At 37.8% G+C, this 57,671-nt stretch carries 52 protein-coding genes, 5 tRNA genes, 4 rRNA genes, 1 other RNA gene and 1 other annotated feature (2 of these 63 only partly in view); of the genes, 25 read left to right on the top strand and 37 right to left on the bottom strand.

The genetic code is table 11. The features are described 5' to 3' along the window. The 23 genes from rlmH to MKX31_RS23745 form a co-directional block, all read right to left on the bottom strand. Positions 1-441: the 5' portion of a 23S rRNA (pseudouridine(1915)-N(3))-methyltransferase RlmH gene (rlmH, locus tag MKX31_RS23855; RefSeq protein ID WP_001027003.1), read on the bottom strand. 39 nt of this gene lie to the left of the window's left edge; the window shows 441 of its 480 coding nt (coding positions 1-441); it begins with the start codon at positions 439-441; its stop codon lies off the left edge, out of view. Positions 442-500: 59 nt separating this feature from the next. Next, positions 501-686, bottom strand: coding sequence for a CxxH/CxxC protein (locus MKX31_RS23850; protein ID WP_001052827.1), 186 nt, complete (start codon positions 684-686; stop codon positions 501-503). Positions 687-739: 53 nt separating this feature from the next. Further along, a complete protein-coding gene (locus MKX31_RS23845; protein WP_098103043.1) occupies positions 740-1,915 on the bottom strand; it encodes a S1C family serine protease in 1,176 nt (391 codons plus the stop codon). A 63-nt stretch (positions 1,916-1,978) separates the two neighbouring features. Further along, the gene (locus MKX31_RS23840; protein WP_000522836.1) at positions 1,979-2,773 is read right to left on the bottom strand and encodes an MBL fold metallo-hydrolase; all 795 of its coding nucleotides are present in this window, start codon (positions 2,771-2,773) and stop codon (positions 1,979-1,981) included. Then, positions 2,757-3,599, bottom strand: a complete 843-nt coding sequence (locus tag MKX31_RS23835; RefSeq protein ID WP_340981606.1) for a two-component system regulatory protein YycI — start codon at positions 3,597-3,599, stop codon at positions 2,757-2,759. The genes MKX31_RS23840 and MKX31_RS23835 overlap by 17 nt, the downstream gene beginning before the upstream one ends. Beyond that, positions 3,580-4,896: a YycH family regulatory protein gene (locus tag MKX31_RS23830; RefSeq protein ID WP_064475999.1), complete on the bottom strand. Its 1,317-nt coding sequence runs from the start codon at positions 4,894-4,896 to the stop codon at positions 3,580-3,582. Before MKX31_RS23830 ends, MKX31_RS23835 begins: the two co-directional genes overlap by 20 nt. Further along, entirely contained in the window at positions 4,893-6,734 is a 1,842-nt protein-coding gene (gene walK / locus MKX31_RS23825) for a cell wall metabolism sensor histidine kinase WalK (RefSeq protein ID WP_064475998.1), read from the bottom strand. The genes MKX31_RS23830 and walK overlap by 4 nt, the downstream gene beginning before the upstream one ends. A gap of 3 nt (positions 6,735-6,737) precedes the next feature. Continuing rightward, the gene (gene walR, locus MKX31_RS23820) at positions 6,738-7,445 is read right to left on the bottom strand and encodes a cell wall metabolism DNA-binding response regulator WalR (RefSeq protein ID WP_000971866.1); all 708 of its coding nucleotides are present in this window, start codon (positions 7,443-7,445) and stop codon (positions 6,738-6,740) included. A 385-nt stretch (positions 7,446-7,830) separates the two neighbouring features. Beyond that, a tRNA-Phe gene (locus MKX31_RS23815) sits at positions 7,831-7,903 on the bottom strand. A gap of 41 nt (positions 7,904-7,944) precedes the next feature. Then, positions 7,945-8,020 (bottom strand) — tRNA-Asp (locus MKX31_RS23810). A gap of 22 nt (positions 8,021-8,042) precedes the next feature. After that, positions 8,043-8,114, bottom strand: a tRNA-Glu gene (locus MKX31_RS23805). A gap of 13 nt (positions 8,115-8,127) precedes the next feature. Beyond that, positions 8,128-8,203 (bottom strand) — tRNA-Lys (locus tag MKX31_RS23800). 141 nt (positions 8,204-8,344) lie between these two features. Next, positions 8,345-9,634: an adenylosuccinate synthase gene (locus MKX31_RS23795; protein ID WP_064475178.1), complete on the bottom strand. Its 1,290-nt coding sequence runs from the start codon at positions 9,632-9,634 to the stop codon at positions 8,345-8,347. A gap of 216 nt (positions 9,635-9,850) precedes the next feature. After that, positions 9,851-11,212, bottom strand: coding sequence for a replicative DNA helicase (gene dnaB / locus MKX31_RS23790; RefSeq protein ID WP_001286242.1), 1,362 nt, complete (start codon positions 11,210-11,212; stop codon positions 9,851-9,853). Positions 11,213-11,239: 27 nt separating this feature from the next. Then, positions 11,240-11,686: a 50S ribosomal protein L9 gene (gene rplI / locus MKX31_RS23785; protein ID WP_000864225.1), complete on the bottom strand. Its 447-nt coding sequence runs from the start codon at positions 11,684-11,686 to the stop codon at positions 11,240-11,242. Continuing rightward, positions 11,683-13,656: a DHH family phosphoesterase gene (locus MKX31_RS23780; RefSeq protein WP_001113891.1), complete on the bottom strand. Its 1,974-nt coding sequence runs from the start codon at positions 13,654-13,656 to the stop codon at positions 11,683-11,685. The genes rplI and MKX31_RS23780 overlap by 4 nt, the downstream gene beginning before the upstream one ends. Before the next feature lie 78 nt (positions 13,657-13,734). Continuing rightward, a complete protein-coding gene (locus tag MKX31_RS23775; protein ID WP_340981605.1) occupies positions 13,735-14,670 on the bottom strand; it encodes a YybS family protein in 936 nt (311 codons plus the stop codon). A gap of 82 nt (positions 14,671-14,752) precedes the next feature. After that, on the bottom strand, positions 14,753-14,986 hold the full coding sequence (gene rpsR / locus MKX31_RS23770; RefSeq protein WP_000918874.1) for a 30S ribosomal protein S18: 234 nt from the start codon (positions 14,984-14,986) through the stop codon (positions 14,753-14,755). 44 nt (positions 14,987-15,030) lie between these two features. Beyond that, entirely contained in the window at positions 15,031-15,552 is a 522-nt protein-coding gene (ssb, locus tag MKX31_RS23765; RefSeq protein ID WP_064460038.1) for a single-stranded DNA-binding protein, read from the bottom strand. A 26-nt stretch (positions 15,553-15,578) separates the two neighbouring features. After that, positions 15,579-15,869: a 30S ribosomal protein S6 gene (gene rpsF, locus MKX31_RS23760; protein ID WP_001233781.1), complete on the bottom strand. Its 291-nt coding sequence runs from the start codon at positions 15,867-15,869 to the stop codon at positions 15,579-15,581. A 191-nt stretch (positions 15,870-16,060) separates the two neighbouring features. Then, positions 16,061-17,161 carry a redox-regulated ATPase YchF gene (ychF, locus tag MKX31_RS23755; RefSeq protein ID WP_088047702.1) on the bottom strand — a complete coding sequence of 367 codons (1,101 nt, stop codon included), beginning with the start codon at positions 17,159-17,161 and terminating at the stop codon, positions 16,061-16,063. Positions 17,162-17,275: 114 nt separating this feature from the next. Further along, complete coding sequence (locus MKX31_RS23750; protein WP_000436051.1) at positions 17,276-17,473, bottom strand: DUF951 domain-containing protein; 198 nt, start codon at positions 17,471-17,473, stop codon at positions 17,276-17,278. A gap of 20 nt (positions 17,474-17,493) precedes the next feature. Beyond that, positions 17,494-18,351, bottom strand: a complete 858-nt coding sequence (locus MKX31_RS23745) for a mechanosensitive ion channel family protein (RefSeq protein WP_340981603.1) — start codon at positions 18,349-18,351, stop codon at positions 17,494-17,496. A gap of 260 nt (positions 18,352-18,611) precedes the next feature. Between MKX31_RS23745 and yyaC the strand changes: the two genes are divergently transcribed. Further along, on the top strand, positions 18,612-19,208 hold the full coding sequence (yyaC, locus tag MKX31_RS23740) for a spore protease YyaC (RefSeq protein ID WP_088047701.1): 597 nt from the start codon (positions 18,612-18,614) through the stop codon (positions 19,206-19,208). A gap of 20 nt (positions 19,209-19,228) precedes the next feature. Here yyaC and spo0J read toward each other — a convergent pair whose 3' ends face one another. The 10 genes from spo0J to rpmH form a co-directional block, all read right to left on the bottom strand. Further along, a complete protein-coding gene (spo0J, locus tag MKX31_RS23735; RefSeq protein ID WP_001051813.1) occupies positions 19,229-20,080 on the bottom strand; it encodes a stage 0 sporulation protein Spo0J in 852 nt (283 codons plus the stop codon). After that, positions 20,073-20,834, bottom strand: coding sequence for a sporulation initiation inhibitor protein Soj (gene soj, locus MKX31_RS23730; RefSeq protein ID WP_000516117.1), 762 nt, complete (start codon positions 20,832-20,834; stop codon positions 20,073-20,075). The genes spo0J and soj overlap by 8 nt, the downstream gene beginning before the upstream one ends. 189 nt (positions 20,835-21,023) lie before the next feature. After that, positions 21,024-21,896, bottom strand: a complete 873-nt coding sequence (gene noc, locus MKX31_RS23725) for a nucleoid occlusion protein (RefSeq protein WP_000799025.1) — start codon at positions 21,894-21,896, stop codon at positions 21,024-21,026. A gap of 105 nt (positions 21,897-22,001) precedes the next feature. Beyond that, positions 22,002-22,721: a 16S rRNA (guanine(527)-N(7))-methyltransferase RsmG gene (rsmG, locus tag MKX31_RS23720; protein WP_001019619.1), complete on the bottom strand. Its 720-nt coding sequence runs from the start codon at positions 22,719-22,721 to the stop codon at positions 22,002-22,004. 21 nt (positions 22,722-22,742) lie between these two features. Further along, positions 22,743-24,632 carry a tRNA uridine-5-carboxymethylaminomethyl(34) synthesis enzyme MnmG gene (gene mnmG / locus MKX31_RS23715; RefSeq protein WP_000541060.1) on the bottom strand — a complete coding sequence of 630 codons (1,890 nt, stop codon included), beginning with the start codon at positions 24,630-24,632 and terminating at the stop codon, positions 22,743-22,745. 46 nt (positions 24,633-24,678) lie between these two features. After that, complete coding sequence (gene mnmE, locus MKX31_RS23710; RefSeq protein ID WP_000393766.1) at positions 24,679-26,055, bottom strand: tRNA uridine-5-carboxymethylaminomethyl(34) synthesis GTPase MnmE; 1,377 nt, start codon at positions 26,053-26,055, stop codon at positions 24,679-24,681. 226 nt (positions 26,056-26,281) lie between these two features. Continuing rightward, positions 26,282-26,899 carry an RNA-binding cell elongation regulator Jag/EloR gene (jag, locus tag MKX31_RS23705; protein WP_000117926.1) on the bottom strand — a complete coding sequence of 206 codons (618 nt, stop codon included), beginning with the start codon at positions 26,897-26,899 and terminating at the stop codon, positions 26,282-26,284. Then, positions 26,896-27,663: a YidC family membrane integrase SpoIIIJ gene (gene spoIIIJ / locus MKX31_RS23700; RefSeq protein ID WP_000726759.1), complete on the bottom strand. Its 768-nt coding sequence runs from the start codon at positions 27,661-27,663 to the stop codon at positions 26,896-26,898. The genes jag and spoIIIJ overlap by 4 nt, the downstream gene beginning before the upstream one ends. 52 nt (positions 27,664-27,715) lie before the next feature. Next, positions 27,716-28,063: a ribonuclease P protein component gene (gene rnpA, locus MKX31_RS23695; RefSeq protein ID WP_000731505.1), complete on the bottom strand. Its 348-nt coding sequence runs from the start codon at positions 28,061-28,063 to the stop codon at positions 27,716-27,718. 76 nt (positions 28,064-28,139) lie between these two features. Next, positions 28,140-28,274 (bottom strand): 50S ribosomal protein L34, encoded by a 135-nt coding sequence (gene rpmH, locus MKX31_RS23690; protein WP_000831901.1) that lies wholly within the window; start codon positions 28,272-28,274, stop codon positions 28,140-28,142. Between the two features lie 565 nt (positions 28,275-28,839). Between rpmH and dnaA the strand changes: the two genes are divergently transcribed. From dnaA to rrf, 9 genes are all read left to right on the top strand, one after another. Further along, positions 28,840-30,180 (top strand): chromosomal replication initiator protein DnaA, encoded by a 1,341-nt coding sequence (gene dnaA, locus MKX31_RS23685; RefSeq protein WP_000428027.1) that lies wholly within the window; start codon positions 28,840-28,842, stop codon positions 30,178-30,180. Positions 30,181-30,358: 178 nt separating this feature from the next. Then, positions 30,359-31,498, top strand: coding sequence for a DNA polymerase III subunit beta (dnaN, locus tag MKX31_RS23680; protein ID WP_098103041.1), 1,140 nt, complete (start codon positions 30,359-30,361; stop codon positions 31,496-31,498). A gap of 127 nt (positions 31,499-31,625) precedes the next feature. Further along, positions 31,626-31,838 (top strand): S4 domain-containing protein YaaA, encoded by a 213-nt coding sequence (gene yaaA, locus MKX31_RS23675; RefSeq protein WP_000821367.1) that lies wholly within the window; start codon positions 31,626-31,628, stop codon positions 31,836-31,838. A gap of 12 nt (positions 31,839-31,850) precedes the next feature. Continuing rightward, positions 31,851-32,978: a DNA replication/repair protein RecF gene (gene recF, locus MKX31_RS23670; RefSeq protein ID WP_000470743.1), complete on the top strand. Its 1,128-nt coding sequence runs from the start codon at positions 31,851-31,853 to the stop codon at positions 32,976-32,978. 38 nt (positions 32,979-33,016) lie between these two features. Then, positions 33,017-34,939, top strand: coding sequence for a DNA topoisomerase (ATP-hydrolyzing) subunit B (gene gyrB / locus MKX31_RS23665; RefSeq protein WP_000435974.1), 1,923 nt, complete (start codon positions 33,017-33,019; stop codon positions 34,937-34,939). Positions 34,940-35,027: 88 nt separating this feature from the next. Beyond that, positions 35,028-37,499 (top strand): DNA gyrase subunit A, encoded by a 2,472-nt coding sequence (gyrA, locus tag MKX31_RS23660; RefSeq protein WP_064475170.1) that lies wholly within the window; start codon positions 35,028-35,030, stop codon positions 37,497-37,499. A 244-nt stretch (positions 37,500-37,743) separates the two neighbouring features. After that, positions 37,744-39,295, top strand: a 16S ribosomal RNA gene (locus MKX31_RS23655). 146 nt (positions 39,296-39,441) lie between these two features. After that, positions 39,442-42,363 (top strand): 23S ribosomal RNA (locus tag MKX31_RS23650). Between the two features lie 49 nt (positions 42,364-42,412). Then, positions 42,413-42,528: ribosomal RNA gene (gene rrf, locus MKX31_RS23645) — 5S ribosomal RNA — on the top strand. The 16S, 23S and 5S rRNA genes sit together here, the layout of an rRNA operon. A gap of 35 nt (positions 42,529-42,563) precedes the next feature. Here rrf and MKX31_RS23640 read toward each other — a convergent pair. After that, positions 42,564-43,565, bottom strand: a complete 1,002-nt coding sequence (locus tag MKX31_RS23640; protein ID WP_340981601.1) for a YaaC family protein — start codon at positions 43,563-43,565, stop codon at positions 42,564-42,566. Positions 43,566-43,680: 115 nt separating this feature from the next. On the opposite strand from MKX31_RS23640, the gene guaB reads away from it, so the two are divergent. From guaB to MKX31_RS23605, 7 genes are all read left to right on the top strand, one after another. Then, entirely contained in the window at positions 43,681-45,144 is a 1,464-nt protein-coding gene (gene guaB, locus MKX31_RS23635; protein ID WP_000264076.1) for an IMP dehydrogenase, read from the top strand. A gap of 113 nt (positions 45,145-45,257) precedes the next feature. Next, entirely contained in the window at positions 45,258-46,565 is a 1,308-nt protein-coding gene (gene dacA, locus MKX31_RS23630) for a D-alanyl-D-alanine carboxypeptidase DacA (RefSeq protein ID WP_141669114.1), read from the top strand. Positions 46,566-46,726: 161 nt separating this feature from the next. After that, on the top strand, positions 46,727-47,614 hold the full coding sequence (gene pdxS, locus MKX31_RS23625; RefSeq protein WP_000186157.1) for a pyridoxal 5'-phosphate synthase lyase subunit PdxS: 888 nt from the start codon (positions 46,727-46,729) through the stop codon (positions 47,612-47,614). A gap of 18 nt (positions 47,615-47,632) precedes the next feature. Further along, positions 47,633-48,223: a pyridoxal 5'-phosphate synthase glutaminase subunit PdxT gene (gene pdxT / locus MKX31_RS23620; protein ID WP_064475253.1), complete on the top strand. Its 591-nt coding sequence runs from the start codon at positions 47,633-47,635 to the stop codon at positions 48,221-48,223. A gap of 54 nt (positions 48,224-48,277) precedes the next feature. Continuing rightward, positions 48,278-48,499: a binding site (T-box leader), on the top strand. 51 nt (positions 48,500-48,550) lie between these two features. Beyond that, positions 48,551-49,825: a serine--tRNA ligase gene (gene serS / locus MKX31_RS23615; RefSeq protein WP_000884182.1), complete on the top strand. Its 1,275-nt coding sequence runs from the start codon at positions 48,551-48,553 to the stop codon at positions 49,823-49,825. A gap of 154 nt (positions 49,826-49,979) precedes the next feature. Further along, positions 49,980-50,072 (top strand) — tRNA-Ser (locus MKX31_RS23610). Between the two features lie 166 nt (positions 50,073-50,238). Then, positions 50,239-50,631 carry a DUF3797 domain-containing protein gene (locus tag MKX31_RS23605; protein WP_000364198.1) on the top strand — a complete coding sequence of 131 codons (393 nt, stop codon included), beginning with the start codon at positions 50,239-50,241 and terminating at the stop codon, positions 50,629-50,631. A gap of 35 nt (positions 50,632-50,666) precedes the next feature. Here MKX31_RS23605 and MKX31_RS23600 read toward each other — a convergent pair whose 3' ends face one another. The 3 genes from MKX31_RS23600 to MKX31_RS23590 all read right to left on the bottom strand — a co-directional run bounded on the left by MKX31_RS23600 (position 50,667) and on the right by MKX31_RS23590 (position 52,638). Continuing rightward, positions 50,667-51,335, bottom strand: coding sequence for a deoxynucleoside kinase (locus tag MKX31_RS23600; protein ID WP_064475254.1), 669 nt, complete (start codon positions 51,333-51,335; stop codon positions 50,667-50,669). Between the two features lie 2 nt (positions 51,336-51,337). Continuing rightward, on the bottom strand, positions 51,338-51,973 hold the full coding sequence (locus MKX31_RS23595; RefSeq protein WP_064475255.1) for a deoxynucleoside kinase: 636 nt from the start codon (positions 51,971-51,973) through the stop codon (positions 51,338-51,340). A 125-nt stretch (positions 51,974-52,098) separates the two neighbouring features. After that, positions 52,099-52,638 (bottom strand): isochorismatase family cysteine hydrolase, encoded by a 540-nt coding sequence (locus MKX31_RS23590; protein WP_088047005.1) that lies wholly within the window; start codon positions 52,636-52,638, stop codon positions 52,099-52,101. A gap of 107 nt (positions 52,639-52,745) precedes the next feature. Here MKX31_RS23590 and tadA point away from each other — a divergent pair, with 107 nt between their 5' ends. From tadA to MKX31_RS23550, 8 genes are all read left to right on the top strand, one after another. After that, entirely contained in the window at positions 52,746-53,246 is a 501-nt protein-coding gene (gene tadA, locus MKX31_RS23585; RefSeq protein WP_064475257.1) for a tRNA adenosine(34) deaminase TadA, read from the top strand. An 80-nt stretch (positions 53,247-53,326) separates the two neighbouring features. Then, positions 53,327-53,591: signal recognition particle sRNA large type (ffs, locus tag MKX31_RS23580), an RNA gene on the top strand. A 132-nt stretch (positions 53,592-53,723) separates the two neighbouring features. After that, entirely contained in the window at positions 53,724-55,412 is a 1,689-nt protein-coding gene (gene dnaX, locus MKX31_RS23575; RefSeq protein WP_064475258.1) for a DNA polymerase III subunit gamma/tau, read from the top strand. A 25-nt stretch (positions 55,413-55,437) separates the two neighbouring features. After that, positions 55,438-55,764, top strand: a complete 327-nt coding sequence (locus tag MKX31_RS23570; protein WP_170771173.1) for a YbaB/EbfC family nucleoid-associated protein — start codon at positions 55,438-55,440, stop codon at positions 55,762-55,764. Between the two features lie 14 nt (positions 55,765-55,778). After that, entirely contained in the window at positions 55,779-56,375 is a 597-nt protein-coding gene (recR, locus tag MKX31_RS23565) for a recombination protein RecR (protein ID WP_000559169.1), read from the top strand. A 14-nt stretch (positions 56,376-56,389) separates the two neighbouring features. Beyond that, on the top strand, positions 56,390-56,611 hold the full coding sequence (locus tag MKX31_RS23560) for a YaaL family protein (RefSeq protein ID WP_000466020.1): 222 nt from the start codon (positions 56,390-56,392) through the stop codon (positions 56,609-56,611). A 215-nt stretch (positions 56,612-56,826) separates the two neighbouring features. Then, positions 56,827-57,096, top strand: coding sequence for a pro-sigmaK processing inhibitor BofA family protein (locus MKX31_RS23555; RefSeq protein WP_001089260.1), 270 nt, complete (start codon positions 56,827-56,829; stop codon positions 57,094-57,096). Positions 57,097-57,315: 219 nt separating this feature from the next. Continuing rightward, a 16S ribosomal RNA gene (locus MKX31_RS23550) occupies positions 57,316-57,671 on the top strand (it continues 1,196 nt past the right edge of the window).

The raw sequence follows: 57,671 nt of genomic DNA, 5'->3' as shown, positions 1-57,671 counted from the left end.
TCTATACACTTGCTCAAGCAATACTAATCGCATTAATTGGTGTGGTAATGTCATCTTTGAAAAAGAAAGAGATTCATTTGAACGCTTCATTACTTCTGAACTTAGTCCAAGTGATCCTCCAATTACAAAAGCAACTTTACTCTTTCCATATGTAGCAAGACGATCTAAGCTTACTGCAAATTCTTCTGATGATTTTTGTTTTCCTTCTATTGCTAACGCAATGACATGCGTATCGTCAGAAATTTTATCCAGTATACGTATACCTTCTTTTTCTTTTACAATTAACATTTCTGCTTCACTTAAATTTTCTGGCGCCTTTTCATCTGGCAATTCAATTACTTCTACTTTTGCGTATGCAGATAATCGTTTTAAGTATTCTGCTATACCTTGTTTTAAATATTTTTCTTTTAATTTCCCAATTGAAATAATCGAGATATTCACACTCATTCCCCACCTTACAAACATGTTATCCACATAACTTATCCACATATCCACAATTGTTACCCACATATTGTGTGAGAATCTGTGTTCGATACAACATATGTCGCCTCGTTTTGACAAAATTCACATGTTTTTTTCTCTTTTTCCGAGTTATCCACATTGTTGATAACTGGTGCAACTTCACACTCATCCACAATAATATCTAAAGCCAATTCAACATGTTCTAAACAACAAGGTAAATTCATATTCTTCACCTCACTTTTCTACAATAGAAAACAGGAGGTAGGCCCTCCTGTTTTTAATACTTTTGAATGCCTAGTTTAACCGTTGTTGTTGCTCGTTTTGTACCACGATAAAACGTAAGAGTCATTTTATCATTAATTTTTTTATCATATAAGGCCGTACGGAATCCGATAATATCGCGAACCGGTTTTCCATCTACTGCTACAATCACATCGTGTTCTCGTAAACCAGCATCTATACCTGGCGAAGGACTTTTCACATCTAAAATGCAAACTCCCTCTGTTACATTACCTGGTAAATGCAATGTTTTTGACCAATGATAGTTTGGAATCTCATTTAACGATCTAAGTTCAATTCCAACATACGGTCTCCTTACTTTTCCATACTTCTCTAATTCATTCATAATTGGAACAGCTCTAGTAACTGGAATAGCTAGTCCAATTCCTTCTACTTCTTTTGCTGCAATTTTCATTGAGTTAATGCCAATTAATTGGCCTGCGGCATTTACAAGCGCACCACCACTATTACCTGGATTAATTGCTGCGTCTGTTTGCAATACTTCTACTTGCCAATCGTAATGTCCATCTTGATCCAAATCTACAGGAACAATACGTTCCTTAGCCGAAATAATGCCTTGTGTGACAGTTCCAGAAAATTGCAGCCCGAGTGGGTTTCCAATCGCAATGACCGGTTCTCCTCTACGAACAGTATTAGAGTCGCCAATCTCAATTATTTTTTTCACATGCTTTGCATCTATTTCTAGTACAGCTAAATCTGTGACTACATCGGTTCCTAATACTTTCCCAGGAACCTTCTTACCGTCACTTAAACTTACTTCAATACGATTTGCTCCAGCAACAACATGATTATTCGTTACGATATAAGCTTGGCCATCTGTCTTTTTATAAATTACACCCGATCCTGTACCAGCTTCTGAATCTGCCTCTGAAAAATTATCTCGTTGAATATTAATAACACCAACAACAGCTTCAGACGCACGATCAACAGCATCAACGAAGCTAATCTGTTTAATTCCTTGAGCTTCGGCCATATTACTTCCACTTGCTTCAGCTTGTGGAAGCGCGCCCGCATCATTCGCAAATAAAGGAGCTCCAAATGCAAATAACGAAGCTCCTACAATTGTTCCTGCTATACTAGAAATAACAATACCTTTATGCTTCTTTTTTCTTGCACGTTTCATACGGTAATTTTCTTCATCAATAAAGGACATATTTGTTCACCTATCTTCCTGAAAACAACTATATTCACCTTTATTGTTTACTAAAATGAAGAATTATACGTATTGAATTTTTGTAGGCATTTTCGGATCTGTGTCGTGAATTTCAAAAGCTTCTCCCACTCCAAATCCTTTTTCCTCTAGTACTTGTGATACTGACATACGTGCTAGTTCTTTCATGTTATTATCTAAACTTAAATGGGCTAAATAAATATGTTTTGTCTCATCTGTAATTACATCCGCCATTGCTAATGCAGCGTCCTCATTACAAACGTGCCCTACATCACTTAAAATACGTCGCTTAATACTCCATGGATAACGTCCCATACGAAGCATTTCCACGTCATGATTACTTTCAAACACGAAAGCATTAGCCCCCTTAATAACACCTTTCATACGGTCACTCACGTATCCCGTATCTGTAATAAGGGCTAACTTTCTATTATTGTTGTGAAAAGCATAGAACATCGGCTCTGCCGCATCATGAGAAACCCCAAATGACTCGACCTCAATATCACCGAATGTTTTCACATCCCCAACTGAGAAAATGAACTTTTGCTCAGTTGGGATATTTCCTATTAAGTGTTCCATTGCATTCCATGTTTTCTCATTTGCATAAACAGGCAAATCATATTTACGTGCCAATACACCTAATCCTTTAATATGATCACTATGTTCATGTGTTACAAGAATACCCGATACATCATTTATATTTAGTTCTGCCTGTTTAAATAAAGCCTCTGTTGCTTTACCACTTAAACCTGCATCGACGAGTAATTTCTTCTCATCTGTTCCTACATATAGCATATTCCCTGTACTTCCACTTGCAAGTACGCTAAAATGCAACCCCATTCTTTCTCACTCCAGTATGTTCATCAACCACTTGATTTTCCCTTTCCCCTAATTCCATAACTTGTCCTTCAATTGCATTTACAAAGAAGTCCTGCTTCTGCTCCGTTTTTAAGTTCCATGTTGGAGCAAGTACTTGGTTATTAGAAGTAGATGCGGTAAGGTTGGCATAACCAATTTGTGCTTCTTTTACATGTGTATTCCCATGAACTTTATTTTTTAAATACAGATTTTCTAAAGCCGTTTGGGCAGTAATAATTTCTTGCTGTTTCGTTTTTTCACTTTCGCCCATTTCTTTTAAATCAGTTAGCATCGTCTGCGAGTACGACACCAGTTCATTTTTTTCATTTAATTCCACAACAATCATTGCCTGATCGTTATAGAAAATAGGCTTATCTTTATATTTTTGGAAGAAGTAAATTTTAGAGTCTTTCATCGCTCCAAACTCATACTTTTGTCCATCCAATACATAGTTCTTTAAAAAATCACTATACTTATCTTTGGATAATGATTTTGTATTTAAAAAGGGCTCTTTTAGCTTACTTTCTATCTTGTACATATTTTGTATATGCGCCGTTTGACTCTTTAAAGACTGTACATCTTCTTCTTTAAATGCCTTATTTTCCGCCCTAATAAATGCCTCTTTTTTCGGTTCTTTAGGGAAATTACCCATAGTAATTTTGTTTGCTTTTAATTCTTGATCTATCTTTGTTTCTGCAATAAGCTCCAATTGATTACTATCTTGCTTTTGAATGAATTGAAAAATGAGAAAGAGGTCCAAAACAAAAAAGGTCACAATAAATATGGTTTTAATCCGATCCCAATCCATTTAGTCCTCCCTCACTCCACTCATATATTTTTTGTTTACCAGCTTCATCTTCAACAAACTTTACATACCAAATTGGCTGTAGTCGAGCTACTTGCCCATCTAGTGATAATTTGTATCCAATACCAATGTCTTTAATAAATCTTTTATCTACCGCGGCATTATTTTCTAAAGATGCTATTACAACGTGACCTGATGGAAGAGTAACCTTCTGTTCTATACCTTTCGTATTTAAAGACAACAATGGTCTTTCATATTCCATTACTTCTTCTGATCCCCATACTTGTCTCAATTCAGCTAATCCATCTGTATTAAATACGGAATATCCATCTTCATGTAAACGAAATACGGTCTGTCCTTTATTCATATAGTCCAAACGATATGAATCCAAACTCCCGCTGTGGCCATTTACAAAATCAAAGCTTTTTTGTAAAAGCATTAAATTATCTGGCGTTTTCTCATTTGAAACAGAAGAGTTTTTATACTTTAGCATATGATGATCATTTTCAATCTCCATAGACCTAATACCATCTGTAAATGTTTCTTTCGATTTCTCGGTAATAGGGCTTAAATAACGCGGGTCACTAAATAGAGCATTCTTAAATGTATCAACCGCTAAATTAGATGAAATATATGTTATATTACTTAATTCCGTCGTTCCATCTGATAAAAATATCTTTTTCGTATCATTAATTTGATAATCAAAATAAGGTTTCGCTGATACTATAAATTGATTTTGTGCGTTTACAATATCTTTTAAATACACACCACTTAATTTTGCTTCATATATTCTAGAGTTATCACCATCAGAAACAAAATTAACTTTAATTTCTTGATCCCTACTTCTAGAAGGGTCAAGAATAATTCGATTAAAATGTTTAGGCTTATCTATACTTTTTTCTTTCATATTAAACATAGATTTAACGGCATCAAATGGGATATTGGTAGGAAAAACAAGTTCAATTTTCCCTTCACCATGCACATAAGAAAGGAAATCAGCTTTAGCAATCGATATCTCTTTGAAACCATGTAATTCCCCTGCTTCCAAAGTTTTATAGATTGATTCTATATCTCCCTCTCTTTCACTCCCGTAATGATTTTTATCTTTATGCGCGATGATAGAAGTAGGGCGTACAACATCAGCAATTTTAGTTTGAGTAGTTCCTTCATTCCCCTGTACAAATTTTGCGTTTTGCATAGACGTGGAATCTGGCACATACGTCCATAAGTTAAAAGTAAGAAATAGGCTAATTACAACTAAATTAATTAAAACTATCGTTTTAACATTTTCCATGCTCATTCCCAATCGTCCTCTTCATCCGCTGCCATTGGCAATGTGAAATAAATAGTTGTCCCTTTTCCTTCCTCACTCTTCGCCCAAATTGAGCCACCATGTGCCTCAATCATTTCCTTCGCAATTGCTAATCCAAGTCCTGTACCACCCATTTGTCTTGAACGTGCTTTATCTACGCGATAAAAACGTTCAAAGATTTTATCGACGTTCTCTTTCGGAATACCCATTCCTTGGTCACTTACACTAATCTCTAATAATTCACCGCGATCACGTAAGCGATATGTTACTGTTCCACCTTCTGGTGAATACTTTAATGCATTCGAAATAATGTTATACAATACTTGCGTAATTTTATCCGTATCCATATCAATAAATCGAGATTTTTTAGAGAAAGATCGTTTGAAACTTACGTTTTGCTCTTTAGACATTTCAAAACGATCAATAATGTTATTAAAGAAGTCAGTAAAGTCGACCCATTCTTTCATTAAACGATGTTCTGTACTATCAAGTTTAGATAGTTGTAATAACGCATTTACAAGTCTAATCATTCTTTCTGTTTCTTCTTGTGTAACGGTTAAAAATTGCGGTGCAATATTCGGATCTTGCCACGCACCGTCCGTAAGTGCCTCTAAGTAACTGCGCATCGTTGTTAATGGCGTTCTTAATTCATGAGAAACGTTTGCCACAAACTCGCGGCGTTCCCTTTCTATACGCTCCTGCTCAGTTACATCATATAATACGGCAATCAAGCCATTTGCTTTCCCTGTCTCTTTTTGAATAACAGAGAAACTAGCACGTAAAATATATGGCTCATTTCTCGTACTAAAATCTAATAAAACAGAATCAGGCTCTTCGTATAAATGATCGAGCGTAAATTCTTCTTGTATCCCTAATACTTCTAAAACAGATTGATCGAGCGCCGTTTCACGCGAAACATTTAGCATCTTTTCCGCAGGGTCATTTAATAAAATAATGTCCCCTTTTCGGTCAGTAGCAATGACTCCATCTGTCATATGTGATAGAACGGATGACAATTTACGTCTTTCACTCTCCGTTGAAGAACGAGCTTGTTGTAATTTTTTGGATAAATTATTGAAAGATAATGCTAATTGTCCAATTTCATCATGGCTATGCACTTTTACTTTTCTCGAATAGTTTCCTTTTGCCATTTCAATCGCTTGTCTTCGCATATCTGAGATTGGCCTCGTAATCGTTTGAGCTAACAAAATTCCAAGTACAGCCGTTACGAGTAATGCAATAACGGTTCCAGTCGCAAAAATTTGATTAATATCCTTCATCTGTTTATAAACATCTTCCATAGATGCAACAATGTAAATAGCACCAAGTGCATCTTTTCCGTTGTCATCTAGAATAGGAGTAAGCATAACTTGTACACGATGGCCTGTACGACCATCCTTCTCAATTTTTATTTCTGGTTTTTTTTGTACCAATACCCGCTGAACAGCTATATCAGTTGATGTTCTATTTACCTTGTTTTGCTTTGACTCATCTGAAATAGCAAGCAACTTTCTATTCGAATCAAATACACTTACCTCTTGGATATCTTTCTTTCGATCAGAGGCAAATTTTCGAATTGAAGTTTTAATCGTTTCATCTGTTGATTCTGTTTCTGCTTTTGTATGACTTTTTTTAAACTCTTGTTTCAAGTTATATGCTAATAAGTTCGTTTGCTGCGTTAAAGAATCTCTAAAGCCTTGTACAAGACTCTTTTCTAACTCCCTTACGAAATATACTCCAATAACTTGCATTGCTATTAATATTAATAGCATGTATATGAGTACAAATTTTAAATGAATAGATTGAAAAAAACCAACTTTCTTCATATACTATTCCTGCTCTGGGTCACGCAAGTAATACCCTACTCCACGTCTAGTTACAATTAAAGTGGGATGACTTGGATTATCTTCAATTTTTTCACGTAAACGACGCACTGTTACATCCACTGTACGTACATCTCCAAAATAGTCATAACCCCAAACTGTTTGTAATAAATGCTCACGAGTCATAACTTGTCCTAAATGTTTGGCTAAATAATGTAGTAGCTCAAATTCACGATGTGTAAGTTCAATATTTTCCTCACGTTTCGTTACACTATACGCATTTGAATTGATAACGATTGGTCCAATAACCATTTCCGTATTTTCTTCTTTTTCTGCAGCACCACCTTGTTGATGGCGACGTAAATTCGCCTTCACACGAGCAAGTAATTCCCTCGTACTAAATGGCTTTGTTACATAATCATCTGCTCCAAGCTCAAGCCCTAATACTTTATCAATTTCAGAGTCCTTTGCTGTAAGCATAATAATCGGCATTTCCGAGCTTTTACGTATTTCACGGCAAACCTCCAAGCCATCCTTACCTGGTAGCATAATATCTAATAAAACCATATCTGGCTGCTCTTCATTCGCTTTTTCAATCGCTTCATCACCATCATGCGCCATTACAATTTCAAAACCTTCTTTTTCTAGGTTGAACTTCAAAATATCCGCAATCGGCTTTTCATCATCAACTACTAAAATTTTCTTTCCCATCATCGTCTATTTCCTCCTTATAAAGTGAAACTTTAATCGGGCATTTACGTGCAGTTGATCTCGCACCTAACTTCTTTACCTTCGTTGAATTTTGGGGTGGGTCTTACTGCCCGTTAATGCGGGGTAAAAATATGGTCAATATCCCTAAACACATTGATGTCTACATAGTATGTCCCTATATGGCCGCATCTTTTGCTTAAGTACTTTCTCCTCTATTCTCACAGACTCATGTATGATCCACTTTTACACGGAATCCTATACGATCTATAGAAAAACCTCTAGCTTCAACTGCTAGAGGCTTCTCATTCTATTTTAAAATAACTACTCACTTTTGTAAAATTACACAAATAAAAAGGATATTAAGTGGGCCCACTTAATATCCTGAGAGTGGCTCGGGACGGAATCGAACCGCCGACACGAGGATTTTCAGTCCTCTGCTCTACCGACTGAGCTACCGAGCCAAAACTATATATAAAACCACTAATGGTGGTATAAACAAAAGTGGCGGTCCCGACCGGGGTCGAACCGGCGATCTCCTGCGTGACAGGCAGGCATGTTAACCACTACACCACGGGACCAAAAATGAACATAAAAAAAACATGACCCGTACGGGATTCGAACCCGTGTTACCGCCGTGAAAGGGCGGTGTCTTAACCACTTGACCAACGGGCCACGAAAAATAAAATGGTGAGCCATGAAGGATTCGAACCTTCGACCCTCTGATTAAAAGTCAGATGCTCTACCAACTGAGCTAATGGCTCATACTCACCAACGTCATATTTTCGTGACGACAAGATGTATCATAACATGTTTTATTTGTTTTTTGCAATACCTTTTTTTATTTTTTTATAAAAGATAAGAAAAAACTCATGCGGACATGAGTTTTTTCTCAAAAATATCAATTAAGCTTCGTATACGTTACGAACGATATTTGTTTGGTTACGATCTGGTCCAACTGAGAACATAGATAATTGAATTCCTGTTAAATCAGAAACACGTTCTACGTATTTTCGTGCATTTTCAGGAAGCTCGTCTAATGATTTTACACCAGTAATATCTTCTGTCCAACCTGGAAGTTCTTCGTATACAGGCTCACATTTCGCTAAAATGTTTAAGTTTGCTGGAACTTCATCGATAACTTCGCCATTGTATTTGTAAGCAACGCAAATTTTAAGAGTCGGAATACCTGTTAGAACGTCGATAGAATTTAATGATAAATCTGTTAAACCACTAACACGACGTGCATGTCTTACAACAACGCTATCGAACCAGCCTACGCGGCGTGGACGACCAGTTGTCGTTCCGTACTCACGACCAACTTCACGAATTTGATGACCAATTTCATCATGAAGCTCCGTAGGGAACGGACCATCACCTACGCGGCTTGTATATGCTTTACACACACCTACAACGCGAGTAACTTTCGCAGGGCCAACTCCAGTTCCAACTGTTACACCACCAGCAATCGGGTTAGAAGATGTAACGAACGGATACGTACCGTGGTCGATATCAAGCATAACACCTTGTGCACCTTCAAATAATACACGGTGATTGTTATCTAGTGCATCATTTAGTACAACAGATGTATCACATACATATTGCGCGATTTGTTGTCCGTACTCGAAGTACTCTTCGAAGATTTCTTCTACACTGAAACCTTCTGTATCGTACATTTTTTCAAATAAACGATTTTTTTCTACTAAATTGCGCTCAAGCTTTTCTTTAAATGCTTCACGGTCTAAAAGATCAGCCATACGAATACCAATACGAGCAGCTTTATCCATATATGCAGGACCGATACCTTTTTTCGTTGTACCGATTTTGTTATCACCTTTACTTGCTTCTTCTAACTCATCTTGTTTTAAGTGATAAGGTAAAATAACGTGCGCACGGTTACTTACACGTAAATTATCAGTACTTACACCACGATCGTGTAAGTATTTTAACTCTTCAAGTAATGCTTTCGGATCTACTACTAAGCCATTTCCGATTACACAAATTTTCTCTTTATAGAAAATACCAGATGGAATTAAGTGTAATTTATATTTAACTCCGCCGAAAACAATTGTATGTCCCGCGTTATTTCCACCTTGATATCTTGCAACTACTTCCGCATGCTCAGAAAGAAAATCAGTGATTTTACCTTTTCCTTCGTCGCCCCATTGTGTTCCTACAACTACTACTGAAGACATTATTAAAGCACCTCCGCGATTTTCAAACGATCTATTCAAACAATATAATTGTACCAAAACCGAAAAAGAAGTCAACCAAAAAGCGAACATTTTTTTATTAAAAAACATTTTCGTTCGTAAGAATTATATTTTCACATTATGAAAGCCTTATCTTTCCTATAAAAAAAAAAGAAACACATCTTATTATAAGAAATGCGTTTCTTTTTTATACTCTCTTTATGCAGGCGGCGCATGTCCATCCTCGAAGCGACGTTCTAAGTTAACGAACTTATTGAACTCTTTAACGAATGCGAGCTCTACTGAGCCTACGGGACCGTTACGCTGCTTTGCAATAATAATTTCAATCGTATTTTTATTTTCCGTTTCCCGGTCATAGTAATCTTCACGATATAAGAAAGCTACAATATCGGCATCCTGCTCGATACTTCCTGATTCACGAATGTCAGACATCATCGGACGTTTATCTTGACGAGATTCTACCCCACGAGATAACTGTGACAAGGCAATAACAGGCACTTGCAATTCACGCGCAATCCCTTTTAATGTACGAGAAATCTCAGATACTTCCTGCTGACGGTTTTCTCCTGATTTCCCGCTTCCTTGAATAAGCTGTAAATAGTCAATCAAAACCATCCCAAGACCTTGTTCTTGCTTTAATCTACGGCATTTCGCTCGAATCTCATTTACTTTAATCCCTGGTGTATCATCAATATAGATACCAGCATTAGAAAGGCTCCCCATCGCCATTGTTAATTTTGCCCAATCATCAGAAGTTAATGAACCGGTACGCAGTCTTTGCGCATCAATATTCCCTTCTGCACAAAGCATACGCATAACAAGCTGATCAGAGCCCATCTCTAGACTAAAAATCGCTACATTTTCATCAGTTTTCGTCGCTACGTTTTGTGCGATATTTAATGAAAATGCGGTTTTCCCTACTGATGGACGTGCCGCTACGATAATTAAATCATTTCGCTGGAAACCTGCGGTCATCTTATCTAATTCTGTAAATCCAGTTGGTATCCCAGTAACTTCACCTTTTTGATTATGCAAAAGTTCAATTTTATCGTAAGCATCTACAAGAACATCTTTAATGTTTTGGAATGCTTTTGCATTCGTTTGGTGAGATACTTCTAATATTTTTTTCTCAGCCTCATTTAAAAGACCATCCACGTCATCTTCTCTCTCATACCCATCAGACACGATATGAGTTGCTGTTCGAATCAAACGACGTAATAGCGCTTTTTCAGCGATGATTCGTGCATAATATTCTACGTTAGCAGCGGTTGGAACAACTTCTGCTAATTCTGCTAAGTAAGAAACCCCACCAACTTCTTCTAATAATCCTTGATCAGCCATTGCTGACGTCATTATTACTAAGTCAATCGGCTCTCCTTTATCAGATAACCCAAGCATGACTTCAAAAATCTTTTGATGTTTCGTTCGATAAAATGAGTCAGGTACCAATAGTTCCGATGCTGATGTTAACGCATCTTGATCAATTAATATGGCCCCTAAAACCGCCTGCTCAGCCTCTATATTATGTGGAGGGGTACGATCAGCCATTACATCACTCATACGCAATCCTCCTTGCTTAACTTATTTTTATTGTTCACTAACATGAACTTTTACTGTTGCAGTTACTTGCGGATGCAACTTCACAGTAACGTTTGTATAGCCTAATGCACGAATCGCATCATCCATTTCAAATTTACGTTTATCAAGTTTAATTTTATGTGATTTTTGCATTGCATCTACGATTTGTTTACTTGTGATTGAACCGAATAGACGGCCACCTTCTCCAGATTTCGCCTTTACTTCTACAGTTAGTTTCTCTAACGTTTCTTTCAACTCTTTTGCATTTTCAACCTCTGCTGCTGCATCTTTTTCTTCTTTTCGCTTTTGAGCTTCTAAAGTTTTCATACTGCTATTTGTCGCTTCAGCAGCTAATCCTTGTTTTAGTAAGAAGTTATTTGCATAGCCATCTGGTACGTTTTTTATTTCTCCTTTTTTCCCTTTACCTTTTACGTCTTTTAGAAAAATTACTTTCATGATTGTGTGCCTCCCTGTAAATAGTCATCAATAACAAATCGAAGCTTCTCCTCAGCTTCATCTACGGTAACATTTTTCATTTGTGTGGCTGCATTCGTTAAATGCCCACCACCGCCTAAATTTTCCATAATTAGTTGCACGTTCACTTCACCTAAAGACCTGCCGCTAATTCCAATGAAATTCTCGCCACGTTTTGCAATAACAAATGACGCAATAATTCCTGTCATTGTTAATAATGTGTCCGCTGATTGCGCAATAAGCACTTGATCGTAGTAATCATCACTATCAACTTTTGCGATCGCAATTCCATTTGTATAAATGTACGCATTTTTAATAGCTTTTGCAACCCGTAAATACTGATCCATATCTTCTTTTAAAAGCTCTTGTACAAGTACAGTATCTGCACCATGTGAGCGTAAATAAGAAGCGGCATCAAACGTACGAGCACCCGTCCGGAATGTAAAGCTTTTCGTATCAACAATAATACCTGCTAACAATGCCGTTGCTTCTAACATTGTCATTTTTAAATTTTTCGGTTGGTACTCAAGTAATTCTGTAACAAGTTCTGCCGTGGAGGAAGCGTATGGCTCCATATAAACAAGCAATGGATCTTCAATAAAATCTTCTCCCCGGCGATGATGGTCAATAACAACTACATTTTCAATTTTGTGTAACAGTTTTTCTTCCATCACCATTGAAGGTTTATGCGTATCAACAACAACAAGTAATGAATCATCATTTGCAAATTCCATCGCTTGTCCTGGGGTAATAAAGTGAGACCATAACTCTTCGTTTTGTTTCACTTTATCCATCAAACGCTTAATTCCCTTATCAGAATCATTTTCATCTAACACAATATATCCTTTACGCTCATTTAATTGCGCTACCTTTAAAATACCAATCGCAGCACCAATTGCGTCCATATCAGGAGCCCTATGCCCCATTATAATGACATTACTACTTTCTAATACTAAATCCTTTAATGCATGCGAAATAACTCTGGCACGTACACGAGTACGTTTTTCAACTGGATTTGTCTTACCACCATAAAACTTAACTTTACCTGTCGCTTGTTTAATAGCTACTTGATCTCCACCACGGCCAAGCGCAAGGTCTAAACCGGACTGAGCCATTGCCCCAAGCTCTGATAAAGGTAAATCCCCTGATCCAACACCTACACTTAAGGTGAGTGGTATATTCCTTTTGGATGTTTCTTCACGCACCTGATCTAAAATGCTAAATTTCCCTTTCTCCATCTGTGCTAAAATACTCTCATTTAGTACAACGAAGAATCTTTCTGAAGATGCACGTTTTAAATATGCCCCATACTTAACGGCCCATTCATTTAATCGTGATGTTACAAGACTTGTTATATTCGTACGTAATTGATCATCTAACCCTTGTGTAACCTCATCATAATTATCTAAATAAATGACAGCCAAAACAGTGCGTTGATCCTCGTACATCTTTTCAATCTCTGTTTGTTCCGTTACATCAAAGAAATAAATTAACTTTTCTTCTTTCCTTACAAAAACGCGAAACTTTCGGTTATTTAAAGAGACTATATCATCGGAAGTTTCTCCCTTAATAAAAAGAAGTAACGTTTCTGATACATCATAAAGATGCCATCCAGCTAATGCATGCTGTCCTAGACATGAAGATAAATAAGGATTCGCCCAATCAATCCCATAATCCTTATTGTATAACAAAATACCAATCGGCATTTGGTTAAACGCCTCATTACTCACTTTCTTTACTCTTGTAATCATATCTGTCGTATACTTTTCGAAATTCCTTTGAAAAGTCAGTTCAAAGCGTATAACAACAAAAAGTACAATGCAAAAAATAAAAAAGGTGGATATCCCCATAATTAAATGAAAATAACAGAGGATCGCAATGAGCACAAACACGAAAAATGCCAATACGTAAACAGGATATAAAAACCACTGTTTCTTATAAAATTCAGGCATGTATACAACTCCTATAAAGTAAAACTAACTCTCCTTCCAGTTAGTTAAACAGATTAAAATAGTATAAGGAATATTACTTTATCCTCCTATTTTAGAACGCAATGAAATCCCTAAATCAATTATACCTAAGATTGTCACAAGAGGAAACAGCATCGGAATAAACATGCAGACAATAAAACTAATAATAGGAACTCCTTTCGTAAAACCTTTGCTATGCGCTATAAAAGCGATAAATGTCAGACCTTGCAGTACTAGTAATAAAGCAAATATGACATATAGGTTAGAAAATACCATATGTAAATATGATGTCGGTTCTACTTTTATAAAAGTTGATAGCAAAATAAATATAACGTAATACCAAACAATACTCTTTGGTAATTGTATATCTTTAAATTTAGGCCAAGATGTTATTTCATGTTTTAACTTTTTTAAAATACTACCTGATATTATCACTGTAATCCAAGAAAGACATACAGAAACCATTACAAATATACTCGGGAATATCGTTTGTAATATATCATTCATTTGTGCAAATAACTCTTTTTGTTCTTTACTAACCGGCATACCGGCAGCACTTGCTATCTTTTCACTTTGCACTACACTTTCATTAAACATATTTTGCATTTGCTTTATGAAATCTATGTTAAAAAACTTTATACTCGCAACGTAAATGAGCATAATACTGATTAAGTATGCAAGTGAACCTGTTATCAAAATTTCCAACGGCTTTCTTTGCTGTTTATACATGTATCCTAAAACAATACCCATCATCCCAAACACGACCGTCTTTATTAGACCTATCAGTTGAACTAAAATAATAGCAATTAAAAATGCCGCAGTAAAAACTATAAAGGCGTTAGATAATCTATATCTTATCGTTAGCAATATAAACGGCAATGGCAACGCAAACGTTACAACTGTACCTAAGATTGGAACATACATAGATATAAGCAATAACATTGCATATATAGCTAACAGCGCTGCACCCTCAGTAATAAATTTCGTATTCTTCATCATCTAACCTCTCTTTCAAAAAAAAGAAAAGCATAGCAAAATGCACAGTAGAGTCCGACTCTACTGTGCATTTCATACGCTATTATTCACCAACATATGGTAAAAGTGCCATTTGACGAGCACGTTTAATTGCAACTGTAAGTTTGCGTTGGTATTTTGCGCTTGTTCCTGTTACACGACGAGGTAAAATTTTACCACGCTCAGAAACGAAACGTTTTAATAAATCAACATCTTTATAGTCAATGCGAGTGATGCCGTTAGATGTGAAGAAACACACCTTACGACGTTTCGCACGTCCACCTTTGCGTCCTGCCATGTCTATTCCCTCCATTCTTTGTTAAAACTAACTAATTTACTGTATTAGAACGGTAAATCGTCGTCGGAAATGTCGATCGGTTGACCTACATTTGAAAATGGATCGTCATTCTTCGTAAATCCAGAGTTCCCTTGGTTACCTTGGTTGCCTTGATTACTAGATTGACCAAATGGGTTAGAGCTTTGGTTACCGAAACCAGCTCCTGATGGTTGCTGATTAAATGAACCACGTTGCTCCCCACCGCCATTACGCGGCTCTAAAAATTGTACGCTTTCCGCAAGAACTTCTGTTACATATACACGTTTACCATCTTGTCCATCGTAATTACGAGTTTGAAGACGTCCATCTACGCCTGCTAAGCTACCTTTTTTCAAATAATTTGCTACGTTTTCTGCTTGTTTACGCCATATTACACAATTAATAAAGTCAGCTTCACGCTCACCTTGTTGATTCGCAAATGCGCGATTCACAGCTAACGTAAAAGTAGCTACTGCAACACCATTGGGCGTGTAACGTAAGTCAGGGTCCTTAGTTAAACGACCAACGAGGATAACACGATTCATCAATCGAACCACTCTCCCTTATATATCAATTATTTTTCTTCTTCTTTAACAACGATATGACGAAGGATGTCTTCGTTGATCTTAGCTAAACGGTCGAATTCGTTAATTGCTTCTGCGTTAGAGTTCACGTTTAAGATCATGTAGAAACCTTCACGTAAGTCGTTGATTTCGTAAGCTAAACGACGCTTACCCCACTCTTTCGTGTTAATGATTTCTGCACCATTGTTTGTTAAAACACCTGCGAAACGTTCAACTAAAGCTTTTTGAGCTTCTTCTTCAACGCCAGGACGAATGATGTACATAATTTCGTACTTTCTCATTACACTTTCACCTCCTTTTGGTCTAAACGGCCCATAATGGGCAAGGAGCAATTAATTTATAGTAATTACTCACGAGTTTAGATTATATCATAGTAAGTTAGATGAATCAACTCACCCATGCATAAAAAACTTGGCAAACACATAATATATTTGCCAAGCTCATATCTTTATTTTTCCTAGGAAATATTGAATTAAACGTTGAAGCGGAAGTGCATAACGTCTCCGTCTTTTACGATATACTCTTTTCCTTCTAAACGAACTTTACCAGCTTCTTTTGCAGCTGTCATAGAACCGTTTGTCATTAAGTCTTCGTAAGAAACTGTTTCCGCACGAATAAATCCACGCTCAAAGTCTGTATGAATTACGCCAGCACATTGTGGTGCTTTCATACCTTGTTTAAACGTCCATGCACGTACTTCTTGCACACCAGCTGTGAAGTAAGTAGCAAGTCCTAATAAATCATATGCAGCACGAATTAATTGATCTAAACCAGATTCTTCAATGCCTAGTTCTTCAAGGAATACTTTTTTCTCTTCCTCATCTAGCTCAGCGATTTCTTCTTCGATTTTTGCACATACAACGATTACTTGAGAATTTTCATTTGCAGCAAATTCTTTTACCATTTTTACATATTTATTTTCAGAAGGATCCATAATATCATCTTCACTTACGTTTGCTACGTATAGCATTTCTTTCGTTGTAAGTAAATGAAGGCCTTTAACAATTTTCATTTGCTCTTCTGCAAATTCAACAGTACGAGCTGGTTTTCCCTCTTCAAAAGCTTCTTTTAAACGAACTAAAATTTCATGCTCATATACAGCTTCTTTATCTTTTTGTCTTGCTAACTTCGCAACACGTTCGATACGTTTATCAACAGATTCCAAATCCGCTAAGATTAGCTCTAAGTTGATTGTTTCAATATCATCGATTGGATCTACTTTCCCTGAAACGTGTGTAATATTTTCGTCTTCAAAACAACGAACAACTTGGCAAATTGCATCTACTTGGCGAATGTGAGATAAGAATTTATTTCCTAAACCTTCACCTTTACTAGCACCTTTTACGATACCTGCAATATCAGTAAACTCAAATACAGTCGGAACAGTTTTTTTCGGTTCTACTAATTCCGTTAATTTATTTAAACGCTCATCTGGTACTTCTACAATCCCTACGTTTGGATCAATTGTACAGAATGGATAGTTTGCAGATTCTGCTCCTGCTTGTGTAATTGCATTAAATAAAGTTGACTTCCCTACGTTAGGTAATCCAACAATCCCAGCCGTTAATCCCATATTTTTCACTCCTATGTCTCAATCTTTCATCATTATAGATAGTAACGAAAAAAATGACAAGTTTCCTCCAAACGAAAAAAGTAACAGCTGCCCATTGCAACTGTTACTTTCTCTCTATTCTTCGTGCTTCACAAGTATTTTTTTCACCTTACGATCAAATTCTCTTCGAGGAATCATTACTGAATGGTCACATCCCTCGCACTTAATGCGGATATCCATTCCCATACGAATAATCTTCCAGCGATTCTCACCACATGGGTGGGCTTTCTTCATTTCCACAACATCGTACAAGTTATACTGCTTTTGCTCCATTCTCCAAACCCCTCTCCATACTAAATTGCTTTTCCACTCACCAATTCTTCACGATTATATAAAACCATACGTGGATATGGAATTTCAATCCCATGTAAATCTAGACGATTTTTAATTTCTTTACGAAGGGCTCTTGCAACAACCGCATGTTGCATCGGCTCTACTTCCGCAATAACACGTAATATAACTTCTGATGCAGCCAATGTTTGCACACCTAATAACTGAGGCTTTGCTACCATTTGCGTATACTGTGCAGGTAATTCTTCTAATAACTCTTCAATAACTTGCTCCGCTTTCGCTATGTCAGCCTCATACGAAATGGATACATCAACAAATGCTACACTATTACTAACGGAATAGTTCGTAACTTGAATGATACTTCCATTTGGTAAAGTATGAATTTCGCCTGTCCAATTCTTTACTTTTGTTGTACGAAGTCCAATTTCTAGAACGACACCTTCAAACTGACCAATTTTTACATAGTCACCTACTGAAAATTGATCTTCTAGCAAAATAAATAACCCCGTAATAACATCTTTCACTAAACTTTGAGCACCAAATCCGACTGCTAAACCAATTACCCCGGCACCCGCTAATAAACCAGATGCATTAATATTAAACACACCCAAAATCGCAATTAACATAATGAACATAACAACGTATGCCACAATATTTTCAAGTAACTTCGCTACTGTAACTGTACGACGTTCTGAAATTTGAATTGGCGAACGGCTTCCCATACGAAACGCATTTCGTACAATTGCACGCGCAACTCGCACAATAATTGCACCAAGTATTAAAATAACGACTATTTTTAGTGATTTCACACCTATATTCGTCCAATCAATGGACTCAAACCATTTCAACGCTAAATCCATGTACCTCTACCTCTCCAGCTAAAATTTCTTTTTAATTATCCTTCTCATTGTATCAGAAGTCACCCTCATTTCTGAAAAATTTTTATGACTTTAATTGCATTTGTTAACTTCCATGCAGGTATAAAATGGAACGAATATATATATACTAGTACTATTATTTCCGTTTTCACTCAAATTTTACAGGAAGTACGCACTTATAGTTTTCCATTTTACTCACCATATAACATATTTTGAAAATTTATTAAAAGGATGGATGCTTCATGAATATTGGAAGTTTTCGCTTACCCTTTTTCGAAAAAGAAACTCAAAATGTTATGCACCAAGACGTAGAAGCCTCCGAGACAATTAGTAACTTCTTACTTTCCCATATCCCTATTAAAACGAATATACCGATTATTCTCGTTTGTATCGGCACAGACCGTTCTACAGGCGATGCACTCGGTCCGTTAGTCGGTACGAAACTAGAACAAGTAGGAATTAAAAACTTCCAAGTGTTCGGCACACTAGATGAGCCAGTGCATGCGCTAAATTTAGAAGAAAGAATTCGGAATATACAGAAAGATAATCCTACTTCATTTATAATTGCGGTCGATGCCTGTTTAGGAAAGTCTCAAAGCATCGGTTCCATTACTACCGGAATGGGGCCTAGTAAACCTGGAGCTGCGATGAACAAGAAATTACCTGCAGTTGGTGATTTACATATTCATGGCATCGTAAATCTAAATGGTTTTATGGAGTTTTTCGTCCTGCAAAATACACGATTAAGTTTAGTCATGAAAATGGCTGATGTAATTGCACAAAGTATAAAAGAAACAGACCAAAAATTATCTGTATTAAAAAAAGCAAACCATCTATAAATAATAAGATGGTTTGCTTTTTAGTTTTTCTGCGCTAATAATTCTAAAATACGATTTAAATCTTCTTTATTAAAAAATTCAATTTCGATTTTACCTTTTTCTTTTTTCGTTTCTTTAATTTTCACATCTGTGCCAAACTTTTCTCTTAAGAACGTTTCGCGTTCTACGAAAAATATGTTTCTCTCTTTTTTCACTTGTTTTGTTTCACGTGAAACGCGTTGATTAATCTCCTGAACAATTTTCTCTAATTGACGAACGTTTAATCCTTCTTTTTCGATTCGTTTTAATAAAGATTTCAATTGTTCTTCATCTTTTATCGTAAGCAAAGTTCTCCCATGGGCCATTGAAAGTTGACCATTTGCAATCATATCTTGCACAAATGGAGGGAGGCTTAATAACCGCGTATAATTTGCAATGTAAGGTCTGCTCTTACCAAGACGTTTTGCTAATTGTTCTTGCGTTACATTTAGCTCATTCATTAACATTTGATATGCCATTGCTTCTTCCATTGGGTTTAAATCTTCTCGTTGTAAGTTTTCAAGCAATGCAAACTCCATCATTTGCTGCTCATTTAATTGTCTTACAACAGCAGGTACCTTTTCGAGCCCTGCCTCTTTGGCAGCACGATATCTTCTTTCACCTGCAACAATTTCATATCCTTTAATACTCTTCCTAGCAATTAACGGTTGCAATATGCCGTGTTCTTTAATAGAGGCCGATAATTCTTGAATTGCCTCTTTATTAAAGTGTTTACGTGGTTGATATGGATTCGGTCTTAATTCAGTTATCACAATCTCCTGAATTGCCTCTTCTTCTTTCACATCTAAATCAGGAAAAAACACATTAATTCCTCTTCCTAATCCTTTAGCCACCTGCAATCACTTCCTCTGCTAAATCTATATATACTTCTGCCCCTCTTGATTTAGCGTCATACTGCATAATTGGTTTCCCATGACTTGGTGCTTCACTTAAACGAACATTACGAGGAATAATCGAACGGTATACTTTATCCCTAAAGTATTTTTTCACTTCATCTATAACCTGGATCCCTAAATTCGTGCGGGCATCCAACATCGTTAGCAATACACCTTGAATTGCTAGATTTTTATTTAAGTGCTTTTGCACAAGTCGAACTGTATTTAATAGCTGACTTAATCCTTCTAGTGCGTAATATTCGCATTGAACAGGAATAATAACAGAATCTGCTGCGGTTAATGCATTAATCGTTAATAACCCTAAGGACGGGGGACAGTCGATAATAATATAGTCGTATTCATCACGAACTGGCTGTAATGCCCTTTGTAAACGTACTTCCCGGGAAATAGTCGGTACCAATTCAATTTCAGCACCTGCCAATTGAATTGTAGCGGGTAGAACATCTAAGTTTTCAGTTGCGGTTTTACGTATAACCCCTTGAACATCTGCATCTTCCACAAGAACATTGTAAATACATTGATCTAATTCGGATTTTTCAATTCCCACACCAGTCGTTGCATTTCCTTGAGCGTCAATATCTACAAGAAGGACTTTTTTACCTACTTGTGCCAATCCAGCCCCTAAATTAACAGATGTTGTTGTTTTTCCAACGCCACCTTTTTGATTGGCAATAGCAATGATTTTTCCCATGATGTCACCTACTTTCAACCTTTCTATCTTATTCTAGTAATAATTACGTTTATTGTAACATGAAATAAAAGTTTTTCTTTTACGTCCTTATTAAACTTCAAAATTTATTTCTAAACTCCTTCTTCATCTAACAAGAAAATATAGTAAAAGAGACCTATCCAATAGGATAAGGTCTCTAACACGCCATTATTATTTTTTCTTCGGAATTTTAATTGTAATTTGATAGTACTCATCAAATTCTTCTTCCGCAGAATTAACATTTAAACCACTGTCAGCAACCATTTGTAATGACTGCCTAATTGTATTCATGGCAATTCTCGTATCTCGACTTACTGCTTTTTGCTTTGCCTTACGCTTCGGTTTGGCTTCCTCTAGTAATTTCGCAATTCGTTCCTCTGTTTGCTTTACATTCAGTTGTTTCTCCACAATTTCCTGTAAAACCTTCAGTTGTAATTCCTCATTCTTTAAAGGAATGAGCGCGCGGGCATGACGTTCTGTAATACTTTTTTCTAATAACGCACGTTTTATTTCTTCAGGCAACTTTAACAATCGCAACTTATTTGCGATTGTGGATTGTCCTTTTCCAAGTCGTTGTGCCAATGCTTCTTGTGTTAAATTATGTAACTCAATTAGCTTTTGATATGCCACAGCTTCCTCGATTGCTGTTAGTTCCTCACGTTGCAAGTTTTCAATTAAAGCTACAGAAGCTGTCTCTGTATCATTTAAGTTCTTTATAATTGCAGGAACCTTTTCCCACCCTAACTTTGTTGCCGCACGGAAACGCCTTTCTCCAGCGATAATCTCGTACTTGTCATCCTCATATTGCCTCACAACAATCGGCTGAATCAGTCCATGTGTACGAATCGTTAGTGCTAGCTCTTCAATTCGTGCATCATCAAAAACTGTTCGTGGTTGATAACGGTTAGGGGTAATATTTACTATCGGAATTTCTTGTATTTCTTCATATACCTTTTTATCTATTTCTTCATGGCTTTCGTCTTGTAATTCGAATTCGCTCTCTTTATCTCCAAAGCCAAATAAACGAGAAAACGTATTTTTCATACATATTCCACCACCTTTTAGGCCTATTGACTATTCTCCATAAAATGTTTCCTATGAAACATTTACGTTTTCATTTATATAATTCAATCTTACGTCTAATAAGATTTATTTTTCAATAGGTAATTTATTGGGTGTTCCCGGTTTGCGTGGATATTTCTTTGGTGTCTTGCGCTTTTTCTCGATTAATAAAATATTACGTTCACTTTCTTCAAACGGTAATTGGAACGTAGACATTTCTTTTAAATTCCCGCCTAGCACCTCTAAAGCATACTTGCCATTTTCAATTTCTTCGTTTGCTGCGGCACCTTTCATTGCAATGAACGTTCCCCCAACTTTTACAAGTGGTAAACATAGCTCACTCAATACCGAAAGACGCGCAACTGCACGTGCCATTACAATATCGTACGATTCACGTACACCTTCTTTTTTCCCAAATGTTTCAGCACGATCGTGACAAAACGCAACGTCACCTAATTCCAACTTTTGTGCTAAATGATTTAAGAAGTTAATACGTTTTTGCAATGAGTCTACAATTGTTACTTTTAAGTGCGGGAAACAGATTTTCAAAGGAATACTTGGAAATCCAGCTCCTGCGCCAACATCACAAATTGAGAATGGTTCTGAAAAATCATAATAAAAAGCAGCCGTAATGGAATCAAAAAAGTGTTTTAAATATACTTCCTCTTTCTCCGTAATAGCCGTTAAGTTCATTTTTTCATTCCACTCTACTAATGTTTCAAAGTAGATTTCGAACTGCTCTAACTGTCTAGAAGAGAGGGTGATACCCTTCTCTTCTAGCATAGATTGAAATTGTTCTATGTTCATCTAACAATATCTCCTTACTATTTATTGGTTCGATACTCGCGCAATTTTTCCTTGTTCAATATACACAAGTAAAATAGAAACATCCGCTGGATTCACGCCAGAAATACGTGAAGCCTGCCCCATTGAAAGTGGACGAACATCTTTCAATTTCTGTCTCGCTTCTGAGGCAAGGCTAGAAATCGCATCATAATCAATATCCACAGGGATTTTTTTGTTTTCCATTTTCTTCATACGCTCTACTTGCTGTAAAGATTTTTCGATATATCCTTCGTACTTAATCTGAATTTCAACTTGTTCTGTAATTTCATCACTTAATTCTACTTCACTTGGTACTAAAAGATGAATATGCTCATATGTCATCTCTGGACGACGTAATAAGTCACTTGCACGTATTCCATCTTTCAATTCACTTCCGCCAATACTACGAATTAATTCTTGAACTTCAGGACGTGGTTTAATAATAATGCTGCTTAAACGTTCCTTTTCCTGTTCAATTTTTAATTTTTTATTTGTAAATCGCTCATAGCGTTCTTCTTTAATTAATCCAATTTCACGACCAACTTCAGTTAAACGAAGATCAGCATTATCGTGGCGTAATAATAGGCGATATTCTGCACGAGACGTTAATAAGCGATATGGTTCATTTGTACCTTTCGTTACAAGATCATCAATTAAGACACCAATATAAGCATCCGCGCGACCTAAAATAACTTCTTTTTTACCTAAAGAACGACATGCTGCATTAATCCCAGCCATAAGCCCTTGTCCTGCCGCCTCTTCGTAACCAGAAGTTCCGTTAATTTGTCCTGCTGTATATAAATTTTTAATTTTTTTCGTTTCAAGTGTTGGCCATAGTTGTGTTGGCACAATTGCATCATATTCAATTGCATAACCTGTACGCATCATTTCAACGTTTTCTAGGCCAGGTATTGTTCTAAGCATATCACGTTGCACATCTTCTGGTAAGCTTGTGGATAAACCTTGTACATACACCTCTTGTGTATTACGTCCTTCTGGCTCTAAGAAAATTTGATGACGTGGTTTATCATTAAATCTTACTACTTTGTCTTCGATTGAAGGACAATATCTAGGTCCTGTTCCCTTAATCATACCAGAATACATAGCTGAGCGATGTAGGTTTTCATCTATTAAACGATGTGTTTCCGTACTTGTATACGTCAACCAACATGGAATTTGATCCATAATAAATTTTGTCGTTTCAAAAGAGAAAGCTCGTGGTTTATCATCACCTGGCTGAATTTCTGTTTTACTGTAATCAATCGTATTACTATTTACACGCGGAGGTGTACCTGTTTTAAATCTAACAAGATCAAATCCAAGCTCCTCTAAATGTTCGGATAAAGTTATAGATGGTTGTTGATTATTCGGACCGCTCGAATATTTTAAACCTCCCATAATAATCTCACCGCGTAAAAATGTTCCAGTCGTAATTACAACTGTTTTGGCTGTATATTCAGCACCAGCTTGCGTAACTACCCCTTTACATTCGCCATCTTCGACGATTAAACGCTCAACCATTCCTTGGAACAACGTTAAATTTGGTGTTTCTTCAATTGTTTTCTTTAATTCATGCTGGTAAGAGAACTTATCTGCTTGTGCGCGAAGCGCGCGTACAGCTGGTCCTTTACCTGTATTTAACATACGCATTTGAATATACGTTTTATCAATGTTGCGTCCCATTTCTCCGCCTAATGCATCAATTTCCCGAACAACAATCCCTTTTGCTGGTCCACCAACAGAAGGGTTACATGGCATAAACGCTACCATATCTAAATTAATTGTTAACATTAATGTTTTGGAGCCCATTCGTGCTGCCGCAAGACCAGCTTCACATCCTGCATGACCTGCACCGATTACTATGACATCGTATGAACCGGCATTGTATCCCATTGTTTATTCCTCCTAATAATCTCTATCTTTCTAAAACATCGCTATATTATTTTCCTAAACAAAATTGAGAGAACAACTGGTCAATTAGGCTTTCATGGACGGTATCACCAGTAATTTCACCAAGTATTTCCCACGTTCTTGTTAAATCAATTTGCACCATATCAATTGGAACACCATTTTCTATTGCCTCAATTGCATCTCCAATTGTTTTTCCTGCTTGTGTTAATAATCCAATATGTCTCGCGTTAGAAACATATGTCACATCTGCAGAATCAATTGTTCCTTCAAAGAATAAATCAGCTATTGCCTTTTCAAGCTCATCTATTCCTTGTTCCTCAATTAACGATGTTGTAATAATACGATTTCCCGCTGCCAATTCTGTAACACGTTCCATATCGATTACTTGCGATAAATCTGTCTTATTTACAATAATAATGAAATCTTTTCCTTGTACGGCACGGAATAGATCTTCATCCTCATGCGTTAAAGCCTCGCTATAATTAACGACAACTAAAACTAAATCAGCTTGGCTCATCATTTCTTTTGAACGCTCTACACCAATTCGTTCAACAACATCTTCTGTTTCACGAATCCCGGCTGTATCTATAAGTTTAAGTGGTACACCACGCACATTAACGTACTCTTCAATAACATCACGAGTTGTTCCTGCAATATCAGTTACAATTGCCTTTTTCTCCTGAACAAGACTATTTAATAGCGATGACTTCCCAACGTTAGGTCTACCGATGATTGCAGTAGCAATACCTTCACGTAAAATCTTTCCTTGCTTCGATGTTTCTAATATTTTTGCAATTTCCGTACGAACATGTGTAGCTTTCTCAATTAAAATATTATGTGTCATTTCTTCCACATCATCATATTCTGGGTAATCTATGTTTACCTCAACATGAGCCAACGTTTCTAATATGTCCTGACGCAGACGGCCGATTAATTTAGATAATCGCCCTTCCATTTGGTTAATCGCTACGTTCATTGCACGATCTGTTTTTGCACGGATTAAGTCCATAACAGCTTCTGCTTGTGATAAATCAATACGGCCATTTAAAAAAGCACGTTTTGTAAATTCACCAGGCTCTGCTAATCGTACTCCTTGTGCTAAAATAAGCTGCAATACTTTATTTACCGAAACAAGTCCGCCGTGACAGTTAATTTCCACTATATTTTCACGTGTAAAAGTCCTTGGTGCACGCAGAATAGATACCATCACTTCTTCAATAACCTGATTTGTATCTAAATCGACAATATGACCATAATGAATTGTGTGAGAAGGAACTTCTGTTAAATCCTTCCCTTTAAAAATACGATTAACTTTTTCAACCGCATCATCCCCACTTACTCGAACAATGGCAATTGCACCCTCTCCAAGCGCTGTGGAAATCGCGGCAATTGTATCAAATTCCATGTCCTTTCACCTCACTTGCTTATTTATCTCTATTTCAACATGATTATTTTCTTCACTAAATTATTAGAATACCATAACGAACCTATCTACAAAAGAATAATAACTCATTTTATTATGTCCTCATGTAAAAAACACTAAACTTATTCACAGTGGATAAGTTTAGTGTTTTTTAGTTATCCACACCTATTTTCCGCTCAAAAAAACCGGCACTCAATTGAGTAACCGGTCACTTGGAAGATATTACAACATGTCGATGTGGTTCTTTTCCTTCAGAAGTTGTAATGATATTTTGATGATTAGATAATGCTTGGTGGATAATCTTTCGTTCAAAAGATGGCATAGGCTCCAACACAACTCTTTTTTTCGTACTTACTACTTGTTTTGCTAATCGATAAGAAAGTGCTTCTAATGTACCTTTTCTTTTACTACGATAATTTTCAGCATCTAGTGTGATACCAATATACTGCTTCGTACTACGATTCGCCACAAGTTTTGTTAAATACTGTAAAGAATTCAAGGTGTTTCCTCTTTTACCAATCAAAACACCTATATTTTCGCCAGAAATTGTAAATTCAACTTCGCGTCCTTTTACAATTTTACTAATCTCAGCTTCCACACCCATATCGTGAATAACATTTTTTAAATATTCTTCACATTCTTGAATTGGATCTTTCTTCAATACAACTTCTACTACTGCAGGTCGATTCCCAAATAAACCTAGGAACCCTCTTTTACCCTCATCAATAATATTTATATCTACTCGGTCTTTTGGAACATTTAGTTGTCTTAAAGCATCTTGTACTGCCAGCTCGACTGTTTGTCCTTTAGCAGTAACTACACTCACTTGCTTGATCCTCCTGCCTTACTAGCCTTAATTTCTGGCCCCTTGATCAAGTACATTTGAGCGATACCAAAGATGTTACCAACAACCCAGTAAAGTGATAATGCAGCTGGGAAGTTAATTGCAAAGACTAAGATCATAATTGGCATAAGCCAAATCATCATTGCCATTTGCGGATTTTGACCAGCTGTTCCTGCCATTGCAAGCTTTTGCTGAATAAATGTCGTAATTGCCGCGACAATCGGTAAGATATAGTACGGATCTGCCTGCCCTAAATCGAACCATAAAAATGTATGCTTACTAATTTCAGCTGTTCTCATAATCGCATGGTAAAACGCGAATAAAATAGGCATCTGAACAAATATCGGTAAACATCCTGCTAATGGGTTTACACCATTTTTTTGATATAACTGCATCATTTCTTGTTGTAGTTTTTGCTGTGTTGCTTGATCTTTAGAACTATATTTCTCTTTTAACTTCACCATTTCTGGTTGTAACGCCTGCATTGCTTTCGTACTCTTCGTTTGTTTAATCATTAATGGTAATAATGCAAAACGAATGATAAGAGTTGTAACAACGATTGCTAAACCGTAATTACTACCAAATAAGTTGGCAAAATACGTAATTAACTGAGAAAGCGGATATACGAAATATTCATTCCAAATTCCAGTACTTTTCGGTGTAATCGGCTGATTCACTTCACTACAGCCAGTAGCAATTGCCATTAATGCAATAACCATGGCTAGTAAACCTATTTTCTTTTTCAAAGCCTGCTCCTCCTTGTTTCGGTATGTATATAGTGTAATTCATTTCCTTACGCTACTTTTTTATTCTTTTCATACCAGAGCGTTTAAAGACATGAATTAAGCTTTTCTTTAATTCTTCATATGTCATCTCTGCACAAGGCTTCCTTGCTATTATAACAAAATCTTTTCCAGAATCTATCTCATCTTTTAATTCTGTGATCGACTGGCGAATCATACGTTTAATTCGATTACGCACTACTGCATTTCCTATTTTCTTGCTGACAGAAAGGCCAATACGAAAGTTTGGCTGCTCTCCCTTATCTAGTTGATAGACAACAAGCTGACGGTTAGCATTCGATTTTCCTTTTTGAAAAACCGTCTGGAATTCATCATTCTTTTTTATACGATATTTTTTCTTCATATCAATTGACACTCCTGTAGTTCATCAGTGGAAATTCACTATTATTAGAAAAAAAGACCACTGAACGATCAGTGGTCTACGCAGATAATACTTTTCTTCCTTTACGACGACGAGCTGCTAGCACTTTACGTCCGTTCGCTGTGCTCATACGGCTGCGGAAACCATGTACTTTGCTGCGCTTACGTTTATTTGGTTGGTAAGTTCTTTTCATTATATGACACCTCCCTGAGGAATATCTGTTAAAGACAGTCCTATAAATTATAGTTAATCAACTAGGAAAATGTCAATGGTTCTCGAAATTTTCATCAAATATTCATTTTGAACCTATTCACATACTTTTTCACAGACCCTATATTTGCTTGTGGATAAATGTTTTTTCTGGGTTTTTATATCCACAAACCCTTTTCGTACTTTTACACAGTATATCGTGTTGTGGACAAGTTTATTCCACAAGGTATTGATTTTGTGGATAACTTTCTTAAATTCATTGCTATAGCTACTTTTTTTTGATATTATAGTTGTGTTTTCACTTTGAATAAGTTTTCCACACCTTTATCTTATCCACAATTTGTGTATAACATGTGGACAGTTTTAATCACATGTGGGTAAATGCTTATCCACATTTGCTTTTTTTGTCGAAAACCCTATCTCATATACAAACGACGTTTTTAGGTTTTAAAATACGTTTCGTATAAATATACATTTTATATTTATTTAGGTTGTACATTTGTTGCGCAACCTTATTCTTTTACCATCTTAGTAAAGGAGGGACACCTTTGGAAAACATCTCTGATTTATGGAACAGCGCCTTAAAAGAACTAGAAAAAAAGGTCAGTAAACCAAGTTATGAAACATGGTTAAAATCAACAACCGCACATAATTTAAAGAAAGACGTATTAACAATTACAGCTCCAAATGAATTCGCTCGTGATTGGTTAGAATCTCATTATTCAGAGCTAATTTCGGAAACACTTTATGATTTAACGGGGGCAAAATTAGCTATTCGCTTTATTATTCCCCAAAGTCAAGCTGAAGAGGAGATTGATCTTCCTCCTTCTAAACCAAATTCAGCACAAGATGATTCTAATCATTTACCACAGAGTATGCTAAATCCAAAATATACGTTTGATACATTTGTTATTGGCTCTGGTAACCGTTTTGCTCACGCTGCTTCATTGGCAGTAGCCGAAGCGCCAGCTAAAGCATATAATCCCCTCTTTATTTACGGGGGAGTTGGACTCGGGAAGACCCATTTAATGCATGCAATTGGTCATTATGTAATTGAACATAACCCAAACGCAAAGGTTGTATATTTATCATCAGAAAAATTTACAAATGAATTCATTAATTCAATTCGTGATAATAAAGCGGTCGATTTTCGTAATAAATACCGTAATGTAGATGTTTTATTAATAGATGATATTCAATTTCTAGCAGGAAAAGAACAAACTCAAGAAGAGTTTTTCCATACATTCAATGCATTACACGAAGAAAGTAAACAAATTGTAATTTCAAGTGATCGGCCACCAAAAGAAATTCCAACTTTAGAAGATCGTCTTCGTTCTCGCTTTGAATGGGGACTCATTACGGATATTACGCCACCAGATTTAGAAACACGAATTGCAATTTTACGTAAAAAAGCAAAGGCTGAAGGACTCGATATACCAAATGAGGTTATGCTTTATATTGCAAATCAAATTGATTCAAACATTCGTGAACTAGAAGGTGCACTTATCCGAGTTGTAGCTTATTCATCTTTAATTAACAAAGATATTAATGCTGATTTAGCAGCTGAAGCACTTAAAAATATTATTCCAAATTCTAAACCAAAAATTATCTCCATTTATGATATTCAAAAGGCTGTCGGGGATGTTTATCAAATAAAACTGGAAGATTTCAAGGCGAAAAAGCGAACAAAATCAGTTGCCTTCCCTCGCCAAATTGCAATGTATTTATCACGCGAACTTACAGATTACTCCTTACCTAAAATCGGTGAAGAATTTGGTGGACGTGATCATACAACAGTTATCCATGCTCATGAAAAAATTTCTAAGCTACTTAAAACGGATACGCAATTACAAAAACAAGTTGAAGAAATTAACGATATTTTAAAGTAGTAGCTGAATAGTGTGAATAACTTCCCTTGTTTTACGCACAGTCTATCCACATGTAGATAGACTGTTTTTACATCCTTTAACGGGGTTATCCACATATCCACAAGCCCTATTACTATTACTACTATTTTTTATCTTTATTAATTAAATAAAATATTATACTTACCGGAGGTTTTTCTTTATGCGTTTTACAATACAAAAAGACTATCTTGTAAGAAGTGTACAAGATGTAATGAAGGCTGTTTCTTCTCGTACAACAATTCCGATCCTTACAGGAATTAAAGTTGTCGCTACGGAAGAAGGAGTTACGTTAACAGGAAGCGATGCTGATATTTCTATTGAATCCTTTATCCCAGTTGAAGACAATGGAAAAGAAATCGTAGAAGTAGCACAATCAGGAAGTATTATTTTACAAGCAAAATATTTTAGTGAGATTGTAAAAAAATTACCTAAAGAGACTGTCGAAATTTCTGTGGAAAATCATTTTATGACGAAAATAATTTCTGGAAAATCAGAGTTTAATTTAAATGGTTTAGATTCTGCTGAATATCCATTGTTACCACAAATTGAAGAACATCATGTTTTTAAGATTCCAACAGATTTACTGAAACATATGATCAGACAAACTGTATTTGCAGTTTCCACTTCTGAAACAAGACCGATCTTGACAGGTGTAAACTGGAAAGTATATAACAGCGAATTAACTTGCATTGCTACAGATAGTCACAGGTTAGCTCTTCGAAAAGCAAAAATCGAAGGAATCGCAGATGAATTTCAAGCGAATGTTGTTATTCCAGGTAAAAGCTTAAATGAATTAAGCAAAATTCTAGATGAGTCTGAAGAAATGGTAGATATCGTTATTACGGAGTATCAAGTATTATTCCGTACAAAGCATTTATTATTCTTCTCAAGATTGTTAGAAGGTAATTATCCGGATACAACTCGTTTAATTCCAGCCGAAAGTAAAACAGATATTTTTGTAAATACAAAAGAATTTTTACAAGCAATTGATCGTGCATCTCTATTAGCAAGGGATGGTCGTAATAATGTTGTAAAATTATCAACTTTAGAACAGGAAATGCTAGAAATTTCTTCGAATTCACCAGAAATTGGGAAAGTAGTAGAAGAAGTTCAATGTGAAAAAGTAGATGGGGAAGAGTTAAAAATATCTTTTAGTGCAAAATATATGATGGATGCATTAAAAGCTTTAGATAGTACTGAAATTAAAATTAGCTTTACTGGTGCGATGAGACCATTCTTAATTCGTACAGTAAATGATGATTCCATTATTCAATTAATTTTACCGGTTCGTACTTACTAAGTAAGAAGTAAGGGTTGCTAGTTTTCAGATACTAGTAGCCCTTATTTGATTTTTGGGTATTACTTTCCTAATGTTAGTTTATTTAGTACAATGAAAGAATGAACACTTTCAGAAAGTGAGCGATTTTATGAAACGTATTAAAATTTCAACAGAGTATATTACACTAGGACAATTTTTGAAGTTAGCTGATGTAATTGATACAGGTGGCGCTGTAAAATGGTTTTTACAAGAATATGAAGTGTACGTGAATCAAGAACTTGAAAATAGAAGAGGTCGCAAATTATATGCGAACGATATTATTGAAATTCCAGGAAGCGGAAGTTTCCAAGTTCAGTCATAAAGGGGGAGCCCTTTGTTTATTTCAGAAATACAATTAAAAAACTATCGCAATTATGAAAAGTTAGAGCTTTCCTTTGAAGATAAAGTGAATGTGATTATCGGTGAAAACGCACAAGGGAAAACGAATTTGATGGAAGCTATTTATGTTTTAGCGATGGCGAAATCTCATAGAACCTCTAATGATCGCGAGCTTATCCGTTGGGATGAAGACTTCGGTCAAATTAAAGGGAAATTACAAAAGAGAAATAGTTCTTTGTCTTTGGAATTAAATATTTCGAAAAAAGGTAAAAAGGCAAAATTAAATCAACTTGAACAACAAAAATTGAGTCAATATATTGGCATGATGAATGTTGTCATGTTTGCCCCAGAAGATTTAAATCTTGTAAAAGGAAGCCCTCAAGTAAGAAGACGCTTTTTAGATATGGAATTAGGCCAAATAGCTCCAGTCTATTTGTATGAATTGAGTCAATATCAAAAGGTGCTCACGCAACGAAATCACTTGCTGAAAAAGATGCAAGGGAATAGTAAGAATGAGGAAACGATGTTGGATGTATTTACACTTCAACTTATTGAGCATGGTGCAAAAATATTGCAAAAACGGTTTGAGTTTTTGCATTTACTACAAGAATGGGCAGCTCCAATTCATCGCGGTATAAGCCGTGGATTAGAAGAATTAGAAATTGTCTATAAACCAAGTGTAGATGTATCAGAATCAATGGATTTGTCGAAAATAAAAGAAGTATACTATGAAAATTTTCAATCTGTGAAACAACGTGAGATTTTCCGTGGTACGACTTTAATTGGTCCTCATCGTGATGATTTACAATTCTTCGTTAATAGTAAAAATGTTCAAGTCTTTGGTTCGCAAGGACAACAACGAACGACCGCACTGTCCCTAAAATTAGCTGAAATTGAATTGATTTACTCAGAAGTTAAGGAATATCCGATTCTTTTATTGGATGATGTATTATCAGAATTAGATGATTATCGTCAATCGCATCTGTTAAATACAATTCAAGGAAAAGTGCAAACATTTGTGACAACGACGAGTGTCGACGGAATTGAACACGAAACATTAAAAGAAGCGAAAACAATTCATGTAACGAACGGCACGGTAGATTGTGAAATAGATAGGGCGTAATCCCTATTTAAATGGAAAAGTAGGTGATCTTTGTGTCAATGGAACAAAAGCAAATGGAAGAAAACTCATATGATGAAAGTCAGATACAGGTACTTGAAGGATTAGAAGCGGTTCGAAAACGCCCTGGGATGTATATTGGATCTACAAGTGGAAAAGGACTTCACCATCTTGTGTGGGAAATCGTCGATAATAGTATTGATGAAGCACTTGCAGGGTATTGTGATGAAATTAACGTTAGTATCGAAGAAGATAATAGTATTCTTGTAACGGATAATGGACGTGGTATTCCAGTTGGTATACAAGAAAAAATGGGACGTCCTGCTGTGGAAGTTATAATGACCGTTCTTCATGCTGGTGGTAAGTTTGGCGGTGGCGGTTATAAAGTTTCTGGTGGTTTGCATGGTGTTGGGGCATCTGTAGTAAATGCTCTATCAACAGAACTAGAAGTATTTGTACATCGTGAAGGCAAAATCCATTATCAAAAATACGAAAGAGGTATTCCGGTTGCGGATTTAAAAGTCATTGGTGACACAGATCAAACAGGGACGATAACTCGATTTAAACCAGATCCAGAAATTTTTCAGGAAACAATAGTATACGAATTTGATACGTTAGCAACTCGTATGCGTGAATTAGCATTTTTAAATCGTAATATTAAATTAACAATTGAAGATAAACGTGAACATAAACAGAAGAAAGAATTCCATTATGAAGGTGGAATTAAATCATATGTTGAACATTTAAATCGTTCAAAACAGCCAATTCATGAAGAACCTGTATATGTAGAAGGTTCAAAAGATGGTATTCAGGTTGAAGTTGCGCTTCAATATAACGAAGGATACACAAATCATATTTACTCATTTACAAATAATATTCATACGTATGAAGGTGGTACACATGAGGTAGGATTTAAAACAGCCTTAACTCGTGTGATCAACGATTATGGTCGTAAAAATAATATTTTAAAAGATGCGGATAGTAATTTAACTGGTGAAGATGTTCGTGAAGGTTTAACAGCGATTGTGTCAATTAAACATCCAAATCCACAATTCGAAGGACAAACGAAGACAAAACTTGGAAATAGTGAAGCAAGAACAATTACAGAGTCAGTATTCTCAGAGGCATTTGAAAAGTTCTTACTGGAAAATCCCAATGTTGCACGTAAAATTATAGATAAAGGGACGATGGCAGCGCGTGCGCGTGTAGCAGCTAAAAAGGCTCGTGAGTTAACTCGCCGAAAGAGTGCTTTAGAAGTTTCAAGTTTACCAGGGAAATTGGCAGACTGTTCTTCTAAAGATCCAGCAATTAGTGAAATCTATATCGTAGAGGGTGACTCTGCGGGTGGGTCTGCAAAACAAGGGCGCGATCGTCATTTCCAAGCAATTTTACCGCTGAAGGGTAAAATTATTAATGTTGAAAAGGCACGCTTAGATAAAATTTTATCAAATGATGAAGTTCGTACAATTATTACGGCGATTGGTACAAATATCGGCGGAGACTTCGCTATTGAAAAAGCACGCTATCATAAAGTTATTATTATGACGGATGCCGATGTTGATGGTGCGCATATTCGTACCCTATTATTAACGTTCTTCTATCGCTATATGCGTCAAATAATTGAGTGCGGTTATATATATATCGCACAGCCACCTTTGTTTAAAGTACAACAAGGTAAGAAAATTCAATATGCTTACAACGATAAGGAACTTGAAAAAATCTTAGCTGAATTACCAGCCCAACCTAAGCCGGGGATTCAGCGTTATAAAGGTCTAGGGGAAATGAATCCAACTCAGTTATGGGAGACGACAATGGACCCAGAAGTACGTTCATTACTTCAAGTTTCACTTCAAGATGCAATTGAAGCGGATGAAACATTTGAAATTTTGATGGGAGATAAAGTAGAGCCACGTCGTAACTTTATCCAAGAAAATGCAAAATACGTGAAAAACCTTGATATTTAAATGGGTAATGACAGGAATCTAAGTATTCCTGTCTTCTACATATAAATCAATGTATGTGTAACGGAAATGTAAGAGGAGGTGCTGGTTGATGTCAGACAATCAACAACAAGCACGAATTCGAGAAATTAATATTAGTCATGAAATGCGTACCTCGTTTTTAGATTACGCAATGAGTGTTATCGTATCTCGTGCATTACCAGATGTTCGTGATGGATTAAAACCTGTGCATCGTAGGGTTTTATATGCGATGAATGATTTAGGAATTACAGCTGATAAAGCATATAAGAAATCAGCGCGTATTGTCGGTGAAGTAATCGGTAAGTATCACCCTCACGGTGATTCAGCTGTTTACGAGACGATGGTACGTATGGCGCAAGATTTTAGTCAACGTTATATGCTTGTTGATGGGCATGGTAACTTTGGTTCTGTTGATGGTGATTCAGCAGCAGCGATGCGTTATACAGAAGCGAGAATGTCTAAGATCTCTATGGAATTAATACGTGATATTTCAAAAAACACGATTGATTATCAAGATAACTATGATGGTTCTGAAAGAGAGCCAATTGTATTGCCAGCGCGTTTCCCTAATTTATTAGTGAATGGTACGACGGGTATTGCGGTAGGTATGGCAACGAATATTCCACCGCATCAACTTGGTGAAGTAATTGATGGTGTATTGGCACTAAGCCATAATCCCGACATTACGATTGCGGAATTAATGGAGTTTATTCCAGGACCAGATTTTCCAACAGCAGGTTTAATTTTGGGACGAAGTGGGATTCGAAGAGCGTATGAAACAGGTAGAGGCTCTATTATGCTTCGAGCTAAAGTTGAAATTGAAGAGAAGTCAAATGGTAAACAATCTATTCTTGTAACTGAACTACCTTATCAAGTTAATAAGGCGCGATTAATTGAAAAAATTGCAGAATTAGTTCGTGATAAGAAAATTGAAGGTATTACGGATTTACGTGATGAGTCAGATCGAAACGGTATGCGTATTGTTATGGAAGTACGCCGTGATGCCAATGCCAATGTACTATTAAATAATCTATATAAACATACAGCACTTCAAACGAGTTTTGGTATTAATATGTTGTCTCTTGTAAATGGAGAGCCACAAGTACTAAATTTAAAACAAAATTTATATCATTACTTGGAGCATCAGAAGGTAGTAATTCGTCGACGTACTGCTTATGAATTAGAAAAAGCAGAGGCGCGTGCTCATATTTTAGAAGGATTACGAATTGCTCTAGATCATCTAGATGAAGTTATTACGTTAATTCGTAGTTCGAAAACAGCAGATATTGCAAAACAGGGCTTAATGGAACGTTTCGGTTTAAGTGAGAAACAAGCACAAGCAATTTTAGATATGCGTCTGCAACGTTTAACAGGATTAGAACGTGAAAAAATTGAGCAAGAATATCAAGACTTAATGAAGTTAATCGCTGAATTACAAGCAATCTTAGCAGATGAAGAGAAAGTTCTTGAAATTATTCGTGAAGAATTAACGGAAGTAAAAGAACGCTTCAATGATAAGAGACGAACGGAAATCACAATTGGTGGCATGGAATTTATTGAAGATGAAGATTTGATTCCAGAGCAAAACATCGCTATTACGTTAACTCATAATGGTTATATTAAGAGGTTACCGGCTTCTACGTACAAAACACAGAACCGTGGTGGACGTGGTGTGCAAGGAATGGGAACAAATGATGATGATTTCGTAGAACATTTATTAACTACTTCTACGCATGATCACATTTTATTCTTTACTAATAAAGGGAAAGTATACCGTACGAAAGGATATGAAATCCCAGAGTATAGTCGTACAGCAAAAGGTATACCTATTATTAACTTATTAGGTGTAGATAAGGGTGAATGGATTAACGCCATTATTCCAATTCGTGAATTTGGTGATGATGAATTCTTATTCTTCACAACAAAACAAGGTATTTCTAAGAGAACGCCACTTTCATCATTTGCAAATATACGTACGAATGGTTTAATCGCCATTTCTCTTCGTGAAGAGGATGAAGTAATATCTGTACGTTTAACATCTGGTGATAAGGATATTATTGTAGGAACAAGCAATGGTATGTTAATTCGCTTTAACGAGCAAGATGTGCGTTCTATGGGACGTAATGCGGCTGGTGTAAAAGCAATTACATTAGGTGATGAAGATCAAGTTGTAGGCATGGAAATTGTCGAAGAGGATGTAAATGTTCTAATCGTAACGAAAAATGGTTATGGAAAACGTACACCTATTGATGAATACCGTTTACAAAGCCGTGGTGGTAAAGGTCTGAAGACTTGTAATATTACAGATAAAAACGGTAAATTAGTAGCTGTTAAATCTGTAACAGGTGAAGAAGATATCATGTTAATTACGGCAGCAGGTGTTATTATTCGTATGCCAGTTGATCAAATCTCTCAAATGGGACGTAATACACAAGGTGTTCGTCTAATTCGATTAGAGGATGAGCAAGAGGTAGCGACGGTAGCAAAAGCACAGAAAGATGAAGAAGAGGAATCTAATGAAGAGGTTTCTTCTGAAGAATAAGAGGGGGGATTTTTTCCTCCTCTTATTTTTTTATAATAATACTTGCATAGCAATGGGAAAGTCTATATAATAGGCAGAGTCAGCAAATGAGAGATACAAATTATCTTAAAAAACTTGTTGACGAAAATAATATACTGTGATATATTATGAAAGTCGCTGAAACGCGATGTTGAACTTTGAAAACTAAACGAAACAAACAACGTGAAACGTCAATTTTTATTTTTAGATGCTAGACAAACTAACTTTATTGGAGAGTTTGATCCTGGCTCAGGATGAACGCTGGCGGCGTGCCTAATACATGCAAGTCGAGCGAATGGATTGAGAGCTTGCTCTCAAGAAGTTAGCGGCGGACGGGTGAGTAACACGTGGGTAACCTGCCCATAAGACTGGGATAACTCCGGGAAACCGGGGCTAATACCGGATAATATTTTGAACTGCATGGTTCGAAATTGAAAGGCGGCTTCGGCTGTCACTTATGGATGGACCCGCGTCGCATTAGCTAGTTGGTGAGGTAACGGCTCACCAAGGCAACGATGCGTAGCCGACCTGAGAGGGTGATCGGCCACACTGGGACTGAGACACGGCCCAGACTCCTACGGGAGGCAGCAGTAGGGAATCTTCCGCAATGGACGAAAGTCTGACGGAGCAACGCCGCGTGAGTGATGAAGGCTTTCGGGTCGTAAAACTCTGTTGTTAGGGAAGAACAAGTGCTAGTTGAATAAGCTGGCACCTTGACGGTACCTAACCAGAAAGCCACGGCTAACTACGTGCCAGCAGCCGCGGTAATACGTAGGTGGCAAGCGTTATCCGGAATTATTGGGCGTAAAGCGCGCGCAGGTGGTTTCTTAAGTCTGATGTGAAAGCCCACGGCTCAACCGTGGAGGGTCATTGGAAACTGGGAGACTTGAGTGCAGAAGAGGAAAGTGGAATTCCATGTGTAGCGGTGAAATGCGTAGAGATATGGAGGAACACCAGTGGCGAAGGCGACTTTCTGGTCTGTAACTGACACTGAGGCGCGAAAGCGTGGGGAGCAAACAGGATTAGATACCCTGGTAGTCCACGCCGTAAACGATGAGTGCTAAGTGTTAGAGGGTTTCCGCCCTTTAGTGCTGAAGTTAACGCATTAAGCACTCCGCCTGGGGAGTACGGCCGCAAGGCTGAAACTCAAAGGAATTGACGGGGGCCCGCACAAGCGGTGGAGCATGTGGTTTAATTCGAAGCAACGCGAAGAACCTTACCAGGTCTTGACATCCTCTGAAAACCCTAGAGATAGGGCTTCTCCTTCGGGAGCAGAGTGACAGGTGGTGCATGGTTGTCGTCAGCTCGTGTCGTGAGATGTTGGGTTAAGTCCCGCAACGAGCGCAACCCTTGATCTTAGTTGCCATCATTAAGTTGGGCACTCTAAGGTGACTGCCGGTGACAAACCGGAGGAAGGTGGGGATGACGTCAAATCATCATGCCCCTTATGACCTGGGCTACACACGTGCTACAATGGACGGTACAAAGAGCTGCAAGACCGCGAGGTGGAGCTAATCTCATAAAACCGTTCTCAGTTCGGATTGTAGGCTGCAACTCGCCTACATGAAGCTGGAATCGCTAGTAATCGCGGATCAGCATGCCGCGGTGAATACGTTCCCGGGCCTTGTACACACCGCCCGTCACACCACGAGAGTTTGTAACACCCGAAGTCGGTGGGGTAACCTTTATGGAGCCAGCCGCCTAAGGTGGGACAGATGATTGGGGTGAAGTCGTAACAAGGTAGCCGTATCGGAAGGTGCGGCTGGATCACCTCCTTTCTATGGAGAATTGATGAACGCTGTTCATCAATATAAGTTTCCGTGTTTCGTTTTGTTCAGTTTTGAGAGAACTATCTCTCATATATAAATGTATGTTCTTTGAAAACTAGATAACAGTGTAGCTCATATTTTTTTAATTTTAGTTTGGTTAAGTTAGAAAGGGCGCACGGTGGATGCCTTGACACTAGGAGTCGATGAAGGACGGGACTAACGCCGATATGCTTCGGGGAGCTGTAAGTAAGCTTTGATCCGAAGATTTCCGAATGGGGAAACCCACCATACGTAATGGTATGGTATCCTTACCTGAATACATAGGGTAAGGAAGACAGACCCAGGGAACTGAAACATCTAAGTACCTGGAGGAAGAGAAAGCAAATGCGATTTCCTGAGTAGCGGCGAGCGAAACGGAACATAGCCCAAACCAAGAGGCTTGCCTCTTGGGGTTGTAGGACATTCTATACGGAGTTACAAAGGAACGAGGTAGACGAAGCGACCTGGAAAGGTCCGTCGTAGAGGGTAACAACCCCGTAGTCGAAACTTCGTTCTCTCTTGAATGTATCCTGAGTACGGCGGAACACGTGAAATTCCGTCGGAATCTGGGAGGACCATCTCCCAAGGCTAAATACTCCCTAGTGATCGATAGTGAACCAGTACCGTGAGGGAAAGGTGAAAAGCACCCCGGAAGGGGAGTGAAAGAGATCCTGAAACCGTGTGCCTACAAATAGTCAGAGCCCGTTAATGGGTGATGGCGTGCCTTTTGTAGAATGAACCGGCGAGTTACGATCCCGTGCGAGGTTAAGCTGAAGAGGCGGAGCCGCAGCGAAAGCGAGTCTGAATAGGGCGTTTAGTACGTGGTCGTAGACCCGAAACCAGGTGATCTACCCATGTCCAGGGTGAAGTTCAGGTAACACTGAATGGAGGCCCGAACCCACGCACGTTGAAAAGTGCGGGGATGAGGTGTGGGTAGCGGAGAAATTCCAATCGAACCTGGAGATAGCTGGTTCTCCCCGAAATAGCTTTAGGGCTAGCCTTAAGTGTAAGAGTCTTGGAGGTAGAGCACTGATTGAACTAGGGGTCCTCATCGGATTACCGAATTCAGTCAAACTCCGAATGCCAATGACTTATCCTTAGGAGTCAGACTGCGAGTGATAAGATCCGTAGTCAAGAGGGAAACAGCCCAGATCGCCAGCTAAGGTCCCAAAGTGTGTATTAAGTGGAAAAGGATGTGGAGTTGCTTAGACAACTAGGATGTTGGCTTAGAAGCAGCCACCATTTAAAGAGTGCGTAATAGCTCACTAGTCGAGTGACTCTGCGCCGAAAATGTACCGGGGCTAAATACACCACCGAAGCTGCGAATTGATACCAATGGTATCAGTGGTAGGGGAGCGTTCTAAGTGCAGTGAAGTCAGACCGGAAGGACTGGTGGAGCGCTTAGAAGTGAGAATGCCGGTATGAGTAGCGAAAGACGGGTGAGAATCCCGTCCACCGAATGCCTAAGGTTTCCTGAGGAAGGCTCGTCCGCTCAGGGTTAGTCAGGACCTAAGCCGAGGCCGACAGGCGTAGGCGATGGACAACAGGTTGATATTCCTGTACCACCTCTTTATCGTTTGAGCAATGGAGGGACGCAGAAGGATAGAAGAAGCGTGCGATTGGTTGTGCACGTCCAAGCAGTTAGGCTGATAAGTAGGCAAATCCGCTTATCGTGAAGGCTGAGCTGTGATGGGGAAGCTCCTTATGGAGCGAAGTCTTTGATTCCCCGCTGCCAAGAAAAGCTTCTAGCGAGATAAAAGGTGCCTGTACCGCAAACCGACACAGGTAGGCGAGGAGAGAATCCTAAGGTGTGCGAGAGAACTCTGGTTAAGGAACTCGGCAAAATGACCCCGTAACTTCGGGAGAAGGGGTGCTTTCTTAACGGAAAGCCGCAGTGAATAGGCCCAAGCGACTGTTTAGCAAAAACACAGGTCTCTGCGAAGCCGTAAGGCGAAGTATAGGGGCTGACACCTGCCCGGTGCTGGAAGGTTAAGGAGAGGGGTTAGCGTAAGCGAAGCTCTGAACTGAAGCCCCAGTAAACGGCGGCCGTAACTATAACGGTCCTAAGGTAGCGAAATTCCTTGTCGGGTAAGTTCCGACCCGCACGAAAGGTGTAACGATTTGGGCACTGTCTCAACCAGAGACTCGGTGAAATTATAGTACCTGTGAAGATGCAGGTTACCCGCGACAGGACGGAAAGACCCCGTGGAGCTTTACTGTAGCCTGATATTGAATTTTGGTACATTTTGTACAGGATAGGCGGGAGCCATTGAAACCGGAGCGCTAGCTTCGGTGGAGGCGCTGGTGGGATACCGCCCTGAATGTATTGAAATTCTAACCTACGGGTCTTATCGACCCGGGAGACAGTGTCAGGTGGGCAGTTTGACTGGGGCGGTCGCCTCCTAAAGTGTAACGGAGGCGCCCAAAGGTTCCCTCAGAATGGTTGGAAATCATTCGTAGAGTGCAAAGGCATAAGGGAGCTTGACTGCGAGACCTACAAGTCGAGCAGGGACGAAAGTCGGGCTTAGTGATCCGGTGGTTCCGCATGGAAGGGCCATCGCTCAACGGATAAAAGCTACCCCGGGGATAACAGGCTTATCTCCCCCAAGAGTCCACATCGACGGGGAGGTTTGGCACCTCGATGTCGGCTCATCGCATCCTGGGGCTGTAGTCGGTCCCAAGGGTTGGGCTGTTCGCCCATTAAAGCGGTACGCGAGCTGGGTTCAGAACGTCGTGAGACAGTTCGGTCCCTATCCGTCGTGGGCGTAGGAAATTTGAGAGGAGCTGTCCTTAGTACGAGAGGACCGGGATGGACGCACCGCTGGTGTACCAGTTGTTCTGCCAAGGGCATAGCTGGGTAGCTATGTGCGGAAGGGATAAGTGCTGAAAGCATCTAAGCATGAAGCCCCCCTCAAGATGAGATTTCCCATAGCGTAAGCTAGTAAGATCCCTGAAAGATGATCAGGTTGATAGGTTCGAGGTGGAAGCATGGTGACATGTGGAGCTGACGAATACTAATAGATCGAGGACTTAACCATATAATATGTAGCAAATGTTATCTAGTTTTGAAGGAATATGCCTTCATAGTTTGGTGATGATGGCAGAGAGGTCACACCCGTTCCCATACCGAACACGGAAGTTAAGCTCTCTAGCGCCGATGGTAGTTGGGACCTTGTCCCTGTGAGAGTAGGACGTCGCCAAGCAATTAAAAACACAAGTCTTTTGACTTGTGTTTTTTTTATTTCCCATGGAATAGGCCTGGTCCTGTTAGTAAAAAAGATGAAATATAGTAAGGGATTTTTTGAGCAGAAATAGTAAGAAATTGATAAATAAATGGGTAATCTTCAGAACCATAGCTCCCAAGTAAATCATACCACCAATCTGTTTCATATCTAGAAATCATACTTAAATTGTAGAGCAATAAATAATGAACAAGAAGTTCAGGTAATACTGGTTTAGGATTTCTCGGGTCAGTTGTAATTGGTAAGTAATAAGCATCAGCAAGATATTCGTAGTATAAGGGCGTACTATATATAGGATTCCACGATTGGATAGGAGCTGTAAAAAGCAAATTCGATCCGCTCGTTTTCCCGGGAACATGTTGTATGGATAAATGTTTACAAGTTGATTCAATGTAACGTGAAAATCTTTCTGTAGTCATATGGAGTCGATCTAGTATGTTGACCGAAAAGGAAAGTTCATTTGTATTTGTTGAATCGATTTTATATAATGTGGCCCCTCTTTGACTATAGCGAAATAAATTTTGTAATTCAGGAATATTTCCCATTAGATCTAACATGTTAAACTTCTCTGCTTCTAAGTGTTTCATGTGAAACAGCTGTTCTGCAATATGAGTAAATAATCCATTTTTTTGCACCCTCACCTCATCTTCTAAAAATTGATACCCCTGTTTTTTTCGTTTACGAGTCGTAACACCATGAGCTAAAACAGTAGTGGATTCTGGATAGTTAGGATCAATAGTTAGTAAGCAGGCTTTAAAAAGTTGGCTCATTCCATAAAACAATAACATTGGCTGAATGGAAAATGGGGCTACCTTATATAATTCATAATAGTTTTTCCCGTGTTCTAAGTAATAAATAAAGGGATAACAATTTTCGAAACTTTTTTTTTCAGCATCTTGTATGGAGGATTTTTCATAGCAACGGGCAAGATAACGTTGTACATTTTGAGATGAAAAGAAGAAACTTAATTGCTGCCAAGTACAATGTGTTTGATGCATATATTACGCTCCTTTTATTGTCTAAAAATTCTAACATATATATACGTCCTTGACAGTATTTTAACCAATTGATAAGCTACTAATAATAATTTCTGGTATCATGGGGGGAACAATTATGTGGGAATCTAAATTTGTTAAAGAAGGTTTGACTTTTGATGACGTATTACTTGTACCAGCAAAGTCAGATGTACTACCAAGAGAAGTAAGTGTTAAAACAGTTTTATCTGAAAGCTTACAGTTAAATATCCCGTTAATTAGTGCAGGAATGGATACAGTAACAGAAGCTGATATGGCTATTGCAATGGCTCGTCAAGGCGGTTTAGGAATTATTCATAAAAACATGTCTATTGAACAACAAGCGGAGCAAGTTGATAAAGTAAAACGTTCTGAAAGTGGCGTTATTTCAGATCCTTTCTTTTTAACTCCAGAACATCAAGTGTATGATGCAGAGCATCTTATGGGAAAATACCGTATCTCAGGTGTACCGGTTGTAAATAATTTAGACGAGCGAAAATTAGTTGGTATTATTACAAACCGTGATATGCGTTTTATCCAAGACTACTCAATCAAAATTTCCGACGTAATGACAAAAGAAAAGCTAATTACAGCTCCAGTTGGTACAACGCTGGAAGAAGCTGAAAAGATCCTACAAAAGTACAAAATTGAAAAACTCCCTCTCGTTGATAACAACGGTGTATTACAAGGGCTGATTACAATAAAAGATATTGAAAAAGTAATTGAATTCCCAAATTCTGCGAAGGATAAGCAAGGACGCTTATTAGTTGGAGCAGCGGTTGGTGTAACGGCTGATGCTATGCTTCGTATCGACGCATTAGTAAAAGCTAGCGTAGATGCAATCGTACTCGATACAGCTCATGGACATTCTCAAGGTGTTATTGATAAAGTAAAAGAAGTTCGTGCGAAATATCCATCACTAAATATTATCGCTGGAAATGTTGCTACTGCTGAAGCAACGAAAGCATTAATTGAAGCAGGTGCAAACGTAGTTAAAGTTGGTATTGGACCAGGCTCTATTTGTACGACACGCGTTGTAGCTGGCGTGGGTGTACCACAATTAACAGCAGTTTATGATTGTGCAACAGAAGCTCGTAAACACGGTATTCCGGTTATTGCTGATGGTGGTGTTAAGTACTCTGGTGACATGGTAAAAGCTTTAGCAGCAGGAGCACACGTTGTTATGCTAGGTAGTATGTTTGCTGGTGTTGCTGAAAGCCCTGGAGAGACTGAAATTTACCAAGGTCGTCAATTTAAAGTATATCGTGGTATGGGTTCTGTCGGAGCGATGGAAAAAGGAAGTAAAGACCGTTACTTCCAAGAAGGAAATAAAAAACTTGTTCCAGAAGGTATTGAAGGTCGAGTACCATATAAAGGACCTTTAGCAGATACAGTTCATCAATTAGTTGGTGGATTACGTGCCGGTATGGGATATTGCGGAGCGCAGAATTTAGAATTCTTACGTGAGAATGCACAATTCATTCGTATGTCAGGTGCTGGTTTACGTGAAAGCCACCCTCATCACGTACAAATTACAAAAGAGGCTCCAAACTACTCATTATAATGTCTGATATACAAATAGACGGAGATTTGATATCTCTGTCTATTTTTTTTTGATTATGTTAGAATAACGGTTATGTGAGTACATAGATATTGGGGGTAACAGACGTGAAAGGTATGTTTTGCAAAAGATTCATTGCTTTAGTAACAATGCTTACACTAGCTTGTAGTATGTTGTTACCATATAGCAATGCATCAGCAGAAACAGGAGCTTCTTTAAACATTGAAGCAGGTGCAGCAATTTTAGTTGAAGCAAATTCTGGGAAAATTTTATATCAAAAGAATGCAGATGAATTATTATCAATTGCTAGTATGACAAAGATGATGAGTGAATATTTAGTTCATGAAGCAGTGGATAAAGGAAAACTTAAGTGGGATCAAAAAATTAAGGTTTCTGAATATGCGTATAAGGTTTCACAAGATGCTTCTTTATCAAATGTTGCATTAGAAAATGGCGGCATTTATACAGTAAAAGAGTTATATGAAGCAATGGCAATCTTTTCTGCAAATGGTGCAACAATTGCATTAGCAGAAGCAATTGCAGGTAAAGAAGTAGACTTCGTAAAAATGATGAATGATAAATCGAAAGAACTAGGGTTGAAAAATTATAAATTTGTCAATTCTACAGGTTTAACGAATAAAGATTTAAAGGGAATGCACCCTGAAGGAACAACAGCGGATGAAGAAAATAAAATGTCTGCAAAGGATGTTGCAACTTTAGCACAACATTTAATTAAAGATTACCCAAAAGTGTTAGATACAGCAAAAATCCCGAAAAAAGAATTTCGTCCACAAAAAGAGAAGTTTGCAATGTCGAACTGGAACTGGATGTTAAAGGGCTTAGTGAAAGAATATGATGGCGTAGATGGCCTGAAAACAGGCTCGACTCCAGAAGCCGGGGATTGCTTCACTGGTACGGTTGAAAGAAACGGTATGCGTTTTATTTCTGTAGTTATTAAAACAAGTTCTCATACAGCACGTTTTGATGAAACAAAGAAGCTATATGATTATGGATTTGCTAACTTTGAAATGAAGCAAATGTATAAAAAAGATTCTTCAGTAAAAGGACAAGAAACAGTACGAGTAGAAAATGCTAAAGATAAAGATGTAGCAGTTCAAACAAAACAAGCTGTTTCACTTCCAGTGCCAAAAGGAAGTAAAGATGTTTATAAAACAGAATTAAAAGAAGCAAATAAGGGACAAGAAGCACCTATTAAAAAGGGAGCTGTACTTGGCCAAATGGTAATCACACCAAAAGATGCGAATGACCCTGGATTTTTATCTGGTAAGTCATTACAAATAGATCTTGTAACAACGTCTGCAGTAGAGGAAGCGAATTGGTTTACTCGCTCTATGCGCGGAATTGGTTCTTTCTTTAGTGGTATATGGAATAGTGCTGTTGATACAGTAAAAGGTTGGTTTTAAAAGCTCCTCATTGTAGGGGCTTTTTCTTATTCCTATTTTTCATACCGACTTTATGAAAAAGTAGTAGACAAGCATCTGATGGTTAGTGGTAGAATGTAAGAGTATTCTTAATTTTCGCCTTTAACGGGGAAAAGCAATTCACCTAGGGGGGTTTTTGTAACATGACAAATGTAACAGGGACAGAACGTGTAAAACGTGGAATGGCAGAAATGCAAAAAGGCGGCGTTATTATGGACGTAATTAACGCTGAACAAGCAAAAATTGCAGAAGAGGCAGGCGCAGTTGCCGTTATGGCACTAGAGCGTGTACCAGCAGATATTCGTGCAGCAGGTGGCGTTTCTCGTATGGCAGACCCAACAATCGTTGAGGAAGTTATGGGTGCGGTGTCAATTCCGGTTATGGCAAAATGCCGTATCGGTCACCTTGTAGAAGCACGTGTATTAGAATCATTAGGGGTAGACTATATCGATGAGAGTGAAGTGTTAACTCCTGCCGATGAAGTATACCATTTAAATAAACGTGATTACACAGTTCCATTTGTATGTGGTTGCCGTGATATCGGAGAAGCTGCACGTCGTATTGCAGAAGGTGCATCTATGCTTCGTACAAAAGGTGAACCAGGAACAGGAAACATTGTAGAGGCAGTGCGTCATATGCGCCAAGTCAATGCAGAAATCCGTCAAGTTGCAAGTCTACGTGAAGATGAGTTAATGACATATGCAAAAAATACTGGTGCTCCTTATGAAGTACTACTTGAAATTAAACGCCTTGGTCGTTTGCCAGTTGTAAACTTCGCAGCAGGTGGTGTAGCAACACCAGCAGATGCAGCGTTAATGATGCAACTTGGTGCGGATGGTGTATTCGTAGGATCTGGTATCTTCAAATCAGAAAATCCAGAGAAATTTGCACGCGCAATCGTTGAAGCGACGACTCATTATGAGGATTACGAACTAATTGCAAGCCTTTCTAAAGGGTTAGGTAATGCAATGAAAGGTATCGAAATTTCAACATTATTACCAGAACAACGCATGCAAGAGCGTGGATGGTAATTGAAGGAGAACTTTAAAATGGTGAAAATCGGTGTACTAGGTCTTCAAGGTGCAGTTCGTGAGCATATAAAATCAGTTGAAGCAAGTGGTGCAGAAGCTGTTGTTGTAAAGCGTATAGAGCAACTTGAAGAGATTGATGGTCTTATTTTACCAGGCGGTGAAAGTACAACAATGCGCCGTCTTATTGATAAGTATGCTTTCATGGAACCACTTCGTACATTCGCGAAGTCTGGTAAACCAATGTTTGGTACATGTGCAGGTATGATTCTTCTTGCAAAAACACTTATTGGCTATGAAGAAGCACATATTGGTGCTATGGATATTACAGTAGAACGCAATGCGTTCGGACGCCAAAAAGATAGCTTTGAAGTCGCACTTTCAATTAAAGGTGTAGGAGAAGAATTTATTGGTGTATTTATCCGTGCTCCGTATGTTGTAAATGTAGCTGATGATGTTGAAGTACTTTCTACACATGGTGACCGAATGGTAGCAGTAAAACAAAATCAGTTTTTAGCTGCTTCATTCCATCCGGAATTAACGGATGATCATCGTGTCACAGCATACTTTGTAGAAATGGTAAAAGAAGCGAAAACGAAAAAAGTTGTCTAAGTAACTTGCAACTTGTATAAGATTATAGTAAATTGATGGTAACAATTTTATAAAATAAGCGTGTTGATAGGAAGTAGTAACAAATGCCGTTTCTTATAGAGAGTCGATGGTTGGTGGAAATCGATAGAAACAGTTTGTGAATCCATCCTGGAATGGAATGTGGAATATCTTTATGATTAGTAAACATTCCCGGTGAAGAGCCGTTATTTCTACTTGAGAGGAAGGCGGTAATGCTTTCAACTAGGGTGGCAACGCGGGTTAACTCCCGTCCCTTTATATAGGGACGGGAGTTTTTTGTGTTTTATAAAATAAAAGGAGGAGTATATAATGCTTGATATTAAATTTTTACGTACAAATTTTGAAGAAGTAAAAGCAAAGTTACAGCATAGAGGCGAAGATTTAACTGATTTTGGTCGCTTTGAAGAGCTGGATACGAGAAGAAGAGAATTACTTGTTCAAACAGAGGAACTAAAAAGTAAACGTAACGAAGTATCTCAACAAATCTCTGTATTGAAGCGCGAAAAGAAAGATGCAGAAGCTCTAATTCTAGAAATGCGTGAAGTTGGAGAAAAAGTAAAAGATCTTGATAATGAACTTCGTACAGTTGAAGAAGATTTAGAAAGATTAATGTTATCTATTCCAAATATTCCTCATGAATCTGCTCCAGTTGGTGAAACAGAAGATGATAATGTAGTAGCACGTACTTGGGGAGAAGTGAAAGAATTTGCTTATGAACCAAAACCACATTGGGATCTTGCTACAGATTTAGGAATTTTAGATTTTGAGCGTGCTGGGAAAGTAACGGGAAGCCGCTTCGTATTCTATAAAGGTGCTGGCGCGAGATTAGAGCGTGCTTTAATTAGCTTTATGCTTGATCTTCATACTGATGAGCATGGATACGAAGAAGTATTACCTCCGTATATGGTAAACCGTGCAAGTATGACAGGAACAGGACAACTTCCGAAATTTGAAGAAGATGCATTCCGTATTGAAAGTGAAGATTACTTCTTAATTCCGACAGCTGAAGTACCTGTAACGAACATGCATCGTGATGAAATCTTAAATAAAGATCAATTGCCTATACGATATGCTGCATTTAGCTCTTGTTTCCGTTCTGAAGCAGGTTCAGCTGGTCGTGATACACGTGGCTTAATTCGTCAGCATCAGTTCAATAAAGTAGAGCTTGTAAAGTTCGTAAAACCAGAAGATTCTTATGAAGAGTTAGAAAAACTAACAAATGATGCAGAACGCGTGTTACAATTATTAGAGTTGCCATATCGCGTTATGAGCATGTGCACAGGCGATTTAGGATTTACAGCAGCGAAGAAATACGATATCGAAGTATGGATTCCAAGCTATGGCACATATCGTGAGATTTCTTCTTGTAGTAATTTTGAGGCTTTCCAAGCGAGACGTGCAAATATCCGTTTCCGTCGTGAGCCAAACGGAAAACCAGAACATGTTCATACATTAAATGGATCTGGTCTTGCGATTGGACGTACGGTTGCAGCTATTTTAGAGAACTACCAACAAGAAGATGGTACAATTATAATTCCAGAAGTTCTTCGCCCTTATATGGGAGGAAAAGCAGTTATTAAGTAAATGTAAACATTCATCGGTATGAGTGATTGGTAATTATGAGCATTGTCAGTACTGAAATGTAGGAGGGGAAAGGTAAATTTCCCCTTTCCTCATAATTTATTTTAGTAGGGTTGACTAACTGTTTTTCTTTTGATATTATATTTGATGTCAATATGGAGGTATACCCAAGTCTGGCTGAAGGGATCGGTCTTGAAAACCGACAGGCGGCGAGAGTCGCGCGGGGGTTCGAATCCCTCTACCTCCTCCAGATATAATTGACAACAGCGCATATAAGTGGAGATTGGAGAACTCGTTACCAACACGTAACGAGTTTTTATTTTAAAACCAATCATAAAGTATGGTGTAGGGCGATTTTCTCCTTATTACACACTCATATTCCGATGATTATCTTCATAGATATGAAAGGAGTCAACATGGATCTTATTATACAAACGTTTCCTTTAGATGGAAAAACTTTATATTATGTACAATGTCCTGTCTGTAAGAACAATAGAATTTTAAACAGTGGTGCAAATGTGTCACGCATTATAAGCGATGATACATTCCGTAAACTTTGTGGTTGCACTTGTGATGTAAAGCAAACTGCGACAAAAGTAGAGGCGCCAAAAAAAGTTGAAAAAGCAGCTGTAAAGAAAGAAGCAGCTCCAAAACGTACAGGTAAAGTATTAACAGCAGTAATTAACGGGAAAGAAATGACTGTTAAAGAGATTGCTGAAACATACGATATTAGTACAAGTACTGTTCGTCAGCGTATTAACGCTGGAAAACCTGAGAGTGAAATTATTGCTCCGACAAAAAAGAAGTAATTTAATAGAAAAACCCGTGCGTATGCACGGGTTTTTTATTTTACAAGTTTACGTGTTTGTTTTAAAAAATGGCCAATTTTTTTAATGATTGGTTCAATTGAATCGCCATCTTTTAAAATATCGTATTCATTAATGTTTAATCGTAAAACAGGGCATGCATTAAAGTTGTTAATCCAGTTTTCGTAACGGCCATGCATCTCTTTCCAATACTCAATTGGTGTTTGTTGTTCCATCGGACGTCCGCGTTCTTGGATACGATCAACAATATCATCGAAAGAACCTTCTAAGTAAATTAATAAATCTGGATGAGGGAAGTAAGGAGTCATGACCATAGCATCAAATAAACCTTTGTATGTTTCATAATCAGTTTCCGTCATTGTACCTTTTTCATGATGCATCTTTGCAAAAATTCCAGTGTCTTCATAGATAGAGCGATCTTGAACAAAACCGCCACCGTATTCAAAAATTCTTTTTTGTTCTTTAAATCGTTCTGCTAAAAAGTACACTTGCAAGTGGAAGCTCCAGCGTGTGAAATCAGCATAGAACTTGTCCAAATACGGGTTCGAATCTACCTTTTCAAATGATGTGCGATAACCTAAAGTGTTAGCTAATGCAGTTGTCATAGTTGATTTTCCGACACCTACTGTTCCAGCAATAGTGATTACTGCGTCATTTGGTATATCATATTTTTGCCTTAAATTCATTGTTATTTCGACTCCTTTAAGAGAGTATTTTGAAGGGCGGATAGGATGACGTTTAAATCATCAGGATTTTTTACAAAATCCATATCGTCTCCGTTAAATTTCAATACTGGGATATCTGGATGATCCTTTTTAAAAGTATCCATTGCCGTTTCGTAATCTTTTGTGAGCTGTAGTAAGTAATTGGGATCCATATTTTTTTCGAATTCTCTTCCGCGCATCGCAATTCGTGTTTGTAATGTTTCCAAGCTAGCTGTTAAATAAACGATAACGTTTGGTACAGGCATATCTTGTGTAAGGATACGATAGATTTGCATGTACTTGTCGTATTGAGAATTCTTTAATGTACGGGATGCGAAAATTAAATTTTTAAATATATGATAATCCGCTACTACTGGCTTCCTTTGATTCAAATACTTTATGTTAATATCTTCTAATTGTTTGTATCTATTACAAAGAAAGAACATCTCTGTTTGAAAACTCCATTCGTCGATGTCTTCATAGAATTTTCCTAAAAAAGGATTTTCATCAACAATCTCTTTTAGTAAGTGGAGTTGCATGTGAGTTGAAATTGCCTTCGCAAGCGAGGTTTTTCCAACACCAATTGGTCCTTCAACCGTGATAAAAGGTACTCCGGTCACGCTGTTTCCTCCTTTCAATCAGTGATTTACCGTGACTACTAAAAACACAAAACAGAATTATTGTAGCACAAGAGGGAAGCGAGCGGGTTAATTTGATATAAAAAGTTAGAAAATAGATATATGTATTAATTAATTTTTATTTGAGATGAAGGTACTATATTTGCTTTTAATGTGGATTCCATTATTTTTAAAGCATGCAGATTATCCTGATCGTGATTAGAGGCAATACAGTCCTGTGGTACATACAGTGTATAATTTCTCATATGAGCGTCGTTAGCTGTAAAGAGGATACATATATTCCCGGCGACTCCTGTTAATATTAGATTTTCTATTTTTAAATAGCCTAATAAAGAATTTAAAGGTGTTTCATAAAAAGCAGAGTAATGTGGTTTAATAAAAATGTAATCATCGGAATTTGGAGCAATCTTATGAATGATATTTTCGCTATACTCATTTGTACAATGGGTAATTAGTTGGTCAATATCAGATCTCCAAAGTTGATAATGGTCATTAACATAAATTATGGGGTAGCCAAAGGATTTCATTGTTTTCTTTAATTGTAAAATAGGGTTTGTTATAATTTCGCATTTTTTGGCTAAGATGGGCCCGTGTGAAAATTGAAAATCATTAATCATATCGATAATGAGTAAGGCAGTATTCTTCATATGTAATCCCCTCTCTTTTTTATTAGGGTGGATTGAATTTGTAAAAGTTATCCCATGTGTAGTAAATGGAAATAAGTGTACTTTATTTGTAATGAAAGGACTATGGTATGGAACGCGATCAAGATATTTATTTTATGCAGTTAGCAATAGAAGAGGCTGAAAAAGCAGAGGCAATACAAGAAGTACCGATTGGTGCAGTTATAGTGTTAGATGGTGAAGTAATTAGTGTTGCTCATAATTTAAGAGAAACTGAACAAAGATCAATAGCTCACGCTGAGTTGTTAGCTATTGATGAGGCGTGCAAAAAATTAGGGACATGGCGTTTAGAAGATGCGACGTTATATGTAACATTAGAGCCTTGTCCGATGTGTGCGGGTGGAATTGTTTTATCACGAGTGAAGCGAGTTGTATATGGTGCAAGTGATCCGAAAGGTGGATGTGCAGGGACGTTGATGAATCTTTTAACGGATGAACGCTTTAACCATCAATGCGAGGTAGTTGCTGGTGTATTAGAAGAAGAATGCGGTACTTTGTTAACAAACTTTTTTAGAGAGCTTCGTAAAAAAAGAAAAGCGATAAAAAAATTAGAGAAAAGTAACGAGAATTAACGTATTTGCATTTTGTAAAAAAACAAGTTATACTGATAATGCCTTTTAATGAAGGCAACCGAATATTGGTTTTAACTTTGCCGTGCTAAGCGGGGAGGTAGCGGTGCCCTATACTCGCAATCCGCTCTAGCGAGGCCGAATCCCTTCTCGAGGTTATGCTGCTGTAAGGTCTGCCTTAAGTAAGTGGTGTTGACGTTTGGGTCCTGCGCAACGGGACCCCGTGAACCTTGTCAGGTCCGGAAGGAAGCAGCAATAAGCGGGTCTTCTCGTGTGCCGCAGGAGTGCCTGAACCGAGCTAACTGCTTGAGTAACGCTTATGGTACGTAATCGACAGAAGGTGCACGGCAGTTATATATGTATACAAAACTCACCTTAATACTAAGGTGGGTTTTTTGTATAGAAAATAACTTTTGGAATCTATAAACAGAATGGGTTATAATAAATGAGATAATAACCTTTGAGGGAGGCCGTATTTTCGTGTCATACCAAGCGTTATACCGAACATGGAGACCGCAAAAATTTGAAGATGTAGTTGGTCAAAAGCACGTGACAAAAACGTTGCAAAATGCCCTTCTTCAAGAGAAAGTTTCACATGCTTATTTATTTTCTGGGCCGAGGGGAACAGGAAAAACGACAATTGCAAAAGTATTTGCAAAAGCAATCAACTGTGAACATGCTCCGGTAGCTGAACCTTGTAATGAATGTCCTTCTTGTTTGGGGATTACACAAGGATCTATTTCAGATGTATTAGAAATTGATGCGGCTTCAAATAACGGTGTAGATGAAATTCGAGATATTAGAGATAAAGTAAAATATGCTCCAAGTGCTGTAGAATATAAAGTATACATTATTGATGAAGTCCACATGCTTTCTATGGGTGCCTTCAATGCGCTTTTAAAAACGTTAGAAGAGCCGCCAGGACACGTCATCTTTATTTTGGCGACAACAGAACCGCATAAGATTCCGCCTACAATCATTTCACGTTGCCAGCGTTTTGAATTTCGAAAAATATCAGTAAATGATATTGTTGAGAGATTATCGACGGTTGTGACGAATGAAGGTACGCAAGTAGAAGATGAGGCGTTACAAATTGTTGCACGTGCCGCTGAAGGTGGTATGCGTGATGCGCTTAGTCTTATTGATCAGGCAATATCTTATAGTGATGAGACAGTTACGACAGAAGATGTATTAGCTGTGACAGGTTCTGTTTCCCAGCAATACTTAGGTAACTTAGTAGAATGTATACGTGAAAATGATGTATCAAGAGCATTACGTATCATAGATGAGATGATGGGTAAAGGGAAAGATCCAGTTCGTTTTATGGAGGATTTCATTTACTATTATCGGGATATGCTTTTATATCAAACTTCACCACAACTGGAACATATGTTGGAACGAGTAATGGTAGATGAGCAATTCCGGATGTTAAGTGAAGAAATGCAACCGGAAGTAATCTATGAAATCATTCATACTCTTAGTAAGGGACAACAGGAAATGAAGTGGACAAATCATCCGCGAATTTTCTTAGAAGTTGTTATGGTACAACTGTGTCAACAGTTTATGATGCAAGCAAACGGTGCAGATCGTTTACAAGCAATTATGAACAGGATGCAGCAATTGGAGAAAGAGTTAGAACAAGTCAAAAAGAATGGTGTGCCGGCTGGTGTGCAGCAAGAAGTCAGAGAGACACGTGCAACACCAAAGCCAGTGCGGACAGGTAGTATGAAGATTCCTGTCGGACGCGTAAATGAAGTGTTAAAACAAGCAAAGCGCCAGGATTTAGAGCAATTAAAAGCTGTGTGGGGTGAGTTGTTAGGCAGACTCAAAGCATACAACAAAGTAGCGTTTGCTGTTTTATTAGAAAATAGCGAACCGGTGGCGGCTTCGGATGATACTTACGTTTTAGCGTTTCAATATGAGATTCACTGTAAAATGGCAAGCGAAAATCGAGAAGCTATGGATACAGTGGAACAAGCCTTATTTGAATTGCTAAGTAAAAGATTAAATATGATTGCCATTCCAAAAAGTGAATGGGGTAAAATCCGTGAAGATTTTTTACAGCGTGAAGGCGGGGAGTCTGAAGAAAGCCCAGAGAAAAAAGAAGATCCTCTTATAGAAGAGGCCGTAAAATTAGTAGGACAAGAACTTATTGAAATAAAAGAGTAATAATAATTAGGAGGAATTAATTATGATGCGTGGCGGAATGGGAAATATGAATAATATGATGAAACAAATGCAAAAGATGCAAAAAGATATGGCAAAGGCGCAAGAAGAGCTTGGCGAGAAAACAGTTGAAGGTACAGCTGGCGGCGGTATGGTCACAGTTATTGCAAATGGTCATAAGCAAATTCTTGAAGTGAAAGTTAAAGAAGAAGTTGTAGATCCAGAAGATATCGAAATGTTACAAGACTTAGTGTTAGCTGCAACGAATGATGCACTTAAAAAAGCTGATGAACTTTCAAACTCTACAATGGGTAAATTTACAAAAGGCTTGAACTTACCAGGTGGAATGTTCTAGGAGGATACTGATATATGCATTATCCAGAACCGATATCGAAATTAATTGATAGTTTTATGAAGTTGCCAGGAATCGGACCGAAAACAGCGGTTCGATTGGCATTTTTCGTATTAGATATGAAAGAAGATGATGTGTTAGGTTTTGCAAAAGCACTTGTGAATGCGAAGCGAGATTTAGCGTATTGTTCTGTATGCGGACATATTACTGACCGCGATCCTTGTTATATTTGTAATGATTCGCATCGAGATCAGTCGGTTGTTTGTGTTGTGCAGGAACCGAAAGATGTAATCGCAATGGAAAAGATGAAAGAGTATCAAGGTGTATATCATGTGTTACGTGGTGCGATTTCTCCAATGGAGGGAATTGGACCGGAAGACATTAATATCCCGCAACTTTTAAAGCGACTGCATGATGAAACGGTACAAGAAGTGATACTAGCAACAAACCCTAATATTGAAGGGGAAGCTACAGCGATGTATATATCCCGCCTCTTAAAGCCGACAGGTATTAAAGTAACTCGTATTGCACATGGTCTGCCAGTTGGTGGAGATTTAGAATATGCAGATGAAGTGACACTGTCGAAAGCGTTAGAAGGTCGTAGAGAAGTATAAGAGGAGAAACAAAAATGTTCTTTCAAAAAAAGGGTAAATTGCGTAAAGAGTATGATGATAAGTTAATTGTACTATTAGAAAAAGTGAAGAATGAATGGTTACGTCAGAAGAGAATGGTTGAACAAAGTGTGGAACCATCTCAAGATGTACTTTGTTCTTTGAAAATAGCGGAGGCGAAATATTTCTTCTTGTTAAAAGAAGCAAAACGTCGTCCGGTAAAAATGGAACAATGGTAAAAGGTTCTGCTGAAAAAGCAGAACCTTTTATTTTATTCGTTAAACATTGCGTGGTTACTTCGTTTGGAAAGAGTGAGGAATCGTTTTATATGAAGAAAGTGTCGTCGAATAAAATTTAATGAGATGAAGCGACTGGAGTAGTATGATAAATGTTCTTTTTTATCGCCTTGTCCCATACAAATAAATGTGTATAGGTCATTCACAAGGAGGAAAAAATGAATTCTACAATTATTATTGTTGGTATTCTTGCTCTAGTTTTTATTTTTCTTGTTTTTGGAGTTTCTTCTAAGCCGTTACGTTTTATAGGAAAAGCGCTCTTTCATGTTACTTTGGGAATAGCGTTACTTTTTATCGTAAACGTTGTAGGAACATATTTTGATTTTCATATTCCAATTAACTTGGGTACAGCAACAATCACAAGTCTATTAGGTCTACCTGGTGTTGCTGCATTAGTGGTTATTAAGCTTTATATCATGCCAAGATAAAATTATTTTGGCATTTTTTTAAAAAGTGTTGACGAACAAATGATTAATATGGTAAATTAATAAGCGTCGTCAGGAACGAAAGAAAAAAGTTGTTGACAGATTTAACGCAAAATGTTAAATTATAAAAGTCGCTGAAACGCGATGTTGAACTTTGAAAACTAAACGAAACAAACAACGTGAAACGTCAATTTTTATTTTTAGATGCTAGACAAACTAACTTTATTGGAGAGTTTGATCCTGGCTCAGGATGAACGCTGGCGGCGTGCCTAATACATGCAAGTCGAGCGAATGGATTGAGAGCTTGCTCTCAAGAAGTTAGCGGCGGACGGGTGAGTAACACGTGGGTAACCTGCCCATAAGACTGGGATAACTCCGGGAAACCGGGGCTAATACCGGATAATATTTTGAACTGCATGGTTCGAAATTGAAAGGCGGCTTCGGCTGTCACTTATGGATGGACCCGCGTCGCATTAGCTAGTTGGTGAGGTAACGGCTCACCAAGGCAACGATGCGTAGCCGACCTGAGAGGGTGATCGGCCACACTGGGACTGAGACACGGCCCAGACTCCTACGGG

It is taken from the genome of Bacillus sp. FSL M8-0063, assembly GCF_038005545.1.
Taxonomy (GTDB): Bacteria; Bacillota; Bacilli; order Bacillales; family Bacillaceae_G; genus Bacillus_A; species Bacillus_A wiedmannii.
The sequence above is the reverse complement of the archived record's forward strand: the minus strand, read 5'-3'. Positions and strand labels throughout refer to the sequence as shown.

Excerpts from the sequence above, each read along its gene's own strand:
- MKX31_RS23850 (WP_001052827.1), bottom strand. The coding sequence starts at position 686 with ATGAATTTACCTTGTTGTTTAGAACATGTTGAATTGGCTTTAGATATT.
- MKX31_RS23845 (WP_098103043.1), bottom strand. The coding sequence starts at position 1,915 with ATGTCCTTTATTGATGAAGAAAATTACCGTATGAAACGTGCAAGAAAA.
- MKX31_RS23840 (WP_000522836.1), bottom strand. The coding sequence starts at position 2,773 with ATGGGGTTGCATTTTAGCGTACTTGCAAGTGGAAGTACAGGGAATATG.
- MKX31_RS23835 (WP_340981606.1), bottom strand. The coding sequence starts at position 3,599 with ATGGATTGGGATCGGATTAAAACCATATTTATTGTGACCTTTTTTGTT.
- MKX31_RS23830 (WP_064475999.1), bottom strand. The coding sequence starts at position 4,896 with ATGAGCATGGAAAATGTTAAAACGATAGTTTTAATTAATTTAGTTGTA.
- walK (WP_064475998.1), bottom strand. The coding sequence starts at position 6,734 with ATGAAGAAAGTTGGTTTTTTTCAATCTATTCATTTAAAATTTGTACTC.
- walR (WP_000971866.1), bottom strand. The coding sequence starts at position 7,445 with ATGATGGGAAAGAAAATTTTAGTAGTTGATGATGAAAAGCCGATTGCG.
- MKX31_RS23795 (WP_064475178.1), bottom strand. The coding sequence starts at position 9,634 with ATGTCTTCAGTAGTAGTTGTAGGAACACAATGGGGCGACGAAGGAAAA.
- dnaB (WP_001286242.1), bottom strand. The coding sequence starts at position 11,212 with ATGAGTGATGTAATGGCTGATCGTACCCCTCCACATAATATAGAGGCT.
- rplI (WP_000864225.1), bottom strand. The coding sequence starts at position 11,686 with ATGAAAGTAATTTTTCTAAAAGACGTAAAAGGTAAAGGGAAAAAAGGA.
- MKX31_RS23780 (WP_001113891.1), bottom strand. The coding sequence starts at position 13,656 with ATGCCTGAATTTTATAAGAAACAGTGGTTTTTATATCCTGTTTACGTA.
- MKX31_RS23775 (WP_340981605.1), bottom strand. The coding sequence starts at position 14,670 with ATGAAGAATACGAAATTTATTACTGAGGGTGCAGCGCTGTTAGCTATA.
- rpsR (WP_000918874.1), bottom strand. The coding sequence starts at position 14,986 with ATGGCAGGACGCAAAGGTGGACGTGCGAAACGTCGTAAGGTGTGTTTC.
- rpsF (WP_001233781.1), bottom strand. The coding sequence starts at position 15,869 with ATGAGAAAGTACGAAATTATGTACATCATTCGTCCTGGCGTTGAAGAA.
- ychF (WP_088047702.1), bottom strand. The coding sequence starts at position 17,161 with ATGGGATTAACGGCTGGGATTGTTGGATTACCTAACGTAGGGAAGTCA.
- MKX31_RS23750 (WP_000436051.1), bottom strand. The coding sequence starts at position 17,473 with ATGGAGCAAAAGCAGTATAACTTGTACGATGTTGTGGAAATGAAGAAA.
- MKX31_RS23745 (WP_340981603.1), bottom strand. The coding sequence starts at position 18,351 with ATGGATTTAGCGTTGAAATGGTTTGAGTCCATTGATTGGACGAATATA.
- yyaC (WP_088047701.1), top strand. The coding sequence starts at position 18,612 with ATGAATATTGGAAGTTTTCGCTTACCCTTTTTCGAAAAAGAAACTCAA.
- soj (WP_000516117.1), bottom strand. The coding sequence starts at position 20,834 with ATGGGAAAAATCATTGCTATTGCCAATCAAAAAGGTGGCGTTGGAAAA.
- noc (WP_000799025.1), bottom strand. The coding sequence starts at position 21,896 with ATGAAAAATACGTTTTCTCGTTTATTTGGCTTTGGAGATAAAGAGAGC.
- rsmG (WP_001019619.1), bottom strand. The coding sequence starts at position 22,721 with ATGAACATAGAACAATTTCAATCTATGCTAGAAGAGAAGGGTATCACC.
- mnmG (WP_000541060.1), bottom strand. The coding sequence starts at position 24,632 with ATGGGATACAATGCCGGTTCATACGATGTCATAGTAATCGGTGCAGGT.
- mnmE (WP_000393766.1), bottom strand. The coding sequence starts at position 26,055 with ATGGAATTTGATACAATTGCCGCGATTTCCACAGCGCTTGGAGAGGGT.
- rnpA (WP_000731505.1), bottom strand. The coding sequence starts at position 28,063 with ATGAAGAAAAAATATCGTATAAAAAAGAATGATGAATTCCAGACGGTT.
- rpmH (WP_000831901.1), bottom strand. The coding sequence starts at position 28,274 with ATGAAAAGAACTTACCAACCAAATAAACGTAAGCGCAGCAAAGTACAT.
- dnaN (WP_098103041.1), top strand. The coding sequence starts at position 30,359 with ATGCGTTTTACAATACAAAAAGACTATCTTGTAAGAAGTGTACAAGAT.
- yaaA (WP_000821367.1), top strand. The coding sequence starts at position 31,626 with ATGAAACGTATTAAAATTTCAACAGAGTATATTACACTAGGACAATTT.
- gyrB (WP_000435974.1), top strand. The coding sequence starts at position 33,017 with ATGGAACAAAAGCAAATGGAAGAAAACTCATATGATGAAAGTCAGATA.
- gyrA (WP_064475170.1), top strand. The coding sequence starts at position 35,028 with ATGTCAGACAATCAACAACAAGCACGAATTCGAGAAATTAATATTAGT.
- MKX31_RS23640 (WP_340981601.1), bottom strand. The coding sequence starts at position 43,565 with ATGCATCAAACACATTGTACTTGGCAGCAATTAAGTTTCTTCTTTTCA.
- guaB (WP_000264076.1), top strand. The coding sequence starts at position 43,681 with ATGTGGGAATCTAAATTTGTTAAAGAAGGTTTGACTTTTGATGACGTA.
- dacA (WP_141669114.1), top strand. The coding sequence starts at position 45,258 with ATGTTTTGCAAAAGATTCATTGCTTTAGTAACAATGCTTACACTAGCT.
- pdxS (WP_000186157.1), top strand. The coding sequence starts at position 46,727 with ATGACAAATGTAACAGGGACAGAACGTGTAAAACGTGGAATGGCAGAA.
- pdxT (WP_064475253.1), top strand. The coding sequence starts at position 47,633 with ATGGTGAAAATCGGTGTACTAGGTCTTCAAGGTGCAGTTCGTGAGCAT.
- serS (WP_000884182.1), top strand. The coding sequence starts at position 48,551 with ATGCTTGATATTAAATTTTTACGTACAAATTTTGAAGAAGTAAAAGCA.
- MKX31_RS23605 (WP_000364198.1), top strand. The coding sequence starts at position 50,239 with ATGGATCTTATTATACAAACGTTTCCTTTAGATGGAAAAACTTTATAT.
- MKX31_RS23600 (WP_064475254.1), bottom strand. The coding sequence starts at position 51,335 with ATGAATTTAAGGCAAAAATATGATATACCAAATGACGCAGTAATCACT.
- MKX31_RS23590 (WP_088047005.1), bottom strand. The coding sequence starts at position 52,638 with ATGAAGAATACTGCCTTACTCATTATCGATATGATTAATGATTTTCAA.
- tadA (WP_064475257.1), top strand. The coding sequence starts at position 52,746 with ATGGAACGCGATCAAGATATTTATTTTATGCAGTTAGCAATAGAAGAG.
- MKX31_RS23570 (WP_170771173.1), top strand. The coding sequence starts at position 55,438 with ATGCGTGGCGGAATGGGAAATATGAATAATATGATGAAACAAATGCAA.
- recR (WP_000559169.1), top strand. The coding sequence starts at position 55,779 with ATGCATTATCCAGAACCGATATCGAAATTAATTGATAGTTTTATGAAG.
- MKX31_RS23560 (WP_000466020.1), top strand. The coding sequence starts at position 56,390 with ATGTTCTTTCAAAAAAAGGGTAAATTGCGTAAAGAGTATGATGATAAG.
- MKX31_RS23555 (WP_001089260.1), top strand. The coding sequence starts at position 56,827 with ATGAATTCTACAATTATTATTGTTGGTATTCTTGCTCTAGTTTTTATT.